Annotated in this window: 40 protein-coding genes (2 of these 40 running past the window's edge); 16 read left to right on the top strand and 24 right to left on the bottom strand. The window is 62.8% G+C overall.

Annotation, left to right across the window (positions count from 1 at the left end; translation table 11 throughout):
- Both BLS51_RS09595 and BLS51_RS09590 read left to right on the top strand, forming a co-directional pair.
- A protein-coding gene (locus tag BLS51_RS09595; protein ID WP_090181059.1) for a LysE/ArgO family amino acid transporter crosses the window boundary here: on the top strand, positions 1-104 show its final stretch. 502 nt of this gene lie to the left of the window's left edge; 104 of the gene's 606 nt are visible here — the last part of the coding sequence; its start codon lies beyond the left edge, outside the window; its stop codon occupies positions 102-104.
- Between the two features lie 109 nt (positions 105-213).
- Positions 214-2526: a putative bifunctional diguanylate cyclase/phosphodiesterase gene (locus tag BLS51_RS09590; RefSeq protein ID WP_229207481.1), complete on the top strand. Its 2313-nt coding sequence runs from the start codon at positions 214-216 to the stop codon at positions 2524-2526.
- On the opposite strand, the gene BLS51_RS09585 is transcribed toward BLS51_RS09590, so the two are convergent.
- Complete coding sequence (locus BLS51_RS09585) at positions 2519-2845, bottom strand: hypothetical protein (RefSeq protein WP_090181137.1); 327 nt, start codon at positions 2843-2845, stop codon at positions 2519-2521. The genes BLS51_RS09590 and BLS51_RS09585 overlap by 8 nt on opposite strands.
- A gap of 32 nt (positions 2846-2877) precedes the next feature.
- The gene (locus BLS51_RS09580) at positions 2878-4191 is read right to left on the bottom strand and encodes an NRAMP family divalent metal transporter (protein WP_090181142.1); all 1314 of its coding nucleotides are present in this window, start codon (positions 4189-4191) and stop codon (positions 2878-2880) included.
- A 177-nt stretch (positions 4192-4368) separates the two neighbouring features.
- On the opposite strand from BLS51_RS09580, the gene BLS51_RS09575 reads away from it, so the two are divergent.
- Positions 4369-6609, top strand: a complete 2241-nt coding sequence (locus BLS51_RS09575; RefSeq protein WP_090181145.1) for a TonB-dependent receptor — start codon at positions 4369-4371, stop codon at positions 6607-6609.
- A gap of 115 nt (positions 6610-6724) precedes the next feature.
- Positions 6725-8419, top strand: a complete 1695-nt coding sequence (locus BLS51_RS09570; RefSeq protein ID WP_090181148.1) for a methyl-accepting chemotaxis protein — start codon at positions 6725-6727, stop codon at positions 8417-8419.
- A 40-nt stretch (positions 8420-8459) separates the two neighbouring features.
- Here BLS51_RS09570 and BLS51_RS09565 read toward each other — a convergent pair whose 3' ends face one another.
- The gene (locus tag BLS51_RS09565) at positions 8460-8663 is read right to left on the bottom strand and encodes an oxidoreductase-like domain-containing protein (RefSeq protein WP_090181152.1); all 204 of its coding nucleotides are present in this window, start codon (positions 8661-8663) and stop codon (positions 8460-8462) included.
- A 6-nt stretch (positions 8664-8669) separates the two neighbouring features.
- Entirely contained in the window at positions 8670-11750 is a 3081-nt protein-coding gene (locus tag BLS51_RS09560; RefSeq protein ID WP_090181157.1) for a ligand-binding sensor domain-containing diguanylate cyclase, read from the bottom strand.
- A 146-nt stretch (positions 11751-11896) separates the two neighbouring features.
- Between BLS51_RS09560 and BLS51_RS09555 the strand changes: the two genes are divergently transcribed.
- A complete protein-coding gene (locus tag BLS51_RS09555; RefSeq protein WP_090181161.1) occupies positions 11897-13369 on the top strand; it encodes a DEAD/DEAH box helicase in 1473 nt (490 codons plus the stop codon).
- Positions 13370-13371: 2 nt separating this feature from the next.
- Complete coding sequence (locus BLS51_RS09550; protein ID WP_090181165.1) at positions 13372-15330, top strand: acyltransferase family protein; 1959 nt, start codon at positions 13372-13374, stop codon at positions 15328-15330.
- A gap of 6 nt (positions 15331-15336) precedes the next feature.
- On the opposite strand, the gene BLS51_RS09545 is transcribed toward BLS51_RS09550, so the two are convergent.
- The 15 genes from BLS51_RS09545 to BLS51_RS09475 form a co-directional block, all read right to left on the bottom strand.
- Entirely contained in the window at positions 15337-17325 is a 1989-nt protein-coding gene (locus tag BLS51_RS09545; RefSeq protein ID WP_090181168.1) for a hypothetical protein, read from the bottom strand.
- Between the two features lie 3 nt (positions 17326-17328).
- Complete coding sequence (locus BLS51_RS09540; protein ID WP_090181173.1) at positions 17329-18651, bottom strand: NAD(P)/FAD-dependent oxidoreductase; 1323 nt, start codon at positions 18649-18651, stop codon at positions 17329-17331.
- A gap of 7 nt (positions 18652-18658) precedes the next feature.
- Positions 18659-19048, bottom strand: coding sequence for a GtrA family protein (locus BLS51_RS09535; RefSeq protein ID WP_090181179.1), 390 nt, complete (start codon positions 19046-19048; stop codon positions 18659-18661).
- Entirely contained in the window at positions 19048-20019 is a 972-nt protein-coding gene (locus BLS51_RS09530; RefSeq protein ID WP_090181183.1) for a glycosyltransferase family 2 protein, read from the bottom strand. Before BLS51_RS09530 ends, BLS51_RS09535 begins: the two co-directional genes overlap by 1 nt.
- The gene (locus BLS51_RS09525; protein WP_175472541.1) at positions 20009-20626 is read right to left on the bottom strand and encodes an NAD-dependent epimerase/dehydratase family protein; all 618 of its coding nucleotides are present in this window, start codon (positions 20624-20626) and stop codon (positions 20009-20011) included. The genes BLS51_RS09530 and BLS51_RS09525 overlap by 11 nt, the downstream gene beginning before the upstream one ends.
- A gap of 79 nt (positions 20627-20705) precedes the next feature.
- On the bottom strand, positions 20706-22799 hold the full coding sequence (locus BLS51_RS09520; RefSeq protein ID WP_090181193.1) for a DUF7024 domain-containing protein: 2094 nt from the start codon (positions 22797-22799) through the stop codon (positions 20706-20708).
- The gene (locus BLS51_RS09515; RefSeq protein WP_229207482.1) at positions 22796-23185 is read right to left on the bottom strand and encodes a GtrA family protein; all 390 of its coding nucleotides are present in this window, start codon (positions 23183-23185) and stop codon (positions 22796-22798) included. Before BLS51_RS09515 ends, BLS51_RS09520 begins: the two co-directional genes overlap by 4 nt.
- A complete protein-coding gene (locus BLS51_RS09510; protein WP_090181197.1) occupies positions 23178-24164 on the bottom strand; it encodes a glycosyltransferase family 2 protein in 987 nt (328 codons plus the stop codon). Before BLS51_RS09510 ends, BLS51_RS09515 begins: the two co-directional genes overlap by 8 nt.
- Positions 24161-27283, bottom strand: a complete 3123-nt coding sequence (locus tag BLS51_RS09505) for a glycosyltransferase (protein WP_229207483.1) — start codon at positions 27281-27283, stop codon at positions 24161-24163. The genes BLS51_RS09510 and BLS51_RS09505 overlap by 4 nt, the downstream gene beginning before the upstream one ends.
- 9 nt (positions 27284-27292) lie before the next feature.
- Entirely contained in the window at positions 27293-28588 is a 1296-nt protein-coding gene (locus BLS51_RS09500; RefSeq protein WP_090181202.1) for an FkbM family methyltransferase, read from the bottom strand.
- Complete coding sequence (locus tag BLS51_RS09495; protein WP_090181207.1) at positions 28585-29808, bottom strand: ABC transporter ATP-binding protein; 1224 nt, start codon at positions 29806-29808, stop codon at positions 28585-28587. The genes BLS51_RS09500 and BLS51_RS09495 overlap by 4 nt, the downstream gene beginning before the upstream one ends.
- A complete protein-coding gene (locus tag BLS51_RS09490) occupies positions 29808-30602 on the bottom strand; it encodes an ABC transporter permease (RefSeq protein ID WP_090181210.1) in 795 nt (264 codons plus the stop codon). Before BLS51_RS09490 ends, BLS51_RS09495 begins: the two co-directional genes overlap by 1 nt.
- Before the next feature lie 132 nt (positions 30603-30734).
- Positions 30735-31481: a Crp/Fnr family transcriptional regulator gene (locus tag BLS51_RS09485; RefSeq protein ID WP_229207484.1), complete on the bottom strand. Its 747-nt coding sequence runs from the start codon at positions 31479-31481 to the stop codon at positions 30735-30737.
- On the bottom strand, positions 31481-32710 hold the full coding sequence (locus tag BLS51_RS09480) for a tetratricopeptide repeat protein (protein WP_229207485.1): 1230 nt from the start codon (positions 32708-32710) through the stop codon (positions 31481-31483). Before BLS51_RS09480 ends, BLS51_RS09485 begins: the two co-directional genes overlap by 1 nt.
- Positions 32707-34584 carry a CHASE2 domain-containing protein gene (locus BLS51_RS09475; protein WP_090181213.1) on the bottom strand — a complete coding sequence of 626 codons (1878 nt, stop codon included), beginning with the start codon at positions 34582-34584 and terminating at the stop codon, positions 32707-32709. Before BLS51_RS09475 ends, BLS51_RS09480 begins: the two co-directional genes overlap by 4 nt.
- A 205-nt stretch (positions 34585-34789) precedes the next feature.
- Between BLS51_RS09475 and BLS51_RS09470 the strand changes: the two genes are divergently transcribed.
- From BLS51_RS09470 to BLS51_RS09445, 6 genes are all read left to right on the top strand, one after another.
- Positions 34790-36115: a FecR family protein gene (locus BLS51_RS09470; protein ID WP_090181215.1), complete on the top strand. Its 1326-nt coding sequence runs from the start codon at positions 34790-34792 to the stop codon at positions 36113-36115.
- A gap of 417 nt (positions 36116-36532) precedes the next feature.
- Positions 36533-39436, top strand: a complete 2904-nt coding sequence (locus BLS51_RS09465; RefSeq protein ID WP_090181220.1) for a DUF4214 domain-containing protein — start codon at positions 36533-36535, stop codon at positions 39434-39436.
- A gap of 121 nt (positions 39437-39557) precedes the next feature.
- Positions 39558-41096 carry a class I SAM-dependent methyltransferase gene (locus tag BLS51_RS09460; protein ID WP_090181223.1) on the top strand — a complete coding sequence of 513 codons (1539 nt, stop codon included), beginning with the start codon at positions 39558-39560 and terminating at the stop codon, positions 41094-41096.
- 185 nt (positions 41097-41281) lie between these two features.
- A complete protein-coding gene (locus tag BLS51_RS09455; RefSeq protein WP_090181228.1) occupies positions 41282-43093 on the top strand; it encodes a type I secretion system permease/ATPase in 1812 nt (603 codons plus the stop codon).
- 2 nt (positions 43094-43095) lie between these two features.
- The gene (locus BLS51_RS09450) at positions 43096-44469 is read left to right on the top strand and encodes an HlyD family type I secretion periplasmic adaptor subunit (RefSeq protein WP_090181231.1); all 1374 of its coding nucleotides are present in this window, start codon (positions 43096-43098) and stop codon (positions 44467-44469) included.
- Between the two features lie 2 nt (positions 44470-44471).
- Positions 44472-45821, top strand: a complete 1350-nt coding sequence (locus tag BLS51_RS09445; RefSeq protein ID WP_229207486.1) for a TolC family outer membrane protein — start codon at positions 44472-44474, stop codon at positions 45819-45821.
- A gap of 68 nt (positions 45822-45889) precedes the next feature.
- Here the strand turns inward: BLS51_RS09445 and BLS51_RS09440 are convergent, their stop codons facing one another.
- Positions 45890-46768, bottom strand: coding sequence for a sulfurtransferase (locus BLS51_RS09440; protein ID WP_090181234.1), 879 nt, complete (start codon positions 46766-46768; stop codon positions 45890-45892).
- Positions 46769-46922: 154 nt separating this feature from the next.
- Here BLS51_RS09440 and BLS51_RS30170 point away from each other — a divergent pair, with 154 nt between their 5' ends.
- Positions 46923-47093: a ParD-like family protein gene (locus BLS51_RS30170; protein WP_255369056.1), complete on the top strand. Its 171-nt coding sequence runs from the start codon at positions 46923-46925 to the stop codon at positions 47091-47093.
- A 139-nt stretch (positions 47094-47232) separates the two neighbouring features.
- Positions 47233-50775, top strand: a complete 3543-nt coding sequence (gene dnaE, locus BLS51_RS09430; protein ID WP_090181237.1) for a DNA polymerase III subunit alpha — start codon at positions 47233-47235, stop codon at positions 50773-50775.
- Here dnaE and BLS51_RS09425 read toward each other — a convergent pair.
- Complete coding sequence (locus BLS51_RS09425; protein WP_090181240.1) at positions 50772-51005, bottom strand: DUF6139 family protein; 234 nt, start codon at positions 51003-51005, stop codon at positions 50772-50774. The two genes, dnaE and BLS51_RS09425, sit on opposite strands and share 4 nt — an antisense overlap.
- 42 nt (positions 51006-51047) lie before the next feature.
- Positions 51048-52016, bottom strand: coding sequence for a DUF535 family protein (locus tag BLS51_RS09420; protein WP_090181243.1), 969 nt, complete (start codon positions 52014-52016; stop codon positions 51048-51050).
- Between the two features lie 233 nt (positions 52017-52249).
- On the opposite strand from BLS51_RS09420, the gene BLS51_RS09415 reads away from it, so the two are divergent.
- Together BLS51_RS09415 and BLS51_RS09410 are read left to right on the top strand one after the other, a co-directional pair.
- The gene (locus BLS51_RS09415; protein WP_090181245.1) at positions 52250-53872 is read left to right on the top strand and encodes an ATP-binding protein; all 1623 of its coding nucleotides are present in this window, start codon (positions 52250-52252) and stop codon (positions 53870-53872) included.
- The gene (locus BLS51_RS09410) at positions 53862-54470 is read left to right on the top strand and encodes a response regulator transcription factor (protein WP_090181247.1); all 609 of its coding nucleotides are present in this window, start codon (positions 53862-53864) and stop codon (positions 54468-54470) included. Before BLS51_RS09415 ends, BLS51_RS09410 begins: the two co-directional genes overlap by 11 nt.
- Positions 54471-54527: 57 nt before the next feature.
- On the opposite strand, the gene BLS51_RS09405 is transcribed toward BLS51_RS09410, so the two are convergent.
- Positions 54528-56780 (bottom strand): glycosyltransferase family 9 protein, encoded by a 2253-nt coding sequence (locus BLS51_RS09405; RefSeq protein ID WP_090181250.1) that lies wholly within the window; start codon positions 56778-56780, stop codon positions 54528-54530.
- A gap of 72 nt (positions 56781-56852) precedes the next feature.
- A protein-coding gene (locus BLS51_RS09400) for a glycosyltransferase family 2 protein (protein WP_090181254.1) crosses the window boundary here: on the bottom strand, positions 56853-57671 show its 3' portion. It continues 12 nt past the right edge of the window; the window shows 819 of its 831 coding nt (coding positions 13-831); its start codon lies beyond the right edge, outside the window — the gene reads right to left on this strand; the stop codon is at positions 56853-56855.

Below are 57671 nucleotides of genomic sequence, written 5' to 3'. Positions count from 1 at the left end.
CACGCTATTTGACGCCGGTATTCGCGCGCCCCAATGCCTGGCGGATTTTGGACGGCATTATCGCCATCGTCATGTGGAGCCTCGCCATTTCGTTGTTTCTCTAGGGAGGTATGCTCAAAAATGGCGGGTATATGCTAATTGTTGGCATGATCTGATGAGTTCGGCTTACAATGGCAAGGTCAAATTAAGCCGCGCCACTCGGCGCCAACGCTGATGAGCGCAGATCCGAGCTACCTCACCGCCATGGTGGTGGAATTTACCGCCGACGCAATATTAAGCGTGTTATTGATTTTCCTTTGGCTGATGCAGCGTAAGGAAAAGCATGCACTATTCTGGGGTGCTGGCCAATTATCAGTAATGGCCGGCGGGGTGGTGTGGTTCAAGGCTGGTAATCTGGTTTCTTTGCAGTGGCAATTATATTTATGCGCGCTGTTTTTAACCGTCGGCATGGCTGGCTATTGGGCCGGCATGCAGTTCTTTATCGGTCGCTTGCGTCGCAGCCATATGCGCTGGCTGGCGCCGGGCGTTTTAATTTGCAGCGGCGTATTCTATTTTTTATGGTGGACTAATAATACTTGGCTGGTGCCTGGCAGCGCCTCCGCGCTGGGTCTGGTGATGTTATGGATAGGCTCACGCCTGGCCAGTGTACATAATCGTTATCGCCTGCTTGGCCTGACATTGATACTGCGCGGCGGATTTAATTTATTAACTGCCGCCAGCCTCAGTCCGGAAATGTATGGCATCTGGTTTGTTGGCACCAGCGTGCTCAAGATGCTGTCGATGCTGGGCCTGATCTACGCGGTTCAGGATGAAATCCAGCAGCGATATGCCCACACCATCGACAGCCTCAGCCACGGTTTTCTGATACGCGACCGGCGTGGCTACATCCACGTCGCCAATGAACGTTGTGCAAAATTGCTGGGATTTAACAACGCCCAGGAACTCATCGGCTTGCATAGTTCCGACCTGCTGCCGGGCCTGACCCGCGACATGGCCGACCAGTATTTCCAGCGCTTCGAAGCCGAGGGCGTGCAGTATCCCATTGCCGATACGGCAATATTGAATCTGCGCAATGGCAACCGCCTGCCGGTCGAACTGCTTGGCTCACCATACATCGAACGCGGACAACTGTACTGTCTGGTACAGCTGCTGGACGTCAGCGAACGCAAGAAGAAGGATGATTTGCTGTACCAGGCCGCCCGCATCGACCCGGTGACCGGCTGCTTCAACCGTCACGCCCTGTCGACCCGCCTGGCCCAGGAAGTTGAGAAAGCCGCTAGCAAGGGCCGCGAGTGCGCCGTGCTGTTCATCGATCTGGACAAGTTCAAGCGCGTCAACGATTCCTTCGGGCATGCTGCTGGCGACGAACTGCTGCGCAGCGCCGCCAGCCGCCTGCACAGCCTGCTGCGTCCGGACGATGTGCTGGCCCGCTTCGGTGGCGATGAATTCATCGTCATCATCCCCGACCTGGCGCGCGACAGCGCCGAGTGGATGGCCACTGATTGCGCCAACGAAATCATCGCCGCCATGGCCAAGGGTTTTGAAGTGTCCTATCACGCCTTGAGCGTGACGGCCAGCATCGGCATCGCCTACTATCCGCAGCACGGCCACGACAGCGACACGCTGATACGCAACGCCGACATCGCCATGTACGAGGCCAAGAAAGCCGGCCGCGGCGAGCAGCGCATCTTCCACGATGCCATGAACGCGGTCGCCAAGGATGGACTGGTCATCGACGGCGCCTTGCGCGGCGCCATCGAGGCCAACGAGTTCTACCTGGTCTACCAGGCCATCACCAATGCCCATTCCGGCAAGCTGACCAAGGTGGAGGCGCTGCTGCGCTGGAATAGTTCGCTGCTGGGGCAGGTAACGCCGGACCGTTTCATCCCGGTGGCGGAAGACAGCGGCATGATCATCGCGCTCGGCACCTGGGTGCTGGAGCAGGCCTGCCGTCAGCTGGGCGCGTGGAAGAAAAGCGTGCTGGACGATGTGACGATCAGCATCAACGTCTCTGCCTGGCAACTAGCCGATCCGCAGTTTGTCACGCTGGTGTCGCAGGCGCTGATCCAGAATGGCCTGTCACCGCACCAGCTGGAACTGGAAATGACCGAGCGCGTGCTGATCGAGGACACAGCCAATGTGCAAACCGTGCTGGCGCAGTTGCGCGCGCTGGGCGTCGGCATTTCGCTGGACGATTTCGGTACCGGCTACTCGTCGCTCAGCTACCTGACCCAGTTCCACCTCAACACGCTGAAGATCGACCGCGCCTTTGTCATGGATATCGAGCATAGCGAGCGCAGCAACAGCCTGGTGCACGCCATCATCGCCATGGGACACAGCCTGGGCCTGCAACTGGTGGCCGAGGGCGTCGAGACCGAGGGTCAGGCAGCCATCCTGGAAAAGATGGGCTGCCACTACCTGCAGGGCTATCACATCGCGCGGCCGATCCCGCCGGACGAGCTGCTGCGCTTTGCCGGCGAACGCGCCCACGCGACCCAGCCGGCCTATACCGACTACGCTATTTGACGGCAGCCGCCGATGGCACTTTCTGCGCCGCTTCCTCGGCGGTGAGTATCCAGATGCGATCGATATAGCCCATGCCGTCCACCGTGTAATTGACCACGATGTCCTTGCCACGCAGCGTGGCTGGCATGTCGATGCGGTTGTCCTCGTTGAAAATACGCGCCGCTGGCGACAACTGGCGCTGCTTGCCGTCCAGCGTGATGTCGGGGAAATAGCCGGGCGTGAATTTTCCGCGCAGAATGTTGGGCGGGAATAGCCGCTCGACTGCGAAGGCGGGCAGGGCCATGGTGGCAACGAGCAGCAGCGCAAGCAGTCGAGACATCGCACCTCCCGGAAAACCTCAGCTTACTCCAGCTACTCCAGCGTGGCAAACATCGCCAGCGCCGCCAGCGTCATGACGGCGGTGCACAGCCAGCCCAGCACGCGCAGGCGGCGCGAGATGACCAGCGTGCCCATGACGGCGGGACGTGTCGCCAGCAGCATCACCACCGCCATCACCGGCACGGCGATCACGCCATTGACCACCGCGCTCCAGTACAGCGCGCGCATCGGGTCGATCGAGGTGAAGCACAGCGCCGTGCCCACCAGCGTGGCGCCGATGATGATGGCGTAGAACTTGCGGGCGCCGGACAGTTGCAGCTCCAGGCTGTTCTTCCAGCGCATCGCGCCAGCGATGGCGTAGGCGGCCGAGCCGGCCAGCACCGGCACCGCCAGCAGCCCGGTGCCGATGATGCCGATGCTGAACAATGCGAACGCGAAGTCGCCGGCGATCGGGCGCAGCGCCTCGGCCGCCTGCGCCGACGACGTAATCTGCGTCACGCCATGCGCGCCCAGCGTGGCTGCCGCCGTCATGACGATGAACATGGCAACCAGGTTGGAGAAGCCCATGCCGATCACGGTGTCGATCTTGATGCGGCGGAACTGCGCCGGCGCCTGTTGCGGCGCCCGCTTCAGCGCTTGCGCACTGTCGTCGGCGCGCAAGTCTTCCACCTCCTGCGAAGCCTGCCAGAAGAATAGATACGGACTGATGGTGGTGCCAAAGATGGCCACCACGGTGGTGATGTAATCCTTGTCCCATGATAGCGACGGCAGCACCGCCGCATGCAGCACCTGCAGCCACGGCAGCTTCAGCGACAGCGCGGTGGCCACATACGCCAGCAGCGCCAGCGTCAGCCATTTCAGCACGCGCACATAGCTGCGATAGGGCAGCATTACTTGCAGCACCGCCGACAGCACGCCAGCTGCCGCCGCGTACCAGTGCGCACCGCCGCCCAGCACCAGGCTGGCGGCCTGCCCCATGGCAGCGATGTCGGCAGCGATGTTGATGGTGTTGGCCAGCAGTAGCAGGCCGACGATGGTGTATAGCAGCCAGGCCGGGAAGTGGCGGCGGATATTGGTCGCCAGCCCGTGGCCGCTGACGCGCCCGATGTGGGCGCTGATGGCCTGGATGCCGATCATCAGCGGATAGGCCAGCGCCAGCGTCCATAGCGTGCCGTAGCCGAACTGGGCACCAGCTTGCGTGTAAGTGGCGATGCCGCTTGGATCATCGTCGGCGGCGCCGGTAATCAGGCCTGGGCCGAGCTTGCTGAGCCAGCCTTTGCTGGCGCTTGCCGGCTTTGTCTGCGTTGCTGTTTCGGCGTCCGCGCGAGGGCGCAAGTCTGTGTCCATGTTTGCCTCCTTGCTAGCCATGCTAGTGCGGCAGCAGAGGTGGCACTGTACGCACGCGTACTCAAAAGTGTTGCTGTGTCACAAAGATGTCATGCGCGAGTCATCGCTTGGTCACATGGGATTTCTACAATTCTGCAAGTTAAATTTCCACCAACCTAGCAAGAAAGTATACCGACCATGCCACAGCGCTTCCCTCTGAAACCTTTGTGCTTGCTGGTGCTGCAAGCCCTGGCTTGCCAAGCCTACGCCGCCGAAACCGACGCAGCCGAAGATGCCACCGTTGCCGCCATGGCCGGTCCGGTGCAGACGGTGGAAATCACCGGCCGCGGCCAGTCGCGCCAGGTGCAAAACATCAACAAGGCCGACCTGGCCGAAGCGCTGCCGGGCACCAGCCCGCTGAAAGTGCTGGAGAAACTGCCTGGCGTGAACTTCCAGTCGGCCGACCCGTTCGGCGCCTACGAATGGTCGACCAGCTTCAGCGTGCGTGGCTTCAACCAGAGCCAGCTGGGCTACACGCTGGACGGCGTGCCGCTGGGCGACATGAGCTACGCCAACAACAACGGCCTGCACATCAGCCGCGCCATCTCGTCGGAAAACATCGGCAGCGTCGCGCTGTCGCAGGGCGCCGGTTCGCTGGGCACTGCGTCGTCGAGCAACCTGGGCGGCACCGTGCAATTCTTCACGCTGGCACCAACCGATGAGCGCGGCCTGACCTTCGCACAAACCTTCGGCAGCGATTCGACCGCGCGCACCTTTGTCCGCGTCGATACCGGCCTGATCAACGGCGCCGTCAAGGCCTTCATCAGCGGCACCCGTCAGCGCACCGACAAGTGGAAAGGCGACGGCGGCCAGGACCAGGATCAGTGGAACTCGCGCTTCGTCTACAACTTCGGCGAAAACAACAGCCTGACCGGCTTCCTGAACTATTCGGACCGCAAGGAAATCGACTACCAGGATTTGTCGAAAGAAATGATCGGCCGCCTCGGCTACAACTGGGACAACTACCAGCCTGACTGGCAGCGCGCCATCAACGCTGCCAAGGGCGTCTACAGCGGCGGCGTCACCAGCCTGGACGACGCCTACTACTCGGCTGGCGGCCTGCGCAAGGATACGCTCAGCGGCCTGACGCTGGACCTGAACCTGGCCAGCGGCGTCGGCCTGAAAACCACCATCTACCACCACGACAACGAAGGCCAGGGCCATTGGTACACGCCTTACGTGCCGACCAACGCCGCCAACCCGATCTCGATCCGCACCACCGAGTACACGATCGGCCGCGACGGCGTCACCAGCGATTTGACGTGGGAAATCGGCAGCCACACCATCAACGCCGGCCTGTGGGGCGAGCGCAGCAATCACACCGGCACCCGCGCCTACTACGGCGCCACCGGCCCCGGCGACACCATGTACTACCTGCGCAATCCGTTCCAGGTGGACTGGAAGCAGAACTTCATCACCACCACCTCGCAGTACTACCTGCAGGACACGCTGGCGCTGATGGACGGCAAGCTGAAAATCAACGCCGGCTTCAAGTCGCTGGACGTCGACATCGCCGCCCGCAACCTGGTCGGCACGCGCGCCGCCGGCCAGTTGAGCGCCGAGAAGAAATTCCTGCCGCAGGCCGGCTTCAATTACGCCATCAGCCAGGACGACGAAGTGTTCGGTTCGGCGTCGAAAAACATGCGCGCCCACCAGCCAGGCGTCGGCGGTCCGTTCTCGCAGACGCAACAGGCCTACAACGCCGGCATCGCCAGCCTGAAACCGGAAACCTCGACCAATGTCGACCTCGGCTACCGCTTCAAGCGCGCCAGTTTCCAGGGGTCGCTGGCGGTGTACAACGCGCGCTTCGATGACCGTCAACTGAGCGTCGCCACCTGCGCCGGCATCGTTGGCTGCCCATCGACCTTCGTCAACGTCGGCAAGGTCGATACCAAGGGTGCGGAAGCGATCGCCGTGTGGAAGTTCAACCGCGAATTCAGCTGGTTCAACTCCTACACCTACAACGACTCCAAGTACAAGTCGAACTACACGGACGGCACCACGCTGGTGGCGGTCAGCGGCAAGACGGTAGTGAACTCGCCGAAGCAGCTGTTCAACACCGAAGTATCGTATGACGGCGGCCCGTTCTTCGCGCGCGTCGGCGGCAAGTACACCGCCAAGCGCTACTACACCTACCTGAACGACAACGCGGTGGACGCCTACTGGGTAGCTAACCTGTCGGCCGGCTACAAGCTGAAGTCCCTGGGCTGGGCGAAAGAATTGTCGCTGCAAGTCAACGTTACCAACCTGCTGGACAAACAGTACATCAGCACCATCGGCACCAACGGCTTCCAGGCCAGCGATCCGAAAGGCACGGCGCAAACCTTGCTGAACGGCGCCCCACGCCAGTTCTTCGTCACCCTGAACGGCAAGCTGTAAGCCGTCCCTGGCGTCACGCTGTTGCTTGAAAAATACAGGCATGGCGTGGCGCTGGCATGGCGCTCCACATAGTTGCATACTGGATAGCCAGCCCGCAGCGATGAGGAGATGCGCCATGAAATGGTTTTACGATCTGAAAATAGCCACTAAGCTGATCGTTTCGTTTGGAGCCGTCCTGCTGTTGACCCTGATACTGGGCGTCAGCAACATGATATCGATGGATCGCGTCAACCAGGCCTCGACCGACCTGGCGGACAACTGGATGCCCAGTGTGCGCGCGGTGATGGACCTGCGCACCGATGTGGGCGAGCTGCGCCGCTGGGAGCTGGCGCATTTGCTCAATGACGAGCCGGCCGCCATGGCCGACTATGAAAAGCGCATGGACACGGTGCTGGCCACGCTCAAGCAACACCGTGATGTCTACGAAAAACTGATTTCCAGCCCGGAAGAGAAAGCCATTGCCGCCGAGTTCGACAAGGGGCTGGCGGCTTTCATGATCGATCACGACAAGATGATTGCCATGTCGCGCAGCGGCAACAAGGCTGACGGGCGTAAATTATCCGCCTCCACCTCGGCGCAGGCGCTGACGGTGATTACCGAGAATGTCAACAAGCTGGTCAAGCTGAACGTCGATGGCGGCGACGAGGCCAGCGAGCTGGCGTCGGCCATCTACACCAGTGCGCGCATGACTTCGATTGCCCTGCTGGTGGTGAACATCGGCATCGGCATGGTGCTGGCGCTGTGGGTGGCGCGCATCGTCGCCTCGCCGTTGCAGGAAGCGGTATCGCTGGCGCGCGATGTCGCCGATGGCGACCTGACGCGCTCGATCAACGTCAAGAGCGCGTGCGAAACCGGGCAGCTGATGCAAGCGCTGAAAGACATGACCGGCAACCTGCAAAACCTGGTCAGCCAGGTGCGGCATGGCACGGATACGATTGCCACCGCCTCGTCGGAGATCGCCAGCGGCAACCAGGACCTGTCGTCGCGTACCGAAGAGCAGGCCAGTTCGCTGGAAGAGACGGCATCGTCGATGGAAGAGCTGACCTCGACCGTCAAGCAGAACGCCGACAACGCGCGCCAGGCGAATCAGCTGGCGCAATCGGCTTCCGGCATCGCGCTGAAGGGTGGCGACGTGGTGGGGCAGGTGGTGGGCACGATGGCGTCGATCAACGAATCATCGCGCAAGATCGTCGACATTATTTCGGTAATTGACGGCATCGCCTTCCAGACCAATATTCTCGCGCTGAACGCGGCGGTGGAAGCAGCGCGCGCCGGCGAGCAGGGGCGTGGCTTCGCCGTGGTGGCAGGCGAAGTGCGCAACCTGGCGCACCGATCGGCGGCGGCGGCCAAGGACATCAAGCTGCTGATCAGCGATTCGGTGGAAAAGGTGGAGACTGGTTCGGCGCTGGTCAACCAGGCCGGCGAGACGATGAACGAAATCGTCACCAGCATCACGCGGGTGACCGACATCATGAGCGAGATCACGTCGGCCAGCGCGGAGCAGAGTTCCGGCATCGAACAAGTCAACACCGCCATTGTGCAGATGGACCAGGTAACGCAGCAGAACGCCGCGCTGGTGGAAGAAGCCGCCGCAGCGGCCGAATCGATGCAGGAGCAGGCGGCGCGGCTGAGCGAAGTGGTAAGCGTCTTCAAGCTGCTGGCAAGTGCGCCGGCACGTCCTGCGCCGCCCCCGCGCAAGCCAACGGTACCAGCCGCAGTAGTCGCCACCGCCAAAGCCCCACCCGCCCGCGTCGCAATCAAGAAACCTGTCAAGGAAACGGTTGGCGGCGACGAATGGGAAGCCTTCTAATCTAAACCCTGGGGGTCAGTTCTGCCAAACGTACACGAACTCAACCGTTATGGTTATTACGGCTGAGCTCCTGTACGTTTGGCGGAACTGACCCCGGAGTTTGGCGGGACTCCCAGGCTTTGAGGGCTTCGCGGTAGCGGTCCAGTTCTTCCTGGTACAGGTCTTCCACGCAGTAGGTGCAGCCGCTGTGGCAGCAGTCGCCCGGCTCGGGCGGGACAGGTGGTTGCGGTGTCGGGTCGTCCATTGTTCTTCATTCTGGCGCCAGTAGCGCCATATTGCGTCCTTGTTCCTTGGCCTGGTACAGCGCGCGGTCGGCGCGCTCCACCAGTTGCTGCGGCGAGCTGTCGTCGCTTGGCGCCATCACTGCCACGCCGATGCTGATCGTCATGATACCAAACGGCGACTGTTCGTGCGGCAAGGCCCGCCACGCCAGCTCGCTACAGATTCCTTGTGCCACACCCAGCGCGTCGATGCCGTCGGTGGCGCTGGCCAGTAGGGCGAACTCTTCGCCGCCATAGCGCGCCACCAGGTCGCTGGTGCGGCGGCCGTGCGCGGTGATCAGCTCGGCCACGCTGCGCAGCGCGGCGTCGCCGGCCAGGTGGCCGTAGTGGTCGTTGTAGCGCTTGAAGTAGTCGACGTCCAGCATCAGCAGCGCCAGCTTCTGGCCGCTGCGGGCGGCGCGCCGCCATTCGGCGTCCAGCGCGGCGTCGAAGCCGCGCCGGTTGCTGACACCCGTTAAGCCGTCGGTGGTGCTCAAGGCGGCCAGCTTGCGGTTGGATTCTTCCAGCTCGACCGTACGCGCCGCCACCGTCTGTTCCAGCTCGGCCTGGTGGCGCGTCAGGCGGTTGATGCGGATCTTGTAGGCCAGCGCCAGCGAGCCAACCACCAGCGCCGCCAGGCCGGAGCGGAACCACCAGCTCTGCCAGAACGGCGGCGTGATGGTGATGTTGAGCGTGGCCGGCACCTCGTTCCACACGCCCAGGTGGTTGGCGGCCTTGACGCGGAATACGTAGTTGCCGGGATTCAGGTTGGTGTAGCTGGCTACGCGGCGGCTGGCGTCGGTCTCGACCCAGTCGCGGTCGAAACCCTGCAACTGATACGCGTAGCGGTTGCCGGATGGTTCGGTGTAGTGCAGCGCGGCGAACTCCAGCGCGAACACCGAGGCCTGCGACGACAAGGTCAGCGCGGTCGGCGCCGTCACCGGGCCGTCGGCCTTGACGTTCTCGGCCGGCTGGCCGTTTTGCAGCGAATGGTTGAACACGGTGATGTCGGTGATCGCCACCTGCGGCGGCACCGAACTGGTCTTCACTTTCGCTGGCGTCACCGCCGTCATGCCGTGCACGCCGCCGAAGTACAGCGTGCCGTCCGCGCCCAGCGACGAAGAATTGACGGTGAAACCTTCGGTCAGGCCGTCGGAGGGGGAGAAGTGGTGAACCTGGCCACTGGCAGGGTCCAGCCGGTACAGGCCGGCAATCGTGCTGCACCAGATCTTGCCGTCCAGGTCGTGCTGGATGGCGAGGATCTTCGGCGCCCGCATCGCCGCTGCATAGGACTTGAAGGCGATCTTGCCATCCGCCTGGAACACCACCAGGTCCAGCCCCTTGCTGGTGCCGACCCAGATGCGGCCTTGCGCATCCTCATGCAGGCTGGCGATGTTGTCGTCGCTGAGACTGCTGGTGTCCCTGGGCGCGTGGCGGAAGTTGCGGAACTTGCCGGTGGAAGGGTCCAGCAGGTCGAGCCCGCCGCCATTCCATTCCGAGCCAGCCCACACGCGGCCCTGGCGGTCTTCCAGCACTGCCGAGGTGCCGTTGACGCTGCGCGAGCCGGGGTCCTGCGGATCGTTGTAATAAATCTTGCGGGCGTCGGTCTTGCTGTCGTAGCGTATCAGGCTGTTGCCGGTGGCCAGCCACAGCACGCCGCCGGCGCCCGGCGCGATGGCGTTGATGTAGTCGCTGGCGGTGTTGCCGAAGTGGATGGCCTGGAACGCGCTGTCCGGTGTGTCCAGCCGGTTCAGGCCGTTCGAGGTGCCCAGCCACAACGGGCCTTTGCCGTCGTCGTCCTGGTACATGCTGTAGACGATGGCGTGCGACAGCTTGCCCGGTGTCTGGTCGTCCGCATGGTAGCTGCGCAGCACTTTGCTGCTGGCCGGATCGTACAAGCTCATGCCGACATTGCCGCCCAGCCAGATCTTGCCGTTCGGCGCGCGTGCCAGGCTCAGCAGCGCATTGCTGGCCGGCGCCGCGCGGTTGTCGATGCGGAACGGCACGTGGCGCGTGAAACCTTCGCTGCTCAGGTTGGCCAGCGCGATGCCGTCGGTGAAGGAGGCGATCCACAGCATGCCACTGCGGTCCTGCATCACCGCGCGCAGGTTGTCGCCCGGCAGGCTGTACGGATCGTCGGCGGCGTGCACGAACTGGTCGAATTCCTTGTTGGCTTCATTCCAGCGCAGCAGGCCGGCCGACAGCGTGGTGCTCCACAGCACGCCCTTGTTGTCGAGGCCGAAGTTGGTGATGCGGCTGGCAGGCGAGCGTATCGGCGCGCGCGTGTCCCAGTCGCGCTTGCCGTCCCAGCGGATGACGCCGGACTCGGTGCCGATCCACAGCGCGCCCTGCTGGTCGAATTGCAGCGCGCGGACGATGTTGATGCGCGCGTCCGGCTTCGGCGATGGATCGACCGCATAGTGCATGAAGCGGCTGGCGCCCGGCGCCAGGTAGTCCAGCCCGCCCGGCCAGGTGGCGATCCAGACGCCGCCCTTGCTGTCCAGCGCCAGCGCGTTCAGGTCGTTGCTGGCCAGGCTGGCGGGATCTTTTTCATCGTGGGCGTAGATGGCGTCGAACTTGCCCTTGCTTGGGTCGAAGTGTTGCAGGCCGCCCCAGGTGCCGATCCACAAGCCGTCCTTGCCGTCGGAAATGATGTTCTTGACAATGCGGTGGTTCTTCGGCGCCTTGTCGGTGGTGAAGGTGGTGAAGTTGTTGGTCTCGGGATTGAAGCGCGCCAGGCCGTTCTGCGTGGCGGCCCAGATGCGGCCCTGGCGGTCCTCGTAGATGGACGACACACGGTCATGCGGCAGGCTGTGCGGGTCGGACGGGTTATGGCTGTACTTGACCGCCTGGTAGCCGTTGTAGCGGTACAAGCCGTTGGTATGGGTGCCGACCCACACAAAGCCCTTGCGGTCCTGCAGCAGCGACAGCATCGAAGGATCGTCGGCGCCCAGCGGGCCGAGTTTCTTGAAGCGCAGCGACGGGGCGGGGGCGGCCTGGGCGGCGGTCAGCGCCAGCAGCAGGCAAAGGAGAAGCAAGCGGCGCAAAAAGGCCGGTAGGTCGGCTAGCATGTGGAACGCACATTCATCTGGTTTCTGAGGAGAGTGCAGATTATACATGCCATTGAGGCAATAAAATCGGCATAAAACTGCCGTTTTTTAGCGCAGTTGCCAGAAATTAGGGTATAGTTTACGGCGCTTCACCATCCGTCCACATTATGTCCGATACCGAAATCACCACTCCCTCCGTCCCCGAGCAGACCGTTGATGCTCCCGCCCAGGTTCGTTTCGCCGATTTTGGCCTGTCGGCCGACATCCTGCGCGCATTGAACGACCAGGGCTATGAGCACCCGACGCCGATCCAGGCCCAGGCCATTCCTGTGCTGCTGCAAGGCCGCGACGTCATGGGCGCGGCCCAGACCGGTACCGGCAAGACCGCCAGCTTCTCGCTGCCGATCATCCAGATGCTGCTGGCGCATGCCAGCAGCAGCACCTCGCCGGCGCGCCACCCGGTGCGCGCGCTGATCCTGACGCCGACCCGCGAACTGGCGGTGCAGGTGGCCGAGAACGTCAAGGCCTACGCCCAGCACACGCCGCTGCGCTCGACCGTGGTGTTCGGCGGCATGGACATGAAGCCGCAGACGGTGATCCTGAAAGCCGGCGTGGAAATCGTCATCGCCACCCCGGGCCGTTTGCTGGACCACGTGGAGCAAAAGAATATCAGCCTGGGCCAGGTGCAGATGCTGGTCATGGACGAGGCCGACCGCATGCTGGACATGGGCTTCCTGCCGGACCTGCAGCGCATCATCAACCTGCTGCCGAAGAAACGCCAGAACCTGATGTTCTCGGCCACCTTCTCGCCGGAAATCAAGAAGCTGGCCAACACCTTCCTGACCGACCCGATCACCATCGAAGTGGCGCGCAGCAACCAGACCGCCGACAAGGTCACCCAGGTGGTGTACAAGATCGCCGAGAACCAGAAGCACGCGCTGACCGCGCACCTGCTGCGCCAGCGCGAGCTGAAGCAGGTGATCATCTTCTCCAACACCAAGCTGGGCGCGTCGCGCCTGGCGCGCGAGCTGGAGCGTGAAGGCATGAAGGCGGTCGCCATCCACGGCGACAAGACCCAGCAGGAACGCATGGCCGCGCTGGACGCGTTCAAGAAAAACGAGATCGATATCCTGGTGGCGACCGACGTCGCCGCGCGCGGCCTCGACATCTCCGACCTGCCGTGCGTGATCAACTACGACCTGCCGTACAACGCCGAAGATTATGTGCACCGCATCGGCCGCACCGGCCGCGCCGGCGCTTCGGGCGACGCCATTTCGATCTACTCGGACAAGGACGAGCGCCTGCTGGCCGATATCGAAAAACTGATCAAGCAGACCATCAAGCGCGGCGAGCCGCAAGGCTTCGACCCGGCGCCGGCCTTTGCCGACGAGCGCGGCGAACGCCGTCCGCGCCGCAGCGAAGACGCCGGCCGTGGCCCGCGCACCAGCGCCGAGCGCCCACCGCGCAGCTTGGGCGGCGGTGGCCCGCCGCGTCGCGAAAAGGTCGATCCGTGGTTCCTCAAGCCGTACGAGCCGGCCAAGGCCGCAGTACCTGCACCAGCGGCGCCAGCTGCTGGCGGCGCCATCACCAAGGCCAAGCCTAAACTGGCCTTCCTGCTGGGCGGCGCGCCCAAGCAGTAGACATGTCAGGCGTGTCCCTGCATCCGGCCTATCGGGCGGACATCGATGGCCTGCGCGCGATCGCCGTGCTATCGGTCGTGGTGTTTCATGCGTTTCCGACGCTGCTGCCCGGTGGTTTCATCGGGGTCGACATATTCTTTGTCATCTCGGGTTACCTGATCGGCAGTATCTTGCTGAAGGGCATGGCAACGCAACAGTTCAGTTTTGCCGACTTCTACGCACGCCGCGTGCGCCGTATTTTCCCGGCATTGGCGCTGGTTCTGACCAGTTGTGCTGTGCTCGGCTGGTTTGGACTGTTCCCGGACGAGTACCAGCAGCTTGGCAAACATATGTTCGCAGGCGCGAGCTTTGTCTCGAATTTCTTCCTGTGGGGAGAGGTTGGTTATTTCGATACGGCCGCCGATACCAAGCCGCTGCTGCACCTCTGGTCACTGGCGGTCGAAGAGCAGTTTTACATTGTCTGGCCGCCGCTGCTATTGCTGGCTTTCCGACGCCGCTGGGCGCCGTGGAAGTTGGTGCTGCTGTTGATGACCGTCTCATTCCTGATTAATCTCGGCGGTGTCAGGCACTATGCCACTGCGACGTTTTACTCGCCGCTCAGCCGTATGTGGGAATTGCTGCTTGGTGCGTTGCTGGCCCATCTGAGCGTTTACCGCATCGGCTTGCTGGCCGGCGTGCGCCATGCTGATGGCGATCACTTGATCGACCTGGCCGCTCCCCGTGCCCGTCAGTGGCTGGCCGCCGGCGGCCTGCTGTTGATTGTGCTGGGCCTGCTGCTGGCCGCTCCCGGCAAGCGCTTCCCCGGCTGGTGGGCATTGCTGCCGGTGCTAGGGGCGACGCTGCTGATTGGCGCCGGGCCCGCCACCTGGATCAACCGCAAGCTGCTGGCCAACCAACTGCTGGTATGGTTCGGCCTGATTAGTTATCCACTTTACCTGTGGCACTGGCCGATCCTGTCTTACCTGCATATTCTCGAAGGCGATGTGCTCGGTCGCAAAGTACGCGTGGCCGCGCTGGGTGTTGCCGTGCTGCTGGCCTGGCTGACCTACCAGTTGCTTGAACGTCCGCTCCGCAAACCCGTTAATGGTGGGCGCAAGGTCGCCATCCTGGTGCTGGCGGTGGCTGCCTTGGGCGGCTTCGGTGGGTGGGTCTACTGGCAGGATGGATTGCCGATGCGCCGTTCGGTGGTGGACAACGCCGCCCAGACCAAGGCGCTGGTGTTGGTCGAAGACGTCGCCAATGCTGCCGCCTGCAAGCGCCGCTACCAGTTCAACACCTTGGCAGAATATTGCTTGCTGGATCAACCTGACAAGCCACCGACTGTGGCGCTGGTGGGCGACAGTCACGCGTATCACATTGCCGCAGGCCTCGGCCGTCATTACCGGGCGGAAGGTGACAACCTGTGGTATCTGGGGACCCGTGAGCCCGTCTATGGCTTGCCGGCTGGCGATGATCCTTATCAGCAAGCCACACCGCGCATGCTCGATGCTGCGCTATTGACGGCCAGCGTCCACACAGTGATTTTTTCTACCGCAGCAAAATTCGGGAATGAAACGCCGGATGGCCGCGCACGCGTGGCACTGTTGCGCGCCACGCTGCGTCGCTTTGTCGAGAGTGGCCGCACGGTGATTTGGGTCAATGACTTGCCGGCATTGGACTTTGATCCGCGCAGTTGTATTACGCGTGCCGGCCTGCCAACCTCGAAAACGCGGATCGACTGCAGTATTCCGCGTGCTGAGTTCGAACAGAAAACCGCCGCCCATCGGGCGGCGGTGGCGCAGGTGCTGAAGGATGTCCCGCAAGTCCAGCTGCTGGACAGCGCGGCGCCTTTGTGTGACGCCAGCCGATGCCACGCCATCATCAACGGCAAGCTGATGTACCGCGATACGCATCACCTGAGCTACGACGGCGATTTATACGTTGGCGATTATTTCAACCGCCAACTGCGCGCGCATCGCTGAGCCGGTTCATAACGACGGTGTCTGCCCGAGGAACTGCAGGCCAAACAGCGAAACACCAAGCGCGCGATTATCGCCCGATTTGCCGTCGTCCGACGGACGGGTCGGATTGGCGATCTCCAGCACTACCTGAGACACACCTTGCTTGCAGTTGGAGGGCGGCACAGTAAAGCGGATGTCGGCGCCGCCGGCACGTAACGGGCCTTGCCACAGCACTTGTTCACCGGCGCGCAGCGTCAGTGCTTGTTGGCCATAGGGTTCCATCTTCAGCGCGACGTCAAAGGGCTGGTCAACCCGGTAGAACTGTTCGCCGCTGCAGGGGAAGTTCAGTTCGGCGCGTTTGCCAACCGACCATACGCCCCAAGGCTCTTGCTGGCCCCAGCCACGCCCCAGTACAAAGCCACCGCTATCCTGCAAGCCCAGCTTGTAAGGCGCCGGCGACACGCTCAGCAGCATGCCCATGGCCTGTGCATCGCTCAGGTAGACGTAGCCATAAGGCTGGGGGACCTGGGCCTGGACCGCACGCCGGTAGGCGCTCAGCTTATCGTTGTCGAACAGGCAGCGGTTGGGTGACATGGCACCCGGTGTGTTGACGTGGTAAATCAGCAGCATCTTGCGGCAATCAGGGCCGACGATCAGATCATACGCACGCTCCTCACCATGACCGGAGTAACGTTCCATGAAGATTTCCGGGGCCGGATTGTACCAGGTAGGCAGCTTGCTCTGCAGCAGGTATGACAGCCGCGACGGCGTCACATATTGTTCCGGCGTATGTGGGTTGTAGCGCTGCAGTGCGGCGCCGGTCAACAGCAGCACGCCCAGTGCCAGGGCGTAGCCGCGCGCCGTGCGCCAGGGGCACTGCGCGCTGATCCATAACAGCAAGCTGAATGCCAGCGGCATATACCACAGCGCATAGCGCGCCAGCCCGGGGGTGGCGCCGGAATTAAGGTTGCTGGTCGACGATTGCGCGTAGAAATTGATCAGCACATAGGCCAGCAGAAACGCCGCTTCAGGCCAGTTGCTGCCCTGGCGTGGCGCTGCTGGCTGCGCTTGCGGGAAACGGCGGCGCCAGTACCACAGGGCCCCGGCCGCCAGCAGTGCTGCCGTGCCCAGCGGCCAGTTCGGCAGCAGACCGAGGTCGGGATCAAGTATCCACACATAAAAGCTCGACAGGTTGCTGCCAAGCGCGGCCCCACCCGCCAGCAACTGCGGCGTGACCACCCCATAGCGCATTTCGTAATACAGCGGATGCAGCAGCACGGTGACCGCCGCCAGTGCCAGCAGCAGCAATTCACTGCCGCTGAAGCGCTGGCGCCACTGCAGCAGCACGCGGTAGGCCCACGGGATGCCGGCAATCAGCGCAAAGCTGGGGTTTTGCGTCGACACCAGCGCAAACAGCCATGCGGCAGCAGCGTAACGGGCGCGATGCATCTGCATCATGCCGATAAACAGCAGGCACAAGGTAAATGGCTCGGTGTGCACCTTATCCAGATACCACAGTAGCGGCGAGGCAAAAATCAGCAGCAGCATGACCAGCATGCCACGCAGGCGGTAGTAGTGATAAGCAGCTGCCACGGTGGTGCCTATCAGCACCCCATGCAGCGCCAGGAAGCTGGCATGGATCGATAGTTTGATGCCCAGCAACATGGCCAGTTTCTGGCACACTAATGCCAGCAGGCTGTAGAACCAAAAATGGTTGAAATCAGTCGTGTTGCCGACCCTTAACTCGCTGAACGCCTCGTAGAACCATGGCCGGGGCACCAGGCCTACCACCTCGGTGCTACGCTGTAACTTGTCATAGGCTGCGTTGGCGGCAGTGTCCATCCACGGGCGCTGACCTTCGTCCCAGGCATAAAACATGGCGTAATACTCGGAGCCGTCGCCGACGCGTTCGCCAGGACGTTTGCCCAGCCAGCAGAATAGCAAGATGGTGGCTACCGCGATCAGCAGATACGGCGCCGCGCGGCGCCAGGCGCCCTGGGGCAGCAGTCCGGTCATGGTTCAGGCTCCCAGCCGCTGGATCAGCTCGGCCGCGACGGACTTGCCTTCGCGGATGGCGTAGTTGGTGCCGCGGTCTTCCGGATAAATCTGCGCCATGGTGCTGATGGTGGCGTTGCTGAACGGCGTGCTGCGGCCGGGCACATAGTCGGAGTAGCCGCGCTCGGTGATCGGTTGTGCATAGTCGGCGCGCCAGACCCGGTATTCGGCAATCCACTCGCGCTTGAACTCGGGGAACATGCGCTGCACATGGGTCAGCGCGAACGCCAGGTAGTCAGCGTCGCTGTAGTGCCACAGCGGATCGGCTTTCGGCAGGTAGCGTGACAGGAACACGATGTGCTTGCCGTCATAGTTGGCCGGGCTGTCAAAGTTGGTGTGCTCGATCACGCCGACAAACGGGAAGCCCGGGTCGTTGACGTTGATCCAGTACGTATCGGACAGGCTGCGGTCCAGCTCCAGCACCAGGCACAGATTGGCCAGATAGCCGACCCGGCGCAGCGAGGCCAGCCAGGCGTCGTCGGCCTGGCCCTGCAAGATGTCGGCAACGATCGGGAATGCCGGCGTCAGCAGGTATTCGCGCGCGCTGACGCTGGCAGCCGGGGTGTGCATGGCGGTAATGCGGCCATCTGCTGCCGTAACGCCGGTCACCGGCGTGCTGTAGCGGACCTCGCCGCCGAGGCGAGTGATCTCATCTGCCATCGCCTGTGCCAGGCGACCGAAGCCGCCCTTGAAGTAGGCCAGTTGCTCGCCGCCCTTGGCGTCGCGGGTGCTGCCGCGCAGCACCAGCTTCTTCCACATCCAGACCGCATTGACCGCGTCGGCCACCACCGAGAACTTGTTCTCGATCAAGGGTTGCCAGACTACCCGATAAGCATTTTTGCCGCACAGCGGCTCCAGCCATTCACGAATGGTCAGGTGTTCGATCGACTTCCAGTCCTTGACCTTGCGCACCTTGAACACCATCAGGCCGAGGCGGATGCGGTCGATGAATGGCAGCGGGGTGAAGCGCAGCAGGTCCAGCGGGGTCGACAAACGCCAGTGGCGGCCATTGAAATACATGCCGGTTTTGGACGGCATGATCACCACGTCGCCCTCCATGCCCAGTTCGCGCACCAGTTGTGGCACATAGACATCGTTGTCAAACCAGTGGTGGTAGAACTTCTCGATGGTCACGCCATCCTTGAAGTCAAAGGTGCCGGCCAGGCCGCCGGGTACGCTGTCGGCTTCCAGCACCAGCACCCGTTTGCCGGCGCGCGCCAGTTGCAGGGCGGAGGTCAGGCCGGTAAAGCCGGCGCCAACGATTACAGCATCAAAATTGTTCGTCATATCAGTCTCAGTCGGAGCGCGCGGCACGGTGCGCGGCGTTAAAGGTAAGTCGGCGGTTCAGGCTGAATTGCAGCACCACTACCAGCGGCAGCGTCAGCAACTTGGCAATGCGGGGATCGACATCCAGCAGTTGCACCAGCACCCATAGCAGCGCAGCCGAGGCGCAGAAACCCACGGCTGCCACGCCGAGGAACATGAGCAGGCGCTGTGCCACGCGATCGCGCATCTTGAAGGTCAGCACGCGGTTCAGCGCAAAACTCAGCAGTGTGCCGGCCAGGTAGCCCAGCAGGTTGGCGCCCTGGTACCACAGGCCGGCCGTCACGCTCAGGTAAAACACCAGGTAGTCGGTACTGACGCCGAGCCCGCCGCACAGGCAGTACAGAAGAAATTGCTGCATCAGACAGGGTCCTCCGCTTGCTTGGCCAGGCCGACCGTTTCGCCGATCACGTACTGCGGCCGCGAGTTCAGCGTCAGCAGCACGCGTCCCAGGTATTCTCCCAGCATGCCCAGCGCCACCAGCTGCACGCCGCCGATCATCAGGATGGTGACGATCAGCGACGACCAGCCGGTCGGCATGGCATCCAGCGTGAATTTCTGGATCACCAGCAGCACCGCCATCAGGAAGCCGGCACCTGCCATCGCCAGTCCGGCAAACGAGGTCAGCCGTAATGGCACGATCGAGAAGTTGGTGGCCATTTTCAGCCACAGCGAAATCGACTTGCGCAGGCTGTAACCGCTATCGCCGGCAAAGCGGTCGTGGTGTTCCACTTCGACAGTGCCGATATTGCGCGTCATCGACAGGATCAGGCCGTCAACATACACATACGGCCCGGTGTAGCGCAGAATGTCACGCACGATGGCAGCGCGCATGGCGCGGAACGGCGACAGGTAAAGGTTGGCGGGCTTGTTCATCAGGTAGCCAGCCACCTTGTCATTCAGGCGGCTGCCCCAGATCTTCCAGCTGGCGTGCTGGCGGTTTTTGAAGCGCGCGTAGACCACGTCACGTCCCTTTGCCAGCTCGGCCAGCAGCGTCGGGATATCGGACGGCGAATGCTGCAGGTCGTCGTCCATGGTCATGATGATCTGGCCGCGCGCCTCGGCAAACCCGGCCATCTGCGCATTGTGCTGACCGGCATTCATCCGCAGCAGGATGCCGCGCACCCACGGATGTTGCGCCGACAGTTGCTGGATCACCTGCCAGCTGCGGTCCGGCGACTGGTCGCAGACGAAAATGACTTCGTAGTTCTGGCGCGTTTCCGGCATCTCTTGCATGACGTCATTCAGGCGCGACACCAGCTCTGGCAGCACTTTTTCGCTGCCATATACCGGGATCACGAACGACAGGTATGGGGCGGTCTCAGTCGGCATAGTATTTCCGTATCAGTTGGTTGATATAGTTGTCATCGATGATGATACCGGCCTCGGCGGCGGCAGACATGGCCAGCGCAACGTCGATCTGGTAGCTGCCGCCCGATTCGATCAGGTCGAAGTAGGCGCGACGGTCCATGACTGCCTCGAAGATGCGCACCAGATCAAGAATCGCCACCGAGTAAGGGCAGGCGATATTGGTGACGCGGTTGTTGGCGTCGCCACGTTGCAGCAGCCGCGCGCCGATCGCCGCCACGTCGTCGACGTCGATCAGGTTGCGGCGCGCCTTGGTCCAGACGTGGAAGACGTCGCCGCTGGAAATGGTCTGGTACAGGTAGTTGGTCAGCGTGTGCGGGTTGTCGATCCGGCCGACGACCTGCGGCAGCCGGAAAATCGCATAGCGGCTGGCGCGCTCGGCGATCAGTTGCTCTTGCGCCTGCTTGTGCAGCACATAGGGGGCGTTGGCCTGATCCGGATCGGCAATCGAGCAACTGCTGAAGTACACCAGCTGCTTGCCCTGGGCCAGCGCTTTTTCCAGCATGCGACGTTCGCGCGCGAATTCTTCCGGATCGGTCTCGCGCGAGTTCGATACGCCCGAGGCGAACACAAGCACGTCCTGGTTGTCTGCTAAGTAAGGAGCATAAGCCCGGGCCAGTAAGCCGTTACCGATAATCATATAGTCTTCTTCAGTTGGGTGCAGCGGTATGTGCCGGCGCAGCAATTTCGCCGACTTCAAGGTAAATCAGGGCCATGCCCAGTTCGCGGGTATCGCCGCCCTGGCCCAGTTGCGAAGGCGACACCGGCTGCGGTATTTCAATCACCAGGGTGTGCTGCAAGCCATCGCTGGTGAGCCGGAAAGTATGCTCGCTCAACTGGCCGGCCAGCCTGAAGCTGCGCTGTTGCGGGCCGACCTGCAGCGTGAATTCCTGGCCGGCGTTGGGGCCAAAGGCACTGGCGTTGAGAAACACGGTCATATTGCGCGGCAGCGCCCTGGTGAAATGCAGCACCACGCGCTTGCCATTGGACCAGCTGCCCCACGGTTCGCGCTCGAACAGTCCTTCGAATCCGCTCAATGTGTCATCGCGCGCTGGCAGCGCAAACACCACCTGCTGCACCACGCGGGATGCCGGCAGATAGGTCAGCGTATAGTCGGCGGTTTGCACCTGCGGGGCCAGTTCGGGCGGCAACTGGTGCTGGCCGATCACCATCAGGTGTTCGATGCCGCGTGGCAGCAGACTGGCTTGCAGTGGTGTACCAGGCGGCAGCGGCATGATCTGGGTGTCGGCGCGGTCGATATGGAACAGGGCGCGTGGCAAACCAGCGCCCTCGTCGCCGACCAGCATCAGGCGGTCGCGCTGCGACGGCGTCAGTTGCTGCTGCGCTGCCACGCCGGCGCGGTCATAGCTGTCGGCCTTGCGGGCTTGCGCCAGGCGCAGCGCACTGGCCTGCATGGCGCACAGGACAAAGGCCGGCAGCACCAGCCACAGGTAGCCGGCGCGGCCGAGCTGCGGACGATAGCACCAGGCGCCGATGACAGCCAGTTGCAGCAACACCAGCTGGTGCAGCGTGCTGCGGGTGGCGCCAGCGCTGGCCAGTTCCGGGCTGTCGACATACGACAGCTGGAAGGTTGGCAATAATTTGAAGGTGGCGGCAAGCAGCAATCCGCCGCCCAGCAGCGCCAGCAGCCAGCGCCAGCGGCGCTGTAGTTGCGTGCCCAGCAGCGGCGAGGCGGCAGCGATCGCCAGCAGCGGGAAGGTGAAATCGTAATAGCGCAGATGCAGGCGCACGCCTTCCAGTGGACCGGCGTCGGCAATCGAGGCGGTGTAGACCACGGTCATGCCCAGCGTGGCGCCCAGCGTCAGGACGGTGTAGACCAGCGCGGCGCGGCCGTGCGCAGCGCTGGCAGTACGGGCCAGCGGGCTGATGGCGGCGACAGCAAACGCCAGCAAGGGCAAAGCAAACAGCACCATCAGCGCCATTGCGTGGCCGTACAGATTCCACAGCGCCGGCGTGAGCAGGCGTTCCAGCATGCTACCGCTCTTGTTACTGGCATGACTGCCGTAGAACGCACCCCACAGATCGAGACCGGCCTGGCCGGCCAGCAGCCAGCCCAGTGCATACTTGGTGGCCAGCATGGCGGCGCTCAGCACCAGCGCGCAGCGTAGTCCGGTTAACAGGCTGCCGTCGCGCCAGCCGCGCCACAGCGCATAGACGAACAGCGCCGGCAGCAGGAACAGTGCATGCACCTTCACCAGGCTCATCATCCCTAGCAGCACGCCGGTAACCAGGCCGCCTACCATGCCGGTGCCGCCAATGCGCATCAGCACGGCCCAGCTCAGCACCCAGAAGCACAGGAAGTACATGGCCTCCGGCATGAAATACGCCGTGTAGGAATTCACCGCGCCGAGGATGCTGGCCACCGCCACCGCCATGCCGGCAGGGCGCCCGGTGATCGGCCGCGCCACCAGGTAAATGAAGGGCGCGGCCAGCACGAACAGCGCGGCATTGCCGAGGCGGGCGCAGCCAAGGAAGCCGGCGCCGCAGGCTGAGGTGGCGCTGAACAGGCCCAGGTAGAGGTAGGATGGCAGCGTGCTCTCGGCCAGCGGGCGCAGGCGGGCGAACTGGCTGTACAACCATTCGTCGGCAAACACCATCGGCAGTGCACCGCGGTTGCGCAGCACCAGGTAGACGAAAACCGCCAGCAGCACGGCGCCAAATATCAGCAAGGATTGCCGTTCGGCGCGCCGTTCGGTGTGAACAGTGGTGGCAGGTGCGTTCATGCGCTGGCGTCCTTGGCAAAGACCCAATGCTTGCCCAGCAAATAGCCATTCGCAGCCACCAGTGGCAGCGCCACCAGCTTGCCGGCCAGGGCGCTGCCGCCCAGGCCCAAAGCCAGCGCCACAATCGCCATGGTCAGCAAATAATTGGCGCCGACCAGCAAGATGTAGCGCACGAAGGCCGTGCGGCTGGCGTGGCGGAAGGTCAGCCGGGCGTGAAAGCTGTAGTTAAACAGGAAGCCGGCGATGAAGCCCAGGCTGACTGCCAGCAGTTGCGCCATGCCGCCGATGATCAGCAACTGCATCAGGCCGACGTCCAGTGCGGCGCTCAGCACGCCACCGATCAGGTAGAGCACAAACTGGCGCGGTGGTCGCAGCAGATCAATCACGGCGATACCCCGTCAGGCGATGGATGGCGCGGCGTGGCACGGCAGCGATGTCGTACGCAAGGAAGGCCAGCACCAGCTGCGCGCCCATCAGTACCGGCAGGGCCGACAACATGACGGTGCCGGGCGCGGTGGCAATCCCGGCCTTGGCCGAAGCGATCCAGTGGCTGATGCCATAGACGGTGCCCCAGCCTAGCAGGCCCAGCCCCAGCGGCAGCTCCAGCGACGCCAGCGACATGTCGCGCAGATAGTAGTTATAGAACAGCCGTTTGATGAAATTGCGGCTGTGTTTGGCGAGGAACTCGGTGACGATCCTGGAGATCTTCAGATTGCTGACTTCATCGCCGTACTGCGCGTCCATCGGCACGTCCTGCACCACCGCGCGCAAGGTATTCAGGCGAAACAGGATATCGGTTTCAAAAAAATAGCGCTGGCTGATCTTGCTGAACGGCAGATGGCGGGCGACATCAGCGTGGATGGCCGTGTAGCCGTTGGTGGGATCGAACAAGTCCCAGTAGCCGGACGACAGCTTGGTCATCAGCGATAGCACGGCGTTCCCAAACAGGCGCATCTTGGGCATCTGGTGGATTTGTTCCAGGTCGAAGAAACGGTTGCCCTTGGTGTAGTCGGCTTCGCCGTTGAGGATCGGGGCAACAAAGCGCGGGACCAGGCGCGGGTCCATCTGGCCGTCGCCGTCGACCTTGACGATGACTTGCATGCCGTCGTCAATCGCCGCCCGGTAACCGCTCATGACAGCGCCGCCGACGCCCTGATTCTGTGCGTGGCACAGCACCGTCACGCGCGGGTCGCGGCATTGCTCGCGCACCAGCGCACCGGAACCATCCGGGCAAAGGTCGTCCACCACGTAGATGCGGCTCACCTCCGGGCCGATGGCGGCCAGCACGCCAAGAATGTGGGCGGTGACACGGTAGCTGGGAATCACCACGGCGATACCGCCGTGGACTGAAGTAAGCTGGCTCATACGGTTCCTGTGGTGGCGGGTGCCAAGTGGCGATACCAGCGCTGTTGCGTCACCGCCTGCAGCAGTTGCTGCGTGCTGTCTTTCCAGGTCAACCACGGCATGCCGGCCGACTGCGGCGCCTCGCCAGCGGCGTGCAACGCCAGCCAGTCCTTGAGGGTGGCAGCCAGTGCGGCAGCGTCAGCGGCGTCGAAGTAATACGCGTGCTGGCCGCCGACTTCCCGGAAGACCGGCAGATCGCGGGCGATGATCGGCAGGCCGTGCTGTGCTGCCTCGATCAGCGGCAGGCCGAAGCCTTCCCCGATCGAGGCAGCCAGCAGCGCCGAGCAGGACTGGTATAACTTCAGCAGCATCTCATCGGAGACGCCCGCCAGCCAGAACAGGCGTTGCTGGCTTTCCGGATGCTGGCGCAACTGCTCAGCCAGCGCGTCCATCATCCAGCCTTGCTTGCCGACGATCACCAGGTTGGCGTCGACGCCTTGTTGCCACAACAGGTTGAAGGCTTCGACTGCCTGCGCCTGGCCCTTGCGCGGCTCGATAGTGCCGACCATCAGCAGACTCGGGCGGGCAGCAATATGGGCCAGTACCTGCGCGGCGTTGTCCGGCAGGCCGAAACTCGGCGCACTGGCGTCGATATCGGCACCCAAGTGGAAATAAGCCAGTTGCAAGGGATCGCGGCGGCTGCGGTTGGGGCGTGTCGCCAGCCAGTCGTGCAGCTCATCGGCCACGGCGCGCGAGATGCACAGCAGGCCGTCGGAGACGGCGCCGATGGTGTCGAGGTAGTCGGCAAAATAGCCTTGTGCACCGAGCGGGAAGACGTCCGGACGCAACACCGGCAGCAGGTCGTAGACCACGAAATACATCTGCACACCGCGGCGGCGCATGTCGAGCAGACGCGCGTGGTTTTGCGCGGTGCCATTGGTAAACAGGTCGAGGCCGAGGAACATGTCGCCAGTCCGCACTTCCAGCGGCGCGTCTTCCAGCGCCATCGGCGGGCAGCCCAGCAGGTCGAGCGTGTAGCGGCGGGCGTAGCGGTACGGACGGTTGCCGCCGTCGCTATAGACCGGCTCGATGCGGTAGCCTGGCGGCGGCGTCTCGATCAGGCCCAGCAGGATGCTGCGCACCACCCGCTGGATGCCGGTCTTCAGGTCGGCCTGTACCAGCGCGGAAATATCGACGAACATCTGGCGCGGCGCGCTGGGCAGACGGTTGGCGGCGATCGCTTCGGCCGCATCCATCAATTCCGTTTCGCCCGGGGGCGGCAGACGGCGCAATGCCTCGACCAGCGTGGCGTAGTGGTTCAGCGGGCTTGCGGCAGTCAGTTGCTCGATGGCGTCGCGGAACCGTGGGCCGACTTGCTGCGGCGCATGGTGCGCCTGCAGATAAGCGCGCGCGCGCGCCGCCAGTGCCTGGCGGCCGGCGGCGTCGCCGTGCAGTCGGGTCAGGGCGGCGCCCAGTGCGGCACTGCTGCATTCATCGTCCAGCTTGACCAGCACACTGTCTGGCAGGTCGGCGCTGGAGCCGTGGGCGTTGACCACCGTCGGCAGGCCATACAGCAGACAATCCAGTACCGAGGCTGAGGTTTCGCCGCGGGTCTTGCTGCGCAGCTGTACGGCGGCGTCCGCTGCCGCCAGGTAGGTGGCGTATTGCTCGGTGCTGACGAAGCCGGTAATGTGCACGCGGCCGGCCACCGCACTGGCGGCAATGCTGCGACCGATCTCGCGCCCATACAGGCCCGGATCGGCAGCCCCGACAAAGACCAGCTGGCAGCGCGGATCGGCCGCCAGCGGCGACGCCAGGAAGGCTTCCAGCAATACATCGTTGAGCTTGGTCACGCCCATCATGCCAAAGCTGCAGATCATGAAGCTGTCGTCGGCCAGGGCCAGGTCCGCGCGCGCCTGCTGGCGCGCCTGCGCGGGCTGATGGCCGGCCGGCAAGCCCCGGATCAGCGGTACGCTGCGCCACAAGACGTCGGTGTCGCTGCCGTACCACTGCTGTGCCAGTCGGCGCGAGAACTCGGAGTGGACGATGACGCCGGTGGCGTGATCCAGCACGCCCTTGTTGCAAGGGAATTGCCAGATCGATGGATTGCGCCCCTGGCGCTGATGTGTTTGCAGACCGGTGTAGCCGTGCGACTCGTACAGGGCGTTGAGGAAGGCCTGCGGCAAATAGCCGTCACGCTCCATATTATCCAGCACGCCGCTGAGGAAAAAGTCGTGCAGCACCACCACGCCGGGATAGCGGCGCAGCAGCTCGAACATGTGCTGATGCACGCCGTTGTTGCCAAAGTGGTAGAGCACGCGTTGGTACTGCTGTGCGTGGGCCTCGAACCAGGCGACGTCGCGCAGCGTATAGCAGGCTTGCAGGTGGGGCGCGCAGGCATCGGGCTGTTCGACGATCAGTTCGATGTCATAGAATTGTTCCAGCTGCGCCACCAGTTCCACGCTGTAGTCGGCAATGCCGGATTGTTGCGGCGGCAGCGGCGACAGATAGGCCAGGCGCGGCTTGCCCGGCGGCGCGGTCACGCTGGCGGCCGGCACTGCGGCAAAGGCTTGCAACAGCGCTTCGGCAGTGGCCGCCTGCACCACCTTGACGCCAGGCGCCGCAGCGCGCAGGGCCTCGGCGGTGGCAGCGTCGGCAGCGGTCAGCAGCTGCGCCTGGCGCAGCGCCTGTTGCTGGCGGTAGAAGGCTGCGGTGGCTGGCGCGTCGCTGGCTGGCGGCGCCGCCAGCGCAGCCGCCGAGGCCACTGTGTAAACAGCCGGCGCGCTGCAGCCGGTCACCGTTGGCAGCAGGGCGGCGGCACCGCAGTCGAACACCCCGGGGGTCCACACCAGGTCGGCGCGCAGGTCGGCCAGCAGCGTGTCGCGCAGGGCGTCGGCAGCACGCTGGCTCCAGACGCTGTGGCCGGCCGGTGCTTCAAAGATGCACAGCTGTTCGGCTGGCAGCAGCGGCCCGAAGGCCAGCCGCAGGGCGTCGATGCTGGCGCCATAGCGGGCGTGCATCAGCAGGATGATGGTGTGGCTGGTGGCGGCGCGCACCACCGCCTGCGCCAGCGCCACCACGGCGGCGGGATCGGCGGCAGCGCCGTTCTGGCTGGCCTGCAAGTCAATAACGATACGCATAATCGGTGCTCAGGAGTTGGATCGGGAACGCTGCAGGTCGGCCAGCACGCGGCGCGCCGACTGCGACATCATGGCCTGTGCCGGCGGCACACCCGGTGGCACAGGCGCCAGGCTGCTGCTGCCGCGCAGGCGGGAATACCAGCCGACGACGCGCTGGTCCAGCGCTGGAAAGCGGCGCAACACGGCCAGCACCAGACGCCGTACGGCGGGGCGCTTGGCCAGCGACACCAGGCTGGCGCGCAGCACGCGCCGCAGTGGTGGCACGAGCGCTTCCAGCTTGCTGTAGCGGCCAACCAGGCGCAGTGGCTTGGTCAGTTTCCACGACAGGCTGGCGTAGGTTGCGTTCAACTGGTCTTGCAGCTGCAGCGCCCAGGCGGCGGTGTCGCGGCGGCTGATTTCGGCCGCATCGGCGTGGTCCTGCACCAGCTTGCTGGCGCGTTCGGCTTCCTGCAATGCGGCGGCCAGCGCATGGTACTGCTCTTGCGCGGCGGCGGTCTGGGCGCGGGCGTCGGCCAGCAAGGCGCGCGCCTGCGCCAGTTCAGCCTCGGCAGCCTCGGCGCGCTGGCTGGCGTCGGCGGTACTCAGGTCGGCGGCGGTGGCGCGGCGCCAGGCCTTGTCGAGGTGGTGGAAGATGTAGTCGTCGAACACATTGGCCTGCACGCTGAGCGCGGCCAGCAGTTCCGGGTGTTCCTGCGCCACGTAGTAGCGGTTGAGGCCGTCGAAGTAAGCGAATTGATAGCCGTGGGGCGTGACCAGCGGCTCCCAGCTGGCGTGGTTGGTGACGCGGCTGTTGGGCAGGGTCGCTTCAATCACCAGCAGCCAAGGGCGCCAGCGTTGCAGGTCCATGCCGCGCAGCACTTCGCCCTCAAAGCCTTCCACATCGATTTTGAGGAAGTGGATCGGTCCTGGCGCGTGCTCGGCGCAGATGCCTGCCAGCGTGCGCAGCGGCACTTGTACTTCGACCACCTCGATGCCTTCGTCACGGTGGGCGCGGGCAGTGCTGGCATCGGTCGAGGCCCAGCCGTTGACCGAAGGCGTATCGAACAGCGTGATGCGACCTTCTTCGGCGCCGCAGGCGACCGCCAGGTTGATGTCGCGCGGACGGGCTTGCAGGAAAATTTCGTGATACGACGGCATCGGCTCGATATTGATACCGTGCCAGCCGGCGTCGTAGAACGCCTTGGTGACCGAATGCTCTTCCGGATCGTTGGCGCCGACGTCGATGTAAAAGCCGGCCGGGACGTGCTTGAGCGCGCGCCACAGCAGGACGTCTTCAGCGTTTTGGGCGTAGGAGATAAAGCTCATGGATGATGGATTTCTATAACCGGATCGAGGAAGGCCGTGCCCTCGAAATGCGGACGGCGCATGTTCACCACCGTGAACACCAGCGCCAGGTCGCGCCATTCGTAGTTGTTGACCAGATGCGTGTCGGTGCTGACGAGGGCGGTGGCCACCGAATAGGTGCCCGCGCCCAGGTTCATCGGGAAGCTGAAGCGGTACGTGATCCGCTGACCCGGCTGTACATCGTCCAGCGGCAACTGCTTCAGGTCGGTATTGGTGCCGTACATGACCTGGCCCAGGCGGTCCTTGATCATATAGCCCAGCACCAGACGCGGAATGGCGGCGCGCGCAGCCACGGTCACCTGCAGTGTGACGGCGGCGCCGACATCCACGACTTCCACGGCCGCACCGCCATCGTCCAGCAGGGCGATGGCGCTGACGGTGGCTTCGCCGGTGCCCGAGGTCGTCTGCTTCTTGCCATCTTCCAGCTCTGCCACGCGCACGGTGGCATTCTCGCGCTCGGCAATCATGGCGTTGTAGTAATCCATGATTTCTTCCGGCGGACCCTGACGGCTGAGGCGTCCGCCGTCCAGCAGGATGGCGCGGTCGCAGACCGACTGGATCGCCTGTTTGTCGTGCGACACCAGCAGCAGCGTGGTACCGGCCGCACGATACTGGCGAATCCGCTCAAAGCTCTTGTGCTGGAAATAGGTGTCGCCAACCGACAGTGCTTCGTCGACGATCAGGATGTCCGGACGGCGTGCAGTGGCGACACTGAACGCCAGCCGCATCTGCATGCCGCTGGAATACACGCGCACCGGCTGGTCGATGTAATCGCCGATTTCGGCAAAGGCCTCGATCGCCGGCATCAGCTGGTGAATCTCCTCCACGCGCAGACCCAGCAGCTGGCCGGCCATGATCACGTTCTGGCGGCCGCTGAAGTCCGGGTGGAAACCCATGCCCAGTTCCAGCAGGGCGGCGACCCGGCCTTCCATGTAGACGCTGCCGGTGGTCGGCTGGGTAGTGCCGGTGATCAGCTTGAGCAGCGTGCTTTTGCCGGCGCCATTGACACCGATCAGGCCGACTGCCTCGCCTGCTGCCACATGGAATTCGATGTCCTGCAAAATCCACTTCAGCTGGTGTTGCGGACGATGCTGGGGCAACAGCCATTCGGCCAGTCGGGCCCAACGGTTCGGATATTGTTTATAGGCTTTGCCCAGTTTGCTAACGGTAATCGCGCCCATCAGAGTTCATCCACCATTTCGCCAGCACGTTTGCGGAACAGGCGCATGCCCAGTGCGCACAACAGCACTGCCAGCACGGCAGCTGGCAGCAGGGTGTCCCACGCCGGTGCGCTGCCGGTCAGCAGGATGTTGTGGTAGCCCTGGATCACGGCAGCCATCGGATTCCAGGCCAGCCAGGGACGCAACTCGGCCGGCAAGATGCTGGCCGGGTAGACGATGGGCGTGAACCAGAACCAGAACTGGATAAAGATCTGGAAAAACTGGCCGATGTCACGGAAAAAAACATTCAGTACGCCGAGGATCAGACCGAGACCGATGGCCAGCGCCACCTGCAACAGCAGCAAGGGCAGCACCAGCAGGAAGACGGCGCCCGGAAACTGGCCGGTGACCATCAGGAAAACCGTGAACAGGCTGAAAATGATGCCGAAATTGACCAGCGCATTCAGCACCACGATGACCGGCAGGCAGATGCGCGGGAAGCTGATTTTCTTTAACAGATTGGCCTGTTCCAGAAACATGTTCTGGCCGCGGCTGGTGATTTCTGCAAACAGCCCCCAACTCAGCACACCGGCGCACAGGTAGATGCTATAGCCGTAGCGGCTGGCGTCGCCGGGCAGACGGCTCTGCATCACCTGGGAGAAGATCAGCGTGTAGACCAGGATCATGGCCAGCGGATTCAGCACGGTCCACGCCGCACCGAGCATGGTGTTGCGATATTTGGACTGGAATTCCCGTTGTACGCTGCCGAACACGAAGCTGCGGTGGTGCCACAGGGCACGGAGCATGGCGCTCATGCGCCGTTCAGCCGGGCGCGCGGCTGGAGGAAGAGTACAGGAAAAGTCATAGTGATCTGCAAAGGTAAGCGACGGATTATAACGCATGCCCTTGCAAGCTTGATATTTTGTAACAGCTTGTTACGCTGTCTGCTAGCTGACGGTTTGGCCCAATTTCTGCAGTGCCGGCAAGTCGAGAATCAGCAGCCGGTGGGCTTCCTTGCGCACCACGCCTTGCTGGATCAACATCAGCAGCGTGCGCGTGACGGTTTCGCGACTGGTATTGATCATATTGGCCACATCCTGGTGGGTGGGCATGTTATCGACGATATCCTCGCCGTTGATATGGGTGCGCAACAGCAGCAGATAATTGTAAATCCGGCGCGCGGTGTTGTTGATGCTGAGCAGGGCGCGGAACTCGGAGTCGCGCTGGATCTTCTGCGCCAGGTGTTGCAGCATTTTTTGCGCCACGGACGGCGAGTGCGAGAACAGATGCATGGCCAGCGGCGCTGGCAGAAAGGCCACCAGCACGTCGGTGGTTGCCACCACCGAGGCAGAGCGGGTGGAATTGTTAATCAGGGCAATTTCGCCAAAAAAATCGCCCGGCGCCAGCATGCGCAGGCCAATGGCGCGGCCGTCTTCGGTGATGTCGACCACTTGCAACTGGCCGGCCAGCAAGAACAGCAGGCCGTCGCCGCTGCCGCCCTTGTGCAGCACCATATCGCGCTTGTTATGGCCGCGCAGGCGCAACTGCGCCTTGACCATCGTCATTTCGTCGTCGTTCAGGTGCTCCAGCAGATGGATTTTGCGCAGGTGAATGTGCAAATCGGGCGGCCGCTGCGCTGCCGGTAGCTCGGCTGCTGTCGCCAATGTAGCCTGATCAACCATGTTTTCTTTCATTACGGACTCAACCATTGCCAGCTCAACTGCAGTTGGCGGTCATTGTACTGAAAGATCGAAATATTTTCCTGATTTTGCACCCGCCGCACTTCCACCAGCAAATTCTGGTTGGCGGTGAGCGGGTAGGTCAGGCCGGCGCGCCACACTTGCATGGCCTGGCTGCGCACCTGATCGATCAGGCCCGGGGCGTAGGCGCTCTGGCTCTGCCAGGTTTGGCGCGTGTAGCCCAGTTCCCCGGTGGTGGCGGCCGGCAGCAGCCAGCGCCATTGCAGCGCCAGGCTGCTGCCATGGCGGTTGCCGCCCGGCCGGTTCTGGCTGGCGCGGTCGTTCAACAGACCCAGGCTGGCGCTGGCGTAATGGTTGCCGGCGCGGTAGACCAGCTGGCCACGTAATTCTGCGGTATTGCCGCGGAAATTGGCCAGCGTCTGGTAATCGACGTGCGTAATGCCGCTGGTCACCGAAAACTGCAGCGTGTCAGGCAAGGGTACCGGCGGCGTCAGCTGCCCCTGCAACTGCAGCTGCTTCTGATACATGGCGCCGCCCAACGTGGTCACGCCGACGGTAACGGTGGTGCGCAGCTTCCAGTCGCGATACCGCCATGGGGTGTCAACGCCAGCAAACAGCGTCGCGCTGTTGTAGCTGCTCAGGGTATCGTTGCGGCGATCCTGGGCCAGCAGGAAACCCTGGGTGCCGTTCGGCGTCAGGTCGCGGATATAGTCTGCCGAGACCAGGCTGTACTGGTCGTGCTGGGGCAGAAAGTCCGGCAGCAACACCAGGCCGCCGTCGGACGACCCTGGTGGCAGATAGGTGGCGCTATCGGCGCCCTGATTGACGTTCTGGTCGATGCCGCGCGCCAGCGTGATGCTGTACTGTGAGCGTGGCGTCCAGCCCTGGCAGCCGGCTGCGCGCGATTGCGCGATCAGCTCGCGGATCGCCGGCGGTGGCGCAAAACGCTCTTCGGTGGCGCGGAATAGGCGCTCGGCTTCGGCCGCATGGCCCAGTGCGCATTGGATCAGTGCCAGGTCCAGCCAGGCGCCGGCGTGCAGTGGTTCCTGCTCGATCACGCGGCGCAGGGTGTCGCTGGCGTCGTCGCGACGGCCCTCGGCAATCGACCGCAGCGCGTCGCGATAAAGATCCCGGGTGCCGTCGCCGTCATCCTGGGCGTGAGCGGCCAGCGGCGGCAGCAGCATGGCCAGCAGCGCGGCGCTGCGAAGGAGGCGGCGCATCATGCTGACGGCGCCTTGACAGGTAAAACTGCAGTATTCATGCTGGGCGTAATGGTATAAAGAGTCGTCGTTTTTTCCTTGCCGCGCAGCTGACGTTCACCGAGTAGCATAAACTGATGGCGGCGTGCCCGCGCGACCGTGCCGGCGCCCACAATGACATCGTGCGCAAAATCGCGTGCTGCCTGTTCCAGCCGGGATGCGGTGTTGACGCTGTCGCCGACCGCAGTATAAATGCTGCGGAAGCTGGTGCCAAAATCCCCTGCCATGGCAGGGCCGCTTTCAATCCCTATCCTGACCCGTAGTGGCGCATGCCCTGCTGCTTCGCGCTGCTGGCTGAAGCTGCGCACGCGGCGCAAGATGTCCTCGGCGGCATCGAGTGCCAGATCGGCATGCTGGTCTTGCGGCAGCGGCGCGCCCCAGAACGCGACCAGGCCGTCGCCGGTGTACTTGTCCAGCGTCCCCTGGTGGGCGATTACCGGCTCTGTCAGGCAGGCCAGGAAGCTGCGGGTCAGCAATGCGCCCTGTTCCAGTGGCAGCGATTCGACGTGGCTGGTATAGCCCTCCATATCGGCAATCAGGGTGGTGACATCCAGGTGGCGCGGTTGCAGCGGGTCCTTGAGGTCCTGCCGCAGCAACTGCAGCACCACGGATGGCGCCACGTATTGACGCAGCGTGCCCAGCAGGTGATGCGAGCGGCGCTGGGCCTGCTGCCATTGATAGGGTACTGCCACTGCCAGCAGGAAAGCCAGACTGGCCAGCGGCCCGGTCGTGACCAGCATCGGGTCGTGCGGCGTGATCAGATACGCCAGCCCCAGCCACAGCAGCGCCGCCGCCGCCAGCGCGGCCACGCCGGCGCTGGCGGACAGCCGCTGCAAGGCGGCCATCACCAGCAGTGTGCTGAGTCCGGCATACAGTGCCGCCAGCAGCCGGCCGGGCAATGGCGTCGGCTGCTGGCCGGCCTGCACGTCCAGTAGCGCAGACAGCAGTTCCGCCTGCACCCCGAGACCGGGGCGGTTGGGCGCCAGCGGGGTCGCCACGCGGTCGCCGAGGCCCAGCGCGGAGGAGCCAACCAGCACCATGCGCCCGCTTGCACTATGCGCAGCAATGCGTTCGGCCAGGATGTCGGCGGCGGACACCACCGTGTAAGCATTCCAGTCGCGCCGGTAGGGGACACGCAACACCGCGCCCTGGCCCAGGCTGGCTGGCGCCTGGCAGCAGCTTTGCAGCAGCGCCAGCGCCAGCGCGGGATACGCCTGGCCCTGGTAGCTGGTCAGCAAGGGCACCCGGCGCAACACGCCGTCGGCGTCGGGAATAAAGCCGATATTGCCAACATGGGGGGCGGCTTGCCAACCGGGCTGGTTGGCAATGTAGCCGGTGGCGACCAGTGCCGAGGCGCCGGGCGGCAAGGGCTGTGCACCAGCCGGATGGCCTTCGCGCAGCGGATCGGGGCGGGTGCTGCTGTAATCGAAGGCTTGCGCCAGCACCAGCGGCGCGTGCATGGCCAGCAATTCCAGCCGGGTATCGCCTTCAACGTCGGCCGCGCGCGGCAGCACAATGTCCAGCCCGACCGCGCGCGCGCTGTAGCCGGTCAGCAGGGTTTCCGCCAGCTGCGCCAGACGGGCGCGCGGCCACGGCCATGGCCCCAGTTCGGCCATGCTGTCCTGGTCGATGTCCACCACCAGAATGCGCTGCTCGGGCGCAGCGCTGACTTGCAGGCGAAGGAATTGGTCGCGCAGCCAGTTGTCCGCCAAAAAGGAGCTTCCTGATGGCGTCATCCACTGCGCCCATAGCGTCAACAACAGCGCGCCCAGCGCGATACTGCCGCGTATCAGCTGAACTGCCGTCGGACGGCCGGCAAGAAGTCTCGGAAATGTCATTTATGCAATTATGGCGCCGCCAGGAATCATGAAGTATAGCTTGATTGCAACGAATTACGTAGGGCAGCGGGGGCGAAACGCCCGTGCTTTGCTACAAAGTGTAACGCCGGCAAGCCCGGGTTGGGTATTTGGTTAGAATTGTGACCGTCATCACGGCAGCGTGCGCCTTGCGCCGGATAATGACATCTGGAAAAAGGAGTTTCATATGTTGCGTCATTTTGTCTTCACCGCTGCTGCCGCCCTGATGGCCGGCCAGGCTCTTGCCGCCGAGGCTGGCAAGGTCATTTTTGTTGCCGGTGCTGCGCAGGTGGGCGGGAAGGCGGCGCAACTGAACGGCACGGTGCAGGAGGGCGACCTGCTGCACACGGGTGCCGACGGCTATGTCTATGTCAAGACGCTCGATAACGGCCTGTTCATCCTGCGCCCCAATACCGAGGCGCGCATTGTTAGTTACCACATTGACGCTGCCAACCCGAGCAATACTCGCATCAAGCTGGAATTGCTGAACGGCGTGGCGCGCAGCCAGTCGGGCGATGCAGTCAAGCTGGCGCGCCAGAATTTCCGTTTTAATACGCCGGTCGCCGCGATCGGCGTGCGCGGCACCGATTTTACCGTGTTCACCGACAAGGATACCTCGCGGGTAGCGGTGGTCGCAGGGGCGATTACCATCAGTGGCTTTGTCGGCGGCTGCCGTGCTGAAGGCAGTGGTCCCTGCGAAGGGGCAGCCGCGCGTGAGCTATCTGCCGCCCAGAAGGGGCAGCTACTGCAGATCCAGCGCGGCCAGGGGGCTGCGCAGTTGTTGAACAGCCCGTCGCTGCTGCCGGATGTGGTAGCGCCGCCACATGTGGACGAGCCGTCTGGCAAGGGCAGTAGTACCGTGGGCGCCACCGAGCCCAGCCTGGACGCTAAAAAGAACCTGACCCTGCAAGCGCAACTTCCGCTGATTAATTCTTCGGTCCCGCAACCGCCAGTGACGCCGGTATTGCCGGTCACGCCGCCGCCAGTGGTGGAAGTGCAGGCGCCGCAGGTGGTGAGTTGGGGACGCTGGGAAAAGGTCATCGATAAAGCACCGAACAGCACATTGGACAAGGCCGGGGCCACCCGGGTAGCGTCCAACGAGGTGTATGTGCTGTTCCGTAGCGACGCCGGCGCCCCGTATGTGTTGCCGGAACGCGGCAACGCCGGCTTTGCATTGAGCAGCAGCGAGGCTTATGTGCGCGATACCGTGACACTGGCGCGCACCGCAGCCTCACTCAGCAATGGTCAGCTGAATGTGGATTTCGGCAGAGCCAGTTATACCACCAGTTTCGATGTGCTGGACCAGGGTAGCAGTTATAAAATGGCCACCTTCGGGAATGTCGCCAAGGACGGCACGTTCAACTCCAGCAATCAGTTTGCGCTGCCCAGTAATATGCAGATTAATGGCGCGCTGAGTGGCGACGGCACTGCCAGCTATCTGTTCCAGGGACTGTTAACCTCACGCCGGGTCATTTCCGGCGTCACGGTGTGGGCGCCGACCGTCGCCAGATAGCACCCAAGCAACTCAGGCAGGCGCCAGCGGGCCGGCGATTTGTGTATATTTTAAAATGCACAGATTGCCGGCCCTTGTTTTATGCGTATTCAGAAGTTTTATGCTGATTAAATAGGCTGGAAAAGATAATTTGTTTATATTCGCAGCGAATATACACACATTCTCACAGTCTCTAATGTCGCGGGCAATATTGCTTGAATCAGTAAACTTATTGATTTCCAGCTCACCATCTCTGATAATGGCCCGCGTGGTAATTTATGTCGTTAAAACGTCAAAAATAAGAGGATATTCAGGGATTTTTGTGACGCCCGTCACATTGCTCCCCCAAGTCATCTGCCATTATTCGGTACACACTAGCCGCAACAGGCAAATCGTTGCCGATAGTCAACTTTCGAAAACATCTAGGAGCTTTACAACATGGCTACAACCGCACAGATCTCGGCGATTCAACAACTGTACGTCGCATACTTCAACCGTCCTGCTGACGCAGCTGGCCTGGATTTCTGGGCTAAGCAAGTCACCAACGGTGCTTCGCTGGCTGCCATCAGCGCCACCTTCGCTGCTACCCCAGAATACAAAGCCCTGTTCGCTGGTCAAAGCAACGACCAGATCGTCGCTACCATCTACCAGAACCTGTTCAACCGTGCTCCAGATGCTTCCGGCCTGAAATTCTGGTCCGACAAGCTGACCAACAAAGACCTGACCATTGACAACGTGGTAGAAGCTGTTGCTGCTTCGGCACAACAAGACCCAGCCAAGGGTCCAGACACCGTCGCTATCCAGAGCAAAGTTGCTGCTGCTGTCGCCTTCACCGACTTCCTGAACACCGACGTTGAATCGCGTATCGCTTACTCGAGCGGCACCGTGAACTCGGTCGGCGTGAACTACATCCACGGCGTAACCGACGCAGCAACCCTGGCTGCTGCCCAATCGTCGCTGCCAACTTCGATCCAGACCGCACTGGAAACCGGCAACCAGGCCGTAGGCACCACCTACAACCTGACCCTGAACGTCGACACCCTGACCGGCACCTCGTCGAACGACCTGTTCATCGCTTCGGCCGATGCAGCCACCGGCAAGCACACCCTGGGCGCACTGGACTCGATCGACGGCGGCCTGGGTAACGACACCCTGACCGTGACCGACGCTGTTGGCGCCCTGATCGACCTGAGCAAAGCTTCGGTCAAAAACGTTGAAACCCTGAACGTTGTCACCGTTGACGACCTGGCTGCCGCTGCAGTCAGCGTGAAAGGCTTCACCGGCCTGACCCAAGCTAACTTCACCACTGCTTCGACCGCTGCTCAAACCTTCACCGGCGCGACCACCACCGGCCTGAGCGTGACCAACGACAGCGCCTTCGGCGTGACCGTAGTTGGCTTCGGCGGTAAAGTTGCTATCGAAACCGGCGCTGCCGCTGTTAAAGTCGGCGACGCTGCCTCCCTGATCGCAGCCAACGCTAACGCCATCACCGAAGTATCGGTAACGGGCGGCACCACCGTTGACATCACCGACCAGTCGGGCAAATCGGGCGCCATCGGCACCAAGCTGACCGCTGTTACCGTTGACGGCGCAACCGGCGCAGTTACCCTGACCGGCGACGCACTGGCCACCGTGAGCCTGGCTAACCTGGCCGGCGATGATGGTGTGGCTGTTGGCGTAGTCAACACCAAAGCACACGCACTGACCGTGAACCTGGACACCGTTGAAGTGGGCACCACTGCAACCGACGTAACCGTTGTGACCGACACCACCGCCACCTCGGCTGTTGTGAACGCCACCGGCGACGACTCCGCTATCGCTCTGGTTGTTGCTAAAGCCACCAAGATCACCGTTGGCGGCGACGCTGGCGTGACCCTGGAAGCCACCAAGGCTGACTACACCAAGCTGACCTCGGTTTCGTACACCGGTTCGGGCAGCCTGACCGCCAACCTGGCTGGCGCCGCTGAACTGGTATCGATCGATTCGTCGACCGCTACCGGCGCTCTGGACATCACCATCAAGGGCACCAACGCTGCTGCTACCCCAGCCGCACAAAGCGTGACCGGCGGTGCAGGCGACGACAAAGTCACCATCACCGGCACCCTGGGCAAAGGTTCGGTCCTGAACCTGGGCGCTGGTTCGGACACCGTTGCTGTTGACGGCGGCGTGATCCTGGGCGATGCGGTTGTGGACGCTGGCGCTGGCATCGACACCCTGAGCCTGTCGGTTGTTGACGCAACCAACGTGGGCGCGTTCAAAAACTTCGAACTGTTCGACGTTGCTAACGCCACCGGCGTGTTCGACCAAGCAATTCTGGACACCAAAAACGACGTTACCGGCTTCGTCGGCACCGGCGCTCTGGCTGGCGCACTGACCGTGCAAAACCTGGGTGCGGGCGTTGGCTTCACCATTCTGGGCGACATGGGCAATGCTGCCGCACTGACCCTGACCCAAGCTACCGCTGGCGCGCTGACCATCACCTCGAACGTTGACCAAGCTAAAGCTGTTGAAGCGGCACAAGTTTCGGAAGCTGCCATCATCGCTACCAACGCTACCTCGCTGAAACTGGTCTTCGACAACAACAACATCGACAAGCTGGCTGACTACGCTAACACCGCGACCATCGCTGTGACCGCCAACACCGCAACCTCGGTGTCGATCGTTTCGGGTGGTGATGAAGTCAACAACATCGCCAACATCACCGGCAAAATCATCTCGAGCGGCAATGACGCGCTGACCAGCATCACCGTTACCGGCGACCAGCACCTGACCCTGGATTACACCAAAGAAGGCACGCTGAAACTGGCAACCGTGGACGCTTCGGGTCAAACCGATGGCGGCCTGAGCTTCAACCTGGCTGACCTGACCGCTGGCGGCACCATCAAGCTGGGCGCAGGCGACGACGTGCTGGCCACCACCGTGGTGAACACCACCGGCATCACCGCTGCAACCGCGCTGACCGTGCAGACCATCAACGGCCTGGAAAAAGCTGCTGCTGAAGATCAGACCACCGTGAGCGGCTTCGACGTTCTGTCGATCACCGGCGCTGCTCAAGCCGCTGATCACGATGCAGCTTCGGCTGGTGCATACTCCATCAAGGATGGCGTGTACACCCTGGGCAGCGGCGTGACCACCCTGGCTGGCGCAGTTGCTCAGATCGCTGCAAACCTGACCGTCAACGGTTCGACCGTGGTGTTCAACTACACCGGCACCACCTACGTCTACAGCCAAGGTGCTGATGCTGCAGTTGGTACCGACGACGTTCTGGTTAAAGTGACCGGCACCACCGGCATCACCGGCCTGGACGACGACGGCGCAGGCCACATCTACCTGATCGGCTAATATTGCTTCGGAGCCGGGATGTGGCAACATATTCCGGTCCTGACGTAGTAAAGTCAGGCGGCCCCGCTTTCTTCGGAAAGCGGGGCCGTTTTTTTATTTGCGCCTGCCTTTAAGGATGAGTATGAGCAATGACTGGAGTAGTGGTTATGTGGCCGACATCGGCTACACCTATGGTTATTACAATGAACTGAATCCCTTGCGCATGCAGTTGGCGTTCCTGAGTGCCGGCCTGGTGGCGCCGCAAGTGGGCACCGCCTGCGAACTGGGCTTCGGCCAGGGGATGAGTACCAATCTGCACGCCGCAGCCACTGTCACCCGCTGGTACGGCACCGATTTCAATCCCGCCCAGGCCGGCTTCGCCCAGGACCTGGCGAACAGCACCGGCACCCAGGCCAAAATGTACGACGAGGCCTTTGCCGAATTCGCCCAGCGCGGCGACCTGCCGGACTTCGACTACATCGGCCTGCACGGCATCTGGACCTGGATTTCCGACGAAAACCGGGCGATCGTGGTGGACTTCATCCGCCGCAAGCTCAAGGTGGGCGGCGTGCTATATATCAGCTACAACACCCAGCCAGGCTGGGCCCAGTTCGCGCCGGTTCGCCACTTGTTGGCTGAACATGCCGGCGTCCTTGGCGCCGAGGGACAGGGTGCGGTCGCCCGGGTGGAGGGCGCGCTGGCGTTTACCGACAAACTGCTGGCCACGCAGCCCTTGTTTGCGCGTGCCAATCCGCACGTGGCCGATCGCTTCGCCAAACTGAAGGACCAGAACCGCGCGTATCTGGCGCATGAATACTTCAACCGCGACTGGCATCCGATGTATTACGCCAACATGGCCAAATGGCTGGAGCCAGCCAAGCTGACCTTTGCCTGCTCGGCGCACTTGCTGGACCACGTTGAAACGCTGAACCTGACGCCCGAGCAGCAAAGCTTTATGGCCGAGATCCCGGATGCGGGCTTGCGGCAGACGGTCCGAGACTTCATGGTCAATATGCAGTTCCGCCGTGATTACTGGGTCAAGGGCGCGCGCCGGCTGACGCCGCTGGAGCAGCTGGAGGCAATACGCCTGCAGCGGGTGATCCTGGTGGCGCACCGACCATCGATTCCGCTGACCGTCAAGGGCGCGTTGGGCGAAGGAAATATGTCACCGCAGATCTACGGACCGCTGCTCGACCTGTTGTCGGACTACCAGCCGCATACGCTGCATAGCCTGGAGCAGGCGATGGCACGCCATGAGGTGACGTTTGCCGTGGTGTTGCAGGCCGTCGTGGTGCTGTCCGGTGCCCTGCATCTCGAGGTGGCGCAGGACGAGGCGGCGGTGACGCGGAGCAAGCCGCAGACCGACCGTGTCAACGCCTGGTTGCTGAACAAGTCGCGCAGCATGGTGGAGCTGAGCTATCTGGCCAGCCCGGTCACTGGCGGCGGCGTGCGCGTATCGCGTTTCCAGCAGCTGTTTATCCTGGCGCGCCAGCAAGGACTGCAAACGCCCAATGAATGGGCGCAGTTTGCCTGGGATCTGATGCGCTCGCAGGGGCAGCGTGCGGTCAAGGCGGACAAGGTGCTGACCACGCCGGAGGAGAACCTGGCGGAGCTGCAATCCGAGGCGACTTTCTTCGTCGAAAAAGGTCTGCCGATCTTGCAAGGTTTGCAAATCGTGTAAAAAAATGGGGGCTTGCGTAAATTTTCGCTGGCCAATGTGGCAAATATATGCTTTCAAGTTAAAATTTGTGATGTGCATCACAAATTTTGGCTTTTTTGAGCGATAATGTGCGAAGTCTGGACGGTGGGAAACATCGTCCATGGTTCGATTTGCCGCCAAAGCGGCCATATTTGCGTAAGCACCCCATGAAAAAATTCCTCAATCCTAAAAACGAGATCGCTGAGGTCTTGTCGACGTTGAAGCGCACCTTCGTCACAGTCGGCGTCTTCAGCGCGATCACCAATCTGCTGATGCTGACGCCGTCGCTGTACATGTTGCAGGTGTACGACCGCGTGCTGACCAGCCGAAATGAAACCACGCTGTGGATGTTGACGCTGATGATGCTGGGCGTCTACCTGCTGGTCAGCGGCCTGGAGCTGATACGCAGCTTCATCCTGGTGCGCGTGGGCGCGCGCTTTGACATGGAACTGAACAAGCGCGTCTACACCGCCGCGTTTGAACAAAATCTGAAAAAAGCCGGCGGCAATGCCGGCCAGGCGCTGAGCGACCTGACCAATGTGCGCCAGTTCCTGACCGGCAACGCGTTGTTTGCCTTCTTCGACGCGCCGTGGTTCCCGATTTATCTGGCCGTGATTTTCATGTTTGAGCCTAGCCTCGGCGTGTTCGCGCTGTGCGGCACGGTGGTGTTGATGGTGCTGGCCTATGTCAACGAGCGCGTGACCAAAAAGCCGCTGGCGGAAGCGAACACGATGGCGATTGCCGGCAACAGCCTGGCGACCAACAATCTGCGCAATGCGGAAGTGATCGAAGCGATGGGCATGCTGCCTAATCTGCTGGGCCGCTGGTTCAAGCTGCACGGAAAATTCCTGCATTTGCAGGCCGAGGCCAGCGAGAAAGCCGGCATCGTGACTGCCACCACCAAGTTCGTGCAGGTGTCGCTGCAATCGCTGGTGCTGGGCATCGGTGCGCTGCTGGTGCTGGAAAACAAAATGTCGCCGGGTATGATGATTGCCGCCTCGGTGCTGGTCGGCCGCGCGCTGCAACCGGTGCAGCAGGTGATCGGCGTGTGGAAGGGTTTCGCCGGCGTGCGTAGTTCCTACAATCGCCTGAGCGAGCTGCTGGAGAAAAATCCGCAGCGTCCGGTCGGCATGGAACTGCCAAAGCCAACCGGCCTGCTGACGGTTGAAGGTGTCAGCGCGGCAGCGCCTGGCGGTAATGTGACGCTACTGAAAAATCTGAGCTTCGGCATTCAGGCCGGCGATGTGCTGGGCGTGATTGGCCCTAGCGGTTCCGGCAAGTCGACGCTGGCGCGCCTGCTGGTCGGCGTGTGGCCGGCTGGCCTGGGCAAGGTGCGCCTGGATGGCGCCGACATCTACCAGTGGAACAAGGGTGAACTGGGTCCGCACCTGGGTTATCTGCCACAGGATATCGAGTTGTTTGGCGGCTCGGTCAGCGAAAACATTGCCCGCTTCGGTGAAGTGGATGCGGACAAAGTGGTGTTGGCGGCCAAGCGCGCCGGCGTGCACGACATGATTTTGCACTTGCCGAACGGCTACGACACACTGCTGGGTGATGGCGGCGCAGGTCTGTCCGGCGGTCAGAAACAGCGCCTCGGCCTGGCCCGCGCGATGTACGGCGATCCGTCCGTGCTGGTGCTGGATGAACCGAATTCCAACCTGGACGATATGGGCGAGGCGGCGCTGGTCGCTTCCATCAACGATCTGCGCGCACGGGGCAAAACCATTGTGCTGATCACCCACCGCACCAGCGCGCTGGCGGCCACCACCAAGCTGTTGCTGCTGCGCGATGGCGCAGTTGAAATGTTCGGCCCGACCGCGCAAGTCTTGCAGGAGTTGCAGAAGCGTAATCAGCAACAGGTCCAGGCACAGCAGGCTGCCAAAGCGCAAGCGCAAGCCGCTGCGCCAACGGCGCCAGTTGCACCCGCCGCCGCACCCGCCGCCGCACCCGCCGCCCCTGCAGCCTCGAATCAGGAGTAACCATGAAAGCCCTCAGTAACACACCAAGCACCACCAAGACTGATCTGGCGACCGACGTCATCACGCATGACGTATCGCCATTGACCGTGCATACCGATACCAGCGGCTACGGCAAGCTGGGCTGGCTGATCGTGCTGGTCGGCGTCGGCGGCTTCCTGCTGTGGGCGCTGCTGGCGCCGCTGGACAAGGGCGTGCCGATGCCCGGCACCGTCGCCAAGGAAGGCAACCGCAAGGCCGTGCAATACCAGCCGGGCGGCACCGTCCGTGAAATCCTGGCGCGCGATGGCGACATCGTCAAGGCCGGCCAGGTGGTGGCGCGCATGAGCGATGTGGTGGCCAAGTCGCAGCTGGAAATCGCCCGCGTGCAGTATTACACCGCGCGTTCGGCCGAAGCGCGCCTGACCGCAGAGCGCGACGGCAAGGCGATCGTGTTCCCGGAAGAGCTGAACGCCTACAGCGGCGATCCGCGCGCCAAGGAAGCGTTTGAAGGCCAGAAGCAGCTGATGTCGGCACGCCAGGGCTCGCTGAAGAATGAGCTGGCGGCAGTGGACGAAAACATCGCCGGTCTGAAGGCGCAGACTGCCGGCCTGATCGAGTCGCGCGACAGCAAGAAGCAGCAACTGGCCTTCCTCAAGGAACAACTGGCAGGCATGCGTGATCTGTCCAAGGATGGCTATGTGGCGCGTAACCGCCTGCTCGACCTGGAGCGTACCTACGCCCAGATCAGCGGCGCGATTTCGGAAGACATCGGCAACATCAGCCGTGGCCAGCGGCAGGTGATGGAACTGACCTTGCGCCGCATCCAGCGCATCGAGGATTACCAGAAGGAAGTGCGTACCCAGCTGTCGGACGCCTCCAAGGAAGCGGAAGCCACCGCCGGCCGCATCAAGGCACTTGACTATGACGTGGCCAACACCGACGTCAAGTCGCCGGTGGCCGGTATTGTGGTGGGTTCGACCGTGTTCACCGAAGGCGGCGTGGTCGCCCCTGGCGCGCATCTGATGGATGTGGTGCCGGTTGAAGATGGCCTGGTCGTCGAAGGTCAGCTGGCGGTCAATCTGGTGGACCGCGTGCATCCGAACCTGCCGGTGGAGTTGATGTTCTCGGCCTTTAACACCAACCGCACGCCGCACATTCCGGGCGTGGTGGAGCAGGTGGCGGCTGACCGCACGGTGGATGAACGCAACGGCACTGCCAGCTACAAGGTACGCGTCAAGGTGACGCCGGAAGGCGCGCGCATGATCGCCCAGCACAAACTGGACATCCGTCCCGGCATGCCGGTGGAAGTGTTCGTCAAGACTGGCGAGCGCACCATGATGAGCTACCTGATGAAGCCGGTGATCGACCGTGCCAATTCGTCGCTGACGGAGGATTAAGCGTGAGCCAGACGACTTCTTTTGCGCCACGCCTGGCCGCGCTGGCTGGCGCGGTAGCGCTGATGCTGGCCGGCAGCGCCGGCGCTACCAGCCTGTTGCAGGCATATGATGCGGCGTTGCAGAACGATCCGACCTTCCGCAGCGCCCGTCATGAAAATGAGGCGGGTCAGGAAAACCGCATTCTCGGCCGTTCTGCTCTGCTACCTACCGTGCAGGCCAGCTACTCCAACAGCAAGGTGCGGGCGGATATCAGTACCGTTTACGGTTCGGGTACTGGCCAGCCCGCCACCCATCCAGAGTATCTGAGCCGTTCGGCAGTCGTGCAGCTGCGCCAGCCGGTGATCAATCTGGACGGCGTGGCGCGCTACCGCCAGGGTATCGCCCAGACCAATTATGCTGATGCGCAGTTTGACTTCCGCAAGCAGGATCTGATCTTGCGCCTGTCATCGGCCTACACCGATGCGCTGTTTGCCAGCACCCAGCTGCGCCTGGCGGAAGTGCAGCGCGATGTCTACAGCGAACAGCAAAGCGTCAACAACCGCATGTTCGAAAAAGGCGAGGGCACCAAGACTGACATGCTGGAAACCCAGGCCCGCCTGGATCTGGCCGAGGCGCAGGTGCTGGAAGCCAAGGACAACGTTGCCACCACGCGCGCCACGCTGGCCGGTATTACCGGGCTGGAAGTGGAGGTGCTGGATGACGTCAAGGATGACTTCCGTATCGCCCCGGCGGCCGGCATGAGTTTTGCTGAATGGCGCGAGATCGCCATCAAGCAAAATCCGGAACTGGTGGCGCAGCAATTCACTATCGAATCCGCGCGCCAGGAAGTGAACAAGAATCGTGCCGGCCACGCGCCACGTCTGGACTTCATTGCCAGTTACAGCAAGAGCACTTCGGACTCGATCAACACCTACACGCAGGAATCGACCCAGCGCGCGGTCGGTATCCAGCTGACGGTGCCGCTGTACTCGGGCGGTTCGGTGAGCGCGGCCACGCGTCAGGCGGTGGCTAATCAGGAGAAGGCGAAGTCGGACCTGGAAGCCTACACCGACAAGGTGCTGATCGAACTGCGCAAGCAGCACGCGACGGTGCAGAGCAGCGTCGCACGCGTGCGCGCGCTGGACAAGGCGGTGGCCTCCGGTACCGAACTGGTCAAGGCGACCGAGCAAAGCATCAAGGGCGGCGTGCGCATCAACCTCGACTTGCTGAACGCGCAGCAGCAGCTGTACACCAGCAAGCGCGATCAGGCACAGGCACGCTACAACTACCTGCTGGCGATGTTGCGTCTGAACGCGGCAGCGGGCACGCTGGATATCGACACGCTGCGCGAAGTGGCAGCCTATTTCAAGTAATCCGAAGCAGGCATGAAAAAGCCGGCCGCGCTGTATAGCGGGCCGGCTTTTTTATTGGCGGGTGTAGCTTACTCTTTGTTGTAGCAGGCCGGGCAGGATTGCTCGTAGACGTATTCCGGCGCCAGTTGCTGGCGCGGCGTCACCACCGCGCGGCAGACGAAGCACTGCACGGTTTCGGTCGGCTGCAACTGTGGATTGAGTGCGGTGCGGTAGTCGAACACGAAGCAGTCGCCGGTGTAGTGGGCGCCGCCGACTTCTTCGAAATACTTGAGAATGCCGCCTTCCAGCTGGTAGACGTTGTCGTAGCCGATGTTCTGCATGTGGATCGCGGCTTTTTCGCAGCGGATGCCGCCGGTGCAGAAGGTCACCACGGTCTTGCCGGCGAAGTCGTCCTTGTGCGCGGCGATCAGGTCTGGAAATTCGGTGAACTTCTTGATGCGGTAATCGACCGTATTGTCGAAGGTACCGACATCGACTTCGAAGTCGTTGCGGGTATCGACCATCACCACCGGCTTGCCGTTGTCATCGACGCCGTTGTCCAGCCAGCGCTTCAGCGTGTGCGCTTCGACAAACGGCGCGCGGCCGTCTTCCGGCTTGATCAGCGGCATGCGCATGGTGATGATTTCTTTTTTGATCTTGACCAGCATGCGCTTGTGCGACTGCTCGGCCGACAGGCTTTCCTTCACTTCCAGGTCGGCGAAGCGGGCGTCGCTGCGCACCCAGGCGAGGAACTCGTCGATATTGGCGCGCGGGCCGGACAGGAACATATTGATGCCTTCCGGCGTCAGCAGGATCGTGCCTTTCAGGTCCAGGCGGTTGCAGATGTCCTGGTACTGTGGGCGCATCGCTTCCGTGTTATCGAAAGTGATGAATTTATAGGCGGCGATGTTGACGTGCTGAGCAGCGCCAGCATGTGCTTCAGCTTGTAAAGCGGTATTAGCTTGCATGATGGTGAAGGATCAAAAAAGGGAAAGGCGACATTATACGCGCTCCGGTGCTAAGATTCTTACTACAAATGTGGTAACGGAGGTTGTGATGGCCGGAAGTACATCTATTCGTATTAATCAGGAACTGTATGAACAGGCGAAATAGGACGCGGCGATTGAGCACAGGTCCATCGCCGGGCGAATTGAGTTTTGGGCGCGGGTAGGGCGCGCGGCGCTGGATAATCCCGACTTGCCCGTGAGTTTCATCGCGGAATCGCTGGCCTCGTTGGCCGAGCCGCGCGAATATGCCCAGCCTTTTTTGCCGCGTAGTGGCCGGGGCAAGTAATGTGGGCAGTCCGGCAGAAAGCGGTGGGGCCGCACGAGAATTTTTATCGCGATATCAAGCGCCCAGGCTGAATCAGATTTATCGGTCCGGGCCGCTGCGCGGTAAAATAGGCGGTTATTGAACCTGCATTGAGCCGCGTATGAATATGGTAGCAAACGAACAAGCATTGACCAGCACCGCCGTGGTGCCGGCCGGACCGTCTTTTGTCCATCTGCGCGTGCACTCGGAGTATTCCATCGTCGACGGCCTGGTCCGCATCGACGACCTGATCAAGCAGGCGGTCAAGGACAAGCAGGGCGCGCTGGCGGTCACCGACCTGGCCAATATGTTCGGCATGGTCAAGTTCTACAAGGCAGCGCGCGGCAAGGGCATCAAGCCGGTGGTTGGCGTCGATGTCTGGATCAGCAACGATGAAAACCGCGACAAGCCGTCGCGGCTGATGCTGCTGGCGAAAAACCGCATGGGCTATTTGCAGCTGTGCGAGCTGCTGTCGCAAGCCTGGCTGACCAACCAGTACAAGGGCCGTGCCGAGATCCGCACCGAGTGGCTGCAGGAACTGACCAGCAAGACTTATCCATTGCTGCCGGATGATAATCCGGCCAACGGCCTGATCGCGCTGTCCGGTGCGCATTTCGGCGACATCGGCACGGCCATCGAAAACGGCAACCCGGCACTGGCCGAAGCCAACGCGCGCAAGTGGGCGCAGATTTTCCCCGGCCATTTCTATATCGAGATCCAGCGCGCCGGCCAGGCCAACCAGGAAATGCAGGTGCGCCATGCCATCGCGCTGGCGTCCAAACTGGGCCTGCCGGTGGTGGCCACCCATCCGGTGCAATTCATCTCGAAGGAAGAGTTCATCGCGCACGAGGCGCGTATCTGTATCGCTGAAGGCGAGATGCTGGCCAACGCCAAGCGCGTCAAGCGCTTCAACGAGCAGATGCGTTTCCTGACCCAGGCCGAGATGCAGCAGCTGTTCCATGATTTACCAGCGGCGCTGCAAAACTCGGTGGAAATCGCCAAGCGCTGCAACCTGACGCTAACGCTGGGCAAGCCGCAACTGCCGAACTTCCCGACGCCAGGCATGACCATCGATGACTTCCTGCGCGCCGAAACCAGGAAGGGCCTGGAAGAACGATTGATCCAGCTGTACCCGGACCCGGACAAGCGCGAGGCCAACCGCAAGCGCTACGAGGACCGGCTGGAGTTCGAGAACAACACCATCATCAACATGAAGTTCCCCGGCTACTTCCTGATCGTGGCGGAGTTTATCCAGTGGGGCAAGAACAACGATGTACCGATCGGCCCTGGGCGTGGTTCGGGCGCCGGCTCGCTGGTGGCCTATGCGCTGAAAATTACCGACCTGGATCCGCTGAAGTACAACCTGCTGTTCGAGCGTTTCCTGAATCCGGAGCGGGTATCGATGCCCGACTTCGATATTGACTTCTGCCAGGAAAAGCGCGAGCTGGTGATCCAGCACGTGAAAGACCTGTACGGCCGCGATGCGGTGTCGCAGATCGCCACCTTCGGTACCATGGCGGCCAAGGGCGCGATCCGCGACGTCGGCCGCGTGATGGACTTCGGCTATAACTTCTGCGACGGCGTCTCCAAGCTGATTCCGTTCAAGCCGGGCAAGCCGGTGTCGATTGCCGAGGCGATCGAGGAAGAACCGATGCTGAAGGAGCGCCAGCAGAACGAGGAAGAAGTGGCGCAGCTGCTGGACCTGGCGCAGCAGGTGGAAGGCATCACGCGTAACATCGGCATGCACGCCGGTGGCGTGCTGATCGCACCAGGCAAGCTGACCGATTTCTGCCCGCTGTACACGCAGGGCGGCGACGGCGGCGTGGTGTCGCAGTACGATAAGGATGACGTCGAGGCCGTCGGCCTGGTGAAGTTCGACTTTTTGGGCCTGACCACGCTGACCATCCTGGACCGCGCGGTTCGCTACATCAAGGCGCTCGATCCGGAAGAAAAAGACTTCGACCTGGCCAAGCTGCCGCTGAACGACCGCCCATCCTACGAGCTGCTGACCAAGGCCAAGACGGTCGCGGTATTCCAGCTGGAGTCGCGCGGCATGCAGGGCATGCTGAAAGACGCGCGTCCCGACCGCTTCGAGGACATCATCGCGCTGGTGGCGCTGTACCGTCCGGGTCCGATGGACCTGATACCGGACTTCTGCAAGCGCAAGCACGGCGAGAAATTCGATTATCCCGATCCGCGCACCGAATCGATTCTGTCCGAAACCTACGGCATCATGGTGTACCAGGAGCAGGTGATGCAGATGGCGCAGATCGTCGGCGGCTATTCGCTGGGCGGCGCCGACATGCTGCGCCGCGCGATGGGCAAGAAGAAAGCCGAAGAGATGGCCGAGCACCGCGAGATCTTCCGCGCCGGCGCTGCCAAGGACGGCCTGAGCGCGCAGAAGGCCGACGAGATCTTCGACTTGATGGAGAAGTTCGCCGGCTATGGCTTCAACAAGTCGCACGCGGCCGCGTATGCGCTGCTGTCGTACCACACCGCCTACCTGAAGGCGCACCATCCGGCCGCGTTCATGGCAGCCAATATGTCGCTGGCGATGGAGGACACCGAGAAGGTCAAGATCCTGGTGGAAGACGCGATTGATATCTGCGGCCTGACCATCCTGCCGCCGGACATCAACAAGTCCGAGTTCCGCTTTGTGCCGGATGGCCCGGCGCCGTCGGTCACCGGCAAGAAGGTGACGCAGATCCGCTACGGCCTTGGCGCCTGCAAGGGCGCCGGCCAGAACGCCATCGAGGCGATCATCGCGGCGCGCACGGCAGATGGCCCGTTCACCAGCCTGTTCGATTTCTGCAAGCGCGTCGACAAGAAACAGATCAACCGCCGCACGATTGAATCGCTGATACGCGCCGGTGCCTTCGACTGCCTCGACATCGACCGCGCAGTGTTGCTGGCCTCGGTCAGCTTTGCGATGGAGTATGCCGACCAGCAGGCCAAGTCGGCCAACCAGGTCAGCCTGTTCGGCGGCGATGATTCCGACCTGGAGCCGCCGCCGGATTACGTCAAGGCCGCGCCGTTCACCGACCGCCAGAAGCTGGCGGAAGAGAAGATCGCGCTGGGCTTCTACCTGTCCGGCCACATGTTCGATTCGTTTGCGCCGGAAGCGCGCCGCTTCGCGCGCACCAAGCTGGCCGACCTGGAGCCGTCGCGCGATCCGCGCATGTTGTGCGGCGTGATCACCGGCATCCGGCCGCAGATGACGCAGCGCGGCAAGCTGCTGATCGTCACGCTGGACGACAAGAGCGCGGTGGTCGAGGTGACCGTGTATGCCGAGGTGTTCGAGGAACACAAGCATATGTTCAAGGAAGATGAATTCCTGGCGGTGATCGGCAAGGTGTCGGAAGACCGCTTCTCGGGCGGCTTGCGGATTTCAGCGGAGAAGGTGTTCGACATCATCAGCTCGCGCGTCAAGCACGGCAAGCAGCTGGGCATGGCGTTGCCGACCACGGTGGATGCGAAGAAGGTGGCCGAAGTGCTGGCGCCGTATCGCCAGGCTGACGGCCTGCCGATCTCCGCGCGCATCCAGCCGCAGGGCATCAGCTGCGTGATCCAGCTTGGGGAAGGATGGCGCGTGGCGCCGTCGGACGAGCTGCAACTGGCGCTCCAGCAGGTGCTGGGCGCCAAAGAAGTCGCGGTCGAGTATTAAAACTGCTGGCTGACGCCAGTGATGGCGTAGCCTTTGGCGCCTATCTGCGCCAAGGGATGTTCAATGTGGTAGGCGGCGAGTTCGTCGCGCTCATCGTCGACTTCAACGTGTTGCGCCTCAGCGTGCCAGTCGGTATTGGTCGCTTCTTCAGGAATCGGCTTGCCCTCAGGCACGGCCAAATAAGTATGCTTGCCTTGTGCTTCATCTCGGCAATAAATATCCACACGCATGGTATTTCTCCTCTGACGAAAATTCCATGGTACTCGTTTTTTTTACGCGAGTGCGTACTTATCCTCTTGCTCTGCCGTAGGACTGAAGGCCGGCTCCTCCACCTGCACCGGCACGGCTTCAATGCGCGGCGCACGCAGGCTGACGCCGACCGCCTGCGCCAGCGCGCACAGCGTCTCGTGGCGTTTGCGCGCCTCCGAGCGTTTTTTCGAGGCGATCAGCGCCAGGTCGGGTTCGCAGATCGGCTCGCTGGCCAGGCGGAAATCGCCGTCGGCGCGTTGCAGCGCGCCCAGTTCCAGCCATAGCGCATCGTAATCGGCGTGCACCTTGCCCTGGCGGGTGGCGCCGCACACCGCGCGGTTGGCGTTGCCGACCAGGCGCAACTCGGCGCAGTCGAAATCGTGGGCAATCTGGCTCAGCAGCTTGACCATCAGGTTCTTCGGCCGCAGGCCGTGCAGCTCGCGGGTGGCGTCCTTGATCAGTTGCAGGCCGCGTTCGCCCCTCGGACCCTGCATGCAGCCCACGCCCAGCGCCATGCCGCTGTCGCCGTCGATGAAGGCAAAGGCGCAGCTGGTCACCAGTTCCTCGCCCTGCATCAGTTGCAGCACCAGTTCGCCTTCGCGTTCCATCGGCTCGATGGCGCGCAATTGCAGCTGGTAGGGCAGGCCGCTCTTGCCATCGATCCGCGCCACCACCACCGGGGCGCGCGCCGCTTGCACCGTCAGCGGGCCCAGGCCGTGACGGAAGATGTGGCGATAGTGCGCAGCCAGCATGGCCACGCGGTGGTGGATGTCGCCGGTGTTGCTCAGGTAAGGACGATAGATTTTGTAGACCAGGCGCGGGCGCGCCTTGACCAGCTCGGCAAACATCGGATGCGAGTTCAGCAGTTGCAGCCAGCCAAAGGTGGCGCGCTGGTGCAGGCGGGCACGCATGGCCAGCTTGACGCGCTCGCGCAGACGCTTGAAACCGGAAAAACCTGCTGCGCCGGAGCGGATAGTGACGGACTGCGACATCGGAACTCTTCCAAAAGGGGGCCTTGTGGGCGAGTCGCGATAGTAGAGTCAGTGTAACGCAATGTAAATTAGTGTAAAGATCTACGGATCTCCCTTAATAATTGCTGTCCGGATAACTCAGCTGTTGTATAGATGAGATGGGCATCCCTACGTGTTGCCCCTAGTGAGTAAAAAGCAATGCAAGATGAATAGCCGCAATGCATAATGATACATTGCGATACAAACCGGCCCGTATGAGCGCCCCAACCCTGCCCCGTTACCTGTCATTCCCGGCGTTTATTGCCTTGTATGTACTGTTTGACTGGGCAACTTATATCGATCCGCTGTACGGCCTGAACATCACGCCGTGGAATCCCGATCCGGCGCTGGGACTGGTGTTGTGGCTGCTGCATGGCTGGCGCGCGGCGCTGCCATGGTATGTGGCGCTGGTGCTGGGCGAGTGGGTGGTGCGTGGCATGCCGGCCGGGTTGCCGCTGACGCTGCTGCTGTCGCTGTGGCTGGTGTGCGGCTACGGCATGCTGGGCGCGGTGCTGCGGCGCAAGTTCGGCAAGGGTGGCGTGTTCGATAGCCGCAGCAGGCTGTTCGAATGGGTATTGATCGTGGTGGCCGGCACGCTGCTGAACGACGTGGTGTACATGTCGCTGCTGTCGCTGGCCGGGCTGATCCCGTCGGGTGAATGGCTGGCGGTGGTGCTGCGCTTTGGTATCGGCGACATCGTCGGCGTGCTGGTGTCGATGCCGCTGGTGTGGATGCTGTCCAGCGCGCAGGGACGCAGCAGGCTGAGGTCAACGGTGTGGCGCTATGAAACGTTGGGCTACCTGGCGTTGGCGATCTGCGTGCTGACGTTTGTGTTCGGCACCATCGCCACCTCGGAGTTCAAGCATTTCTACTTCCTGTTCATGCCGGTGATCTGGGCGGCCTCGCGTCAGGGCCTGTACGGCACGGCGCTGATGGTGTTTGTGCTGCAGCTGGGTATCGGCGCCCTGGTCAAGTGGAACAACGCGGTCAATATCGAGGTGGCGCAGTTGCAGATGCTGGATGCGATGCTGGCGCTGGTGGGTTTTTCGCTGGGCATCGTGGTCGACGAGCTGCGCCAGGTGTCGAACGATTTGAAGCAGTCGCTGCGGCTGGCGGCGGCCGGCGAAATGGCTGCCGCGCTGGCGCACGAACTGAACCAGCCACTGACGGCGCTGGGCGCCTATGGCAAGGCCTGCGAATTCCTGATTGAGCGCGGCGAGGCGGGGCAGGGCGGCGAGATGCTGAAAAATGCCGTGCAGCGGATGATCGCCGAGTCGGGCCGGGCGGCGGAAGTGGTGCGCCGGCTGCGCGATTTCTTCCGCACCGGCGCGATGAAGCTGGAGCCGGTCGAGGCCGGGCAGCTGGTGTCGTCGGTCAGCCAGCAGTTCTTCACGCAGCTGCGCCAGCATGGCGTGGTGTTGCAGGTGGAGGAGATGCCGCCGCTGGCGATGCTGGCCGACCGCCTGCAGATCGAGCTGGTGCTGCGCAACTTGCTGGCCAATGCGCTGGACGCGGTGCAGGAGCAGCCGGAAGGACAGCGCCGCATCACCGTGTCGCTGCAGCAGCTGGATAGCAAGAAGCATGGCAAGGGCAGCTGCGTGCAGCTGACGGTGGAAGACAGTGGCAAGGGCGTGTCGGAGGCATTGCTGGCGCGCCTGTTTGAACCTTTTGTATCGTCCAAGGCTTCCGGCCTGGGACTGGGCCTGGTGCTGAGCCGGTCCATCATGGAAGCGCACGGCGGCTCCCTGTGGGCCGAAGTGGGCGATCACGGCATATTCAGGATGGCGCTGCCGCTGGCGCGGGACACAGTAGAAGAACAGGAAAACTATGCAGCATGATTTGACCGTATTCATCGTCGATGACGATCCCGCCGTGCGCGATGCGCTGGGCTTGCTGCTGGGCGTGCGCGGCTATCGCACCGCCGTGTTCGCCAGCGCAGAGGCTTTCCTGCAAGGCTGGCAGCCGGCCTGGAGCGGTTGCCTGCTGATCGACATCCGCATGTCCGGCATGGACGGGCTGAGCTTGCAGCAGGAGCTGTTGCGGCGCGGCTGCAAGATCCCGGTGATCATCATGAGCGGCCATGGCGATGTCAGCACGGCGCGTGCGGCGTTCAAGGCCGACGCTGTAGATTTCCTGGAAAAGCCGTTTGACGATGCCAAGCTGATCGGCGCGATCGATGAAGCGCTGTCGCGCGCCCGCGTCAACCAGAGCGAGCTGCAGCGGCGTTCACGCAGCGCCAGCCTGCTGAGCGAGCTGACGCCGCGCGAGCGCGAAGTGATGCAGCTGGTGGTGGTGGGGCGGCACAACCGCGATATCGGCCCGGCGCTGGGCATCAGCGTGCGCACGGTGGAAGTGCACAAGGCGCGGCTGATGAGCAAGCTGGGCGTCGACAACGTCGCTGACCTGGTCCGCATCAGCATGCTCGACCAGCAATAACTTAGTCGCAATAAATTAGTCGCAATAAATTAGTCGCAATAAATTAGTCGCAATAACTTAACGCCAGCTGCGGATCACGTCGTAGACCTGCTGCGGTGTGATAGCCAGCATGCAGCTGCATTTGGCCGGGTCGGCGCAATGTCCGCAGCCGGTCGGCTGCACCAGGTTGGTGGCGCGCGGGCCGAGCGCCGCCCAGCGTGCCGGATCGATCGGCTTCAGCGGCGGGAACAAGCCCGCCACCGGCCGTCCCAGCGCCGCCGCCAGGTGCAGCGGGCCGGTGCCGCTGGCCACCAGGCCGTCGCAACCGCCGATCAGCGCGGTGAAGCCGGCCAGGTCCAGTTTGCCGCACAGGTTTTCCACATTCGGCAAGGACAGCAATTCAGGCGCCTGCTGCGCCAGCAATTCTCCCTCGGATGGGCTGCCGGTCACCAGCACCCGCACGCTGCGGTCATCCGCCAGCATGCGCGCCAGCGTGGTGTAATGTTCCAGCGGCCATTCGCGGCCGTTGCCGTTGGACTTCGGATGCAGGATCAGCTTGAATTCGGGACCGGCCAGCACGGCGTCGGCGGCCGGATGGCGCGGCGTGTTCAGGCCATACAGCTTCCAGATCTCGTCCAGCGGCGGCTCGTAGTCGACTCCCAGCGGCAGCAGCAGCTTGAAGCTGAGCTGCGCTTCGTGCAGGCGTTTCAGCGGACTGCTGAAGTTCACCAGGCGGTTACAGGTCAGCCAGTGGTAGACGCGGCGCGTGCTGCCGACTCGGCGGCCGATGCCGGCACGGCGCGCGGCGTAGGCCAGTTCGCGCCGCGGGAAGGCAAACAGCACGGTGTCGCAGTCCGCCTGGCGCAGGCTGGCGGCAACGTCCTTGCCCAGTTCCTCCACTGTCAGCACCCGGTCCACATGGCGGCACTGCGCCACCACGGCAGCCGCGTACAGGCGGCACAGGAAAACGATCTCGGCTTGCGGATACAGCTGTTTCAGATAGCCGGCCAGCGGCAGCGTCAGCACCACGTCGCCGATATTGTCGGTGCGGGTGATCAGGATGCGGCGCGGCGTCGGCGCACGGTGGCGCACCGCCAGGCACATGCCGATCAGGCTGCACAGCATCATCACGTAAAACACTTTCGGCATCATCAGCCAGAACATCGCTTCGGTCAGGCCGAAACCGATGAAGGCCACCACCAGCACCACGCCGGCCAGCGCCAGGCTGTGCTGGCCCTGGTCCGGACGACGCAGCTCGCCAATGAAGTAGCGCAGCGGCGCAATGTACATGAACAGCAGCAGCGAGGCGTCCAGCAGGCCGCCGGTGGCCAGGCAATACAGCAGGTCATTCTGCGCACTGCTGAAGGCCAGCGCCGGCGATGCGGCCTGCAACTGGCCGGAGGCGGCCAGCGCGTGCAGGGCGGCGTCGAAGTTGTCGCGGCCGACGCCCAGCCACGGATGCTCGGCAAACATCATCAGCGCGGCGCGCCACAGTTCCAGCCGGATGCCGAAGCTGGTGGTAGGCACGCCGCCATGCAGGTAGCCTTGCACATCGCTGATAGTCAGCACGATGCGCTGCGCCACGCCGGTGGCCGGGATGACACAGGCCAGCGCCACCATGCCCAGCATCAGCGCCAGTATCAGCAGCAGCGGACGGCCGTACATGCGTCGGCCATAAGTCAGCAGCGGCACCAGGACCAGCGGCAGCGTCATCCAGTTGCCGTAGGCGCCGGACAGGATGGTGGACAGCATGCCGGCCAGTAGCGCCACGCCGGGCAGCCAGCGCAGCCGCACCAGGCGTGGATCGCGGAAGGCGCCCAGGCAGCACACCGCCATCAGGCCCGACACCAGCGACAGGTCGCCAAAGGTGATCGCATGGTGGGTGAAGCCGACCGCCTGCGGCATCTCGCCGCTGAACACTTGCCAGCAGGCCACCAGCGCCGCCACGATGGTGGTCACGCACAGGCCGAGGCAGAAGTAGCGGATGCGCGGCCGCAGGTAGAACATCACGCCGATACAGCTGAGGCCAAGCAGCAGCCGCGCCGGGCCGTCCAGCGTGCGCAGCGCCTGCTCATCGAGCACCATGCGCAGCAGCGACACCAGGAAATACAGGAAGAATGCCAGCGTCACGCCGCGCAGCTCGCCCCAGTGCTGCAGGTGGCCGCCCAGCACCGCGCGCGGATGGCGCAGGAAGATCAGCAGGATGATGCATAGCACCAGTCCCAGGCCTACCTTGCTGGTCAGCGCCAGCGCCGGCAAGGCAAACAACAGGGTGGAGGACAGGGGACTGCCGCGCTCGGCGATGAGGGGCGAAGTGCTGGCGGTGGTCATGGGCAATTCAGGGCGGGAGCAGGGTTGAAATGGGTGAATTTTTATTATACCAGCGGCAATAATATCGGCATATTATGTACCCGCCTGACAACTGCCGCGCAAGCCCTTGACCGCCATGATGGTGCGGTCGACTGCGCGCTGCAGCACTGCAGCGCGGTTGCTGCTGGCCTGGTCGCGCGGATTCTCGCGATGCCACAGGTGGAACACTTCGGTGGCATAGGCGCCCTCCTTGCGCATCACGCCGGCATTGAACAGGCGCAACACCAGGTCGGCGTCTTCATGCCCCCAGCCGAGGAAGCTCTCGTCGAAGCCATTAACCTTGTCCAGATCGGCGCGCCACACTGCCAGGTTGCAGCTCTTGATGCGGCGCCAGGTAAAACGGCGGCGCGCACGGCCCATGTCAGGCAAGGTCAGCAGCAGCGGCATCACCTTGTTGAGCGCGCCGCTGCTGCGCCAGGCGAGTTTGTCGGCCGCGCCCAGCGCGTGCAGGTCCAGGTGCTGGCCGAGCACGCGGCGGGTGGCTTGTTCATTGAGCAAGATGCGGCTGCCTTGCACCAGATAGCCGCAGCGCGCCAGTTTGCGGTGCTGACTGATAAAATTCCGCTGCGGCACGCAATCGCCGTCAAGGAAGATGATGTAGTCGCCCTTGGCGTCCAGCGTGCCGAGGTTGCGCGCGCGGGCGGCGCGGAAGCCCAGGTCTTCCTGCCACACATGGCGCAGCGGCACCGGCGCGCGCGCCTGCAGCGCGGCGACGGCCTGCCGCGTGTTGTCGCCCGAGCCGTCATCAGCGATAATGATTTCGAACCCGAGATCGTCCTGGGCAAAGCAGGCTTCGACGACGGCGGTGAGCGCATCCGGCCGGTTATAAGTGGTAATGACAACTGAAATGAG

Origin of the sequence: Duganella sp. OV510 (assembly GCF_900100205.1) — a bacterium.
In the GTDB taxonomy this organism is placed as follows: Bacteria; Pseudomonadota; Gammaproteobacteria; order Burkholderiales; family Burkholderiaceae_D; genus Rugamonas.
This window is presented reverse-complemented; position numbering and strand designations above follow the sequence as displayed.

Excerpts from the sequence above, each read along its gene's own strand:
- BLS51_RS09440 (WP_090181234.1), bottom strand. The coding sequence starts at position 46,768 with ATGCAAGCTAATACCGCTTTACAAGCTGAAGCACATGCTGGCGCTGCT.
- BLS51_RS09405 (WP_090181250.1), bottom strand. The coding sequence starts at position 56,780 with ATGACCACCGCCAGCACTTCGCCCCTCATCGCCGAGCGCGGCAGTCCC.
- BLS51_RS09465 (WP_090181220.1), top strand. The coding sequence starts at position 36,533 with ATGGCTACAACCGCACAGATCTCGGCGATTCAACAACTGTACGTCGCA.
- BLS51_RS09590 (WP_229207481.1), top strand. The coding sequence starts at position 214 with ATGAGCGCAGATCCGAGCTACCTCACCGCCATGGTGGTGGAATTTACC.
- BLS51_RS09580 (WP_090181142.1), bottom strand. The coding sequence starts at position 4,191 with ATGGACACAGACTTGCGCCCTCGCGCGGACGCCGAAACAGCAACGCAG.
- BLS51_RS09410 (WP_090181247.1), top strand. The coding sequence starts at position 53,862 with ATGCAGCATGATTTGACCGTATTCATCGTCGATGACGATCCCGCCGTG.
- BLS51_RS09510 (WP_090181197.1), bottom strand. The coding sequence starts at position 24,164 with ATGAGCCAGCTTACTTCAGTCCACGGCGGTATCGCCGTGGTGATTCCC.
- BLS51_RS09505 (WP_229207483.1), bottom strand. The coding sequence starts at position 27,283 with ATGCGTATCGTTATTGACTTGCAGGCCAGCCAGAACGGCGCTGCCGCC.
- BLS51_RS09585 (WP_090181137.1), bottom strand. The coding sequence starts at position 2,845 with ATGTCTCGACTGCTTGCGCTGCTGCTCGTTGCCACCATGGCCCTGCCC.
- BLS51_RS09555 (WP_090181161.1), top strand. The coding sequence starts at position 11,897 with ATGTCCGATACCGAAATCACCACTCCCTCCGTCCCCGAGCAGACCGTT.
- BLS51_RS09455 (WP_090181228.1), top strand. The coding sequence starts at position 41,282 with ATGAAAAAATTCCTCAATCCTAAAAACGAGATCGCTGAGGTCTTGTCG.
- BLS51_RS09470 (WP_090181215.1), top strand. The coding sequence starts at position 34,790 with ATGTTGCGTCATTTTGTCTTCACCGCTGCTGCCGCCCTGATGGCCGGC.
- BLS51_RS09575 (WP_090181145.1), top strand. The coding sequence starts at position 4,369 with ATGCCACAGCGCTTCCCTCTGAAACCTTTGTGCTTGCTGGTGCTGCAA.
- BLS51_RS09415 (WP_090181245.1), top strand. The coding sequence starts at position 52,250 with ATGAGCGCCCCAACCCTGCCCCGTTACCTGTCATTCCCGGCGTTTATT.
- BLS51_RS09520 (WP_090181193.1), bottom strand. The coding sequence starts at position 22,799 with ATGAACGCACCTGCCACCACTGTTCACACCGAACGGCGCGCCGAACGG.
- BLS51_RS09565 (WP_090181152.1), bottom strand. The coding sequence starts at position 8,663 with ATGGACGACCCGACACCGCAACCACCTGTCCCGCCCGAGCCGGGCGAC.
- BLS51_RS09500 (WP_090181202.1), bottom strand. The coding sequence starts at position 28,588 with ATGAGCTTTATCTCCTACGCCCAAAACGCTGAAGACGTCCTGCTGTGG.
- BLS51_RS09530 (WP_090181183.1), bottom strand. The coding sequence starts at position 20,019 with ATGCCGACTGAGACCGCCCCATACCTGTCGTTCGTGATCCCGGTATAT.
- BLS51_RS09570 (WP_090181148.1), top strand. The coding sequence starts at position 6,725 with ATGAAATGGTTTTACGATCTGAAAATAGCCACTAAGCTGATCGTTTCG.
- BLS51_RS09545 (WP_090181168.1), bottom strand. The coding sequence starts at position 17,325 with ATGACCGGACTGCTGCCCCAGGGCGCCTGGCGCCGCGCGGCGCCGTAT.
- BLS51_RS09460 (WP_090181223.1), top strand. The coding sequence starts at position 39,558 with ATGAGCAATGACTGGAGTAGTGGTTATGTGGCCGACATCGGCTACACC.
- BLS51_RS09550 (WP_090181165.1), top strand. The coding sequence starts at position 13,372 with ATGTCAGGCGTGTCCCTGCATCCGGCCTATCGGGCGGACATCGATGGC.
- BLS51_RS09540 (WP_090181173.1), bottom strand. The coding sequence starts at position 18,651 with ATGACGAACAATTTTGATGCTGTAATCGTTGGCGCCGGCTTTACCGGC.
- BLS51_RS09560 (WP_090181157.1), bottom strand. The coding sequence starts at position 11,750 with ATGCTAGCCGACCTACCGGCCTTTTTGCGCCGCTTGCTTCTCCTTTGC.
- BLS51_RS09425 (WP_090181240.1), bottom strand. The coding sequence starts at position 51,005 with ATGCGTGTGGATATTTATTGCCGAGATGAAGCACAAGGCAAGCATACT.
- dnaE (WP_090181237.1), top strand. The coding sequence starts at position 47,233 with ATGAATATGGTAGCAAACGAACAAGCATTGACCAGCACCGCCGTGGTG.
- BLS51_RS09420 (WP_090181243.1), bottom strand. The coding sequence starts at position 52,016 with ATGTCGCAGTCCGTCACTATCCGCTCCGGCGCAGCAGGTTTTTCCGGT.
- BLS51_RS09480 (WP_229207485.1), bottom strand. The coding sequence starts at position 32,710 with ATGATGCGCCGCCTCCTTCGCAGCGCCGCGCTGCTGGCCATGCTGCTG.
- BLS51_RS09495 (WP_090181207.1), bottom strand. The coding sequence starts at position 29,808 with ATGGGCGCGATTACCGTTAGCAAACTGGGCAAAGCCTATAAACAATAT.
- BLS51_RS09490 (WP_090181210.1), bottom strand. The coding sequence starts at position 30,602 with ATGAGCGCCATGCTCCGTGCCCTGTGGCACCACCGCAGCTTCGTGTTC.
- BLS51_RS09475 (WP_090181213.1), bottom strand. The coding sequence starts at position 34,584 with ATGACATTTCCGAGACTTCTTGCCGGCCGTCCGACGGCAGTTCAGCTG.
- BLS51_RS09450 (WP_090181231.1), top strand. The coding sequence starts at position 43,096 with ATGAAAGCCCTCAGTAACACACCAAGCACCACCAAGACTGATCTGGCG.
- BLS51_RS09535 (WP_090181179.1), bottom strand. The coding sequence starts at position 19,048 with ATGCAGCAATTTCTTCTGTACTGCCTGTGCGGCGGGCTCGGCGTCAGT.
- BLS51_RS09485 (WP_229207484.1), bottom strand. The coding sequence starts at position 31,481 with ATGAAAGAAAACATGGTTGATCAGGCTACATTGGCGACAGCAGCCGAG.